The sequence below is a fragment of the Paraglaciecola mesophila KMM 241 genome (genome assembly GCF_000315015.1).
In the GTDB taxonomy this organism is placed as follows: Bacteria; Pseudomonadota; Gammaproteobacteria; order Enterobacterales; family Alteromonadaceae; genus Paraglaciecola; species Paraglaciecola mesophila.
The window spans coordinates 1-57,671 of the sequence record NZ_BAEP01000023.1; the positions used below are offsets into that span (position 1 = coordinate 1).

Here is a 57,671-nt window from a genome sequence, read left to right on the forward strand (position 1 = left end):
AGATTTATCTAAAGGAGGTTGTTTATTTAGGTGCTATGAATCTAAGTCGGTACAACAATGCTTCACGAACACCGACATCATTCCTGACTTCAGTCGTAATGCAGTGATCACTAGTAGCTACTCGCCTTCTCCAGTTAGTGGTTTAGTTGTCACTGTTGACCGCTCGTGGAATGTCAGTAGCGCTAGTAATAGCATCACTAAGGTAAATGGAAACTATTGCTTGAACGCAAGGGCTAAAGTCTTCGGAAAGGGAGGATTTGGCGCTGGGGGACGGTATGAATCGAACAATCAAATGTTCGGATTTCAAACCCAAACTTTAGGTTATTCACTATAAAGAACAACCTTTGAGGGCTGTCTCGACAGCCCTCAAATGCTGGAACAAATTATGTATATCGAAAAAGTATGGCCGAGCAATAATGCAAACTACCGATGCCTAATGCCTGAAAGTCTTGCCAATCAAACTTGTGCATTAGATTTACCAACATCACTAGTATTGAAATTTTTAGAAACGCACTGTCAAATTGGCAATTTGCAGTGTTTTACTTCACGATATTTAGCTGGTGGATTTAGTCTAAAGGAGGGCAGGGCAATTTCTCGAAAGCGACTATCGCTTATGCGTTTAGGCCTTAAGCGGAGTGATGAATTGGCAGAATCTGTAACATTACAATCCGAACGATACCGTTGCGCTTTACAGTCATTACGTAAAAGACCACTTACACTGGTTACTTTGTGCGAAGTGCACAAATCACTTGACCCCCATCACCACAATGGAGGCCACTTTAGAGATGTGCAGAATTGGATAGGCGGGAGCTCACCCGATAATGCGCATATCGTTCCACCGCCTCCTGAAAAAGTCTCTGGTTTAATGACCGACTGGATTAACTATGTTAACGATATCGAACAAATAAGCATTGAAGATATCATTATGTTATCCAATCAATTTATTCTGATCCATCCATTTAATGACGGTAATGGGCGCCTTAACAGAGCAATAGCCGATGCACTTTTGAGTCAAATCATGCGTGATGAAAAGGCATATATAAGTCCATTTCTATTTCGTTTGGCTCACCAGCATAATGGCTACTTAGATGCGCCAAGTGCTATTATGCAAGGGCAATGGCAGCAAGTTTTTGATTTTTGGAATGAAGCTATTCAATGGAGTACCAACACGGCTGATATTTTGTGCAAGAGGCTTCTGAATGCAAGCTCTTTGATCCAAAAAAAACTAACATTAAGGCAGCTCAGTCATCAAGCTGCCACTTTACTATCTCACATCGCGGAGCAACCGATAGTTACTCCAGCTTACCTTTCAGAGAAGTTTGGATGGACCTTGATTGAAGGAAGTGCAGCGATCACCGAATTGCTGGAATGTGGAGTTTTGAATGAGCATCGGGTGAAAGAACCTCACAACACTATAATTTACGACTGCAAAGAAATATTCGATGCGTGGATGGAGATGGATGAAGTATTGTTTCAAGTTTAGAATTCATAGTTTGTCAGTAGCGTTAAGGGCTTTCTGGTGCAGCTAAACTGCGGATTTTTCCTAGCTCTCGGTCACATTCTCGGCATTGCTGTAAAATGACTGAAAAAGCATTTTGCAATTCCTGATTGCTGGCTTGCCCCTCAAGTAGCATGTTCCCTAATTCAGCGTGCAGGGCGATGCTGTTTAGGGGGTTTCTGACATTGTGAATGTGTTTACGAATTAGGGTTGCTTCGTTATTATTCATGGTCATTTTCACTTTTTGATTGTGATGGAAATTCGGGAATTTGAAAATGGCTCACGCGATTTTTACCAGCAAACTTGGCTGCGTACAATTGCTTATCGGCTAACTCAATCAACTCTTCCACTGTCATTTGCGTCGGTTGTTCTTGCTTTGCTTCAAACACTGTTAAGCCTATGCTGATAGTCACTCTATCGGCAGCGCTTGCCCCTTGATGTTCGATATTTAAGCTTCTGACGGTTTGCAACAGCTTATTGGCCATCACAAGTCCCCCATCTAAGTCAGTATCTGGCAACACCATGGCAAACTCTTCACCGCCGTAGCGACCGACGAAATCTGTTTCTCTGCGACGAACCGATTGAATAGCCTGAGCTACGCGCTTTAAGCAATCATCACCTTGCATGTGGCCATACAAATCGTTGTACGGTTTAAAATCATCAATATCAATCATCATTAAGGTCATACAACGACCAAATCTGATGGTTGATGCAAAGTGCTGTAACAATACTGTATCCAACTGGCGACGATTCGCCACACCGGTCAAGCCATCAACACTGGACAATATTTCTAATTGCTTGCGGTAGTACACCAGCTCCATATGATTGCGTACCCTAGCACGCAGAATGGTCAAATTGACCGGCTTGGTAATGTAATCCACAGCGCCTAAAAGTAGTCCGTGGGCTTCATCGTCAGTGCTGTCGGAGGCAGTCACAAATATCACCGGAATGTGGGCTGTTAACGGGTTCGATTTCAACTCAGTACAGGCGTCATAGCCGTGCATGTCGGGCATGTCTAAATCCAGCAAAATTAAATCTACTGACTCTTGTTGGGCGTGTATTAATGCATCTGTTGCATTATCAAACATTACAACTTGATACTGAAATTCAAATAGCGCGTTCATCGCTTGTAAATTAGAACGATAATCGTCCACCACCATTAGGGTTTGCTTGCGCAATTCGCTATTGGCAACGGACGTACCCGCTGTCAATGTGGCTGCACTAGGTTCGATGTCCTGGTTGGGGCGTAATTTAGATACGCTCATGGTGGTTTCCCCGTTCTTATGATTGTAATTTGACGATTAAATGACTCTTTAAGCAGCTTAAGTGCCAATTTAGACATTAACCCATAACATATTGATATTTTTTGTTTTTTAGCCGGATGATTGTAACTAAATAACGATAATTTTAGGCTAATTACCCTGTAACGCGAGTGAAAATTGTAGTCTTTACATACTTCATTGGAGGGATGTGACAACTGCGAATGACTACAATATTCTTATTTTTTCTGAAAATTGTAATAATTACTTCTTTTTGCTCAGCGTCTAATTTGCTAAGTTAAACAAAAAACCGAGAAATATTATGATAGTCCGACGAACGTTACTCAAAGCCTTTATTACTTCCGCTATAGCGAGCGCCTTGATACCCCTCTCATCGGTCAGCGCGGCTTCTTTGGCCGATGCGGGTGAGCGCTCGGTGAAAATTCGCAAACCTAAGCGCTTAAAGCCGGGCCAGACCATTGGGCTTATTGCTCCAAGTAGCAATACTTGGGAAGACCAAGAGATCTACTTCGCCATGGATATTATTCGCTCTTTTGGCTTTAAGGTGAAAAGTGCTGCTCATCTGTTTGATCGTACAGCTTACTTAGCGGGCAGCGATAAAGACAGAGCTAATGACGTAAATAGCATGTTCGCTGATAATACAGTGGACGCTATTTTTTGTTTGCGTGGTGGCTATGGCTCGCCACGTATTTTACCTTATCTAGACTATGATTTAATCCGCCAAAATCCCAAGGTGTTCCTCGGTTATAGCGATGTCACAGCGCTGCTTAATGCGATTTACACTCGAAGCGGTATCATGACCTTTCACGGACCTATTGCGAAACAGAGCTTTACTGAGTACACCTTAGGTGAATTCAAAAGCGTGCTGTTCAATCCTGTGAAGAGTATGCCGTTGGCCGCACCGCCGGTCTTCGAACTCGCCGAAGGTCAGGCAGAAAAAGACAACCGTCTTACAACCGTTACCCAAGGTCAGACATCGGGCGTATTAATAGGTGGTAACTTGTCGCTTATGGTTAAATTAGTGGGTAGCCCTTATGAGCCAGATTATGCTGGCAAAATCTTGTTCTTAGAAGACGTAGAAGAAGCGCCCTACCGGATTGACGGTATGTTAACCCACCTGAAACTGGCAGGTAGATTGGACAAAGTAGCAGGTATAGTGTTTGGTAAGTGTACTGATTGTGAGCCGAGTAGCGGCCCGTCCTTTAGCGTTGAACATGTGCTGAAAGACCGTTTAGGTGACTTGAGCGTGCCCGTGCTAAGTGGAGTGATGATTGGTCACATTAAAGATATGGCGACTGTACCTGTTGGCGCTATGGCAACACTTGATGCAACCAAGCAACAATTGACGTTAGATGAAAGCGCGGTGCTTTAACACCGCGTTTATTCATTTATTTAAGGGGGGAATGACCCCTAATAAAATCAGTTGCTTATGACCAAATACGCATTTTATGACCATAAAATGCATAGAAACCAATCATTAAATATCCTGGCAGTAATATCCAATAAGCCTGTTGGTTATTGCTAGCTTGAGCTAATTGTCCGTAGATAATTGGCATCAGCGCCCCCCCTGCAATTCCCATGATTAAAATCGCAGAGCCTTTTGGGGTGAAACGCCCCAAGTCAGCCAGTGCTAAAGGCCACAGTGTTGGCCATACCATGGCATTGGCTAAGCCCAGCAAGGCAATCAATGTGACGCTGTTTGGAATAACAGCGATGCCGGACCATCCCCAGAGTAATTGCGATAGCATGGTTTGTTCATTCGAAGAGAACAGCAATAAAATGGTAATCACCAAACCGCTAACGGCACTGATGCGCAGGGCATTGGCTTGTGATACAAAGCGTGGAATACACAGCAAACCTAGCAAGTAACCTAGCACCATAAATCCCATTGTATATGACGTGAGCGTGGTGGCATTAGCCACACCTATGCTTGCACCATATAAGCCAATCGTGTCGCCGGCAATAACTTCTACCCCAACATAAAAGAACAGCGCAATAGCGCCAAGCACAAGCTGCGGAAATTGCCAAATGGAACGCTTGGTCTGATGACGAGCGCTATCTTCAAGCGCGTCTGACTCATCATTGACAGGGGACTCTAATAAAGCCAAATCAGGCAATGAAATACGCGACAAACCGCCGGCCAATACCAGTAAGGCAATGGCCATGCCTACATATGGGGAAATCAATTGATGAGCCATGCTTTCGATTTGTAGTTGCTGCTGCTCTGCAGGCATTTGATTGACAGTCGCAAGGTTAATGTCGCTAAAGCCGCCTAACACCCATGCGGTGAAAAGAAGGGGCGCTAGTATACCTGCACCTTTATTGAGTAAGCCCATGATCGCGATACGCGCAGCAGCACTTTTAGTTGGCCCAACATTGACCACATAAGGGTTAGCGGCGGTTTGTAATATGGTTAAGCCGCTACCGATAACGAACTGCGCTACAAGGAAGATCCAAAACTCTTGCAGTAACGCCGCAGGGATAAAACCTAGCAAGCCAAGGGCAATAATGCTTAACCCCAATACCATGGATGACTGATAACCGACCTTTTCCAAGATCATCGCCATGGGCAACGCCATTACTACGTAAGCGAAGTAAAAGCACGATGCAATCATCAGAGCTTGAGTTTCAGAGAGCTGACACACCACTTGTAAAAAAGGGATCAGTGCGCCGTTTAACCAAGTTACAAAGCCGAATATGAAAAACAGCAGTGCAATTATGCACATGGGCATAATGCTTGAGCGCCGCGCAGAAGTAGTGAGTGTCATGGGTTGTCCCTTATTTTTATGATTGTGGAATGAATCGCCCTGATTGGCATAAGGCCGTGATATTTAGATCATCATCTAGTACAACAAAGTCCGCTTTTTTGCCTTTACCAATAACGCCATGGGTGTCTTGTAAATTTAGGTATTGGGCAGGTGTAGTACTGGCCATTGTGATGGCGTCTTCAAGAGGAATATGTAAATCATGCACAGCATTTTTGATTGCGCTGAGCATATCTAAATGTGAGCCCGCTAGCGTACCGTTATCTGTGGTTAGCTTATTGCCTACTCGAGTGACCTTCTGTTTACCAAACATAAAACTGTCATCGTCAGTGCCGATTAATCCCATGGCATCTGTGACTAGCATCATTTTTTCTTTGCCCTTGATTTTAATCGCTATTTCGCTGCAAATTGGGTCAATATGGTAATGATCCAGAATTAAACCTGCATAGGTGTCAGGGGTATTTAGCGCCACACCCACCATGCCTGGTGCTCGTGACAGCATGGCTGACATAGCGTTAAATAAATGAGTAAATCCATCTGCACCAGCCTCAATTGCCTTTAGTACGGTCTCTGCGTCAGCGTTAGAGTGGCCTAGGCACACTTTCACCCCATGCTGGCACAATTGCTTAATTACGTCTGGGCTAACATTTTCCGGTGCGAGCGTAACAATCACCTTTCCCAAGTCTTTACGTAAATAAAGGGCTAATTCATCATCAGTGACGGGGCGAATGAAGGCTTCATCATGCACGCCTTTTTTCGGTTTGCTTAAGTGTGGTCCTTCGAAATGTACCCCAAGGATCCCAGCCACGTTTTGATCAATGGCTTCGGCCATGACCTGGGCAGCGTTTTGCATGACAGGCAGTTCATCGGTGATCAGTGTCGGCATCAACCCTGTAGTGCCAAATTTGCGATGAGCTTGGCTCATCTGGGCTAAAGCTGCTGTGGTAGGAGACTGATTAAACAGCACTCCACCACCACCGTTAACTTGTACATCAATAAAACCAGGTACCACTGAGCCAGGGTAAAACGCTAAATGTGCGTCATTAGAAGATGTTGCTCTTATATTTTGGATCGTGTCTTGTTCAACGGTAACCGTTTGGTCATTCAACCAACCGTTAGAAGTCAGTAAGCGCTCACATCTAAATTGCATTTTAATGGGTCTCTGTTACTTTTTTGAGGCCCTGAGGTCGGTCTGGATCTCTATCATAAGCTTGAGCGATACGCTCTATGTCTACATAGAAACGCAATACTACCAATAACGGCAGGCATCGAGGGTGCAGCGCAAGCTTAGGGTGTGATAGAGATACAACGCGACCTCCTTGTTGGGCGAAGGTTTGTATCTGGCTACTATGCACGTCAGCCGTTTCATCTTCAACTTGAACATCAATGACATGGAGCTGATTAGCAAGCATGGCCGACGGGCCGTGCATAAACTCCGCGCTACTGAAAGCTTCACAGTGTATCGCCAGAACTTCTTTTAACTTCAGCGCCATTTCACGGCTGATGGCATAACCAAAACCGCGTCCTAACATGACGCAATGTTGAATATCGTGCAGTAAATCGGGCGTTAACTGTGCAGGATGAGTGAGTACCTGCTCAAGTGCATCCGGCAGATTATTTAGGCTAGCGAGTAGCGCAGTGTTGTTATTCCAGTAGGCACATAATTGCAGCAATGCACTTAAACTGGCTAAGTAGCTTTTGGTTGCGGCAACCGATTGCTCTAGCCCTGCGCCCATGGGCAGTACAAAATCAGCTGCTTGCGCTAGAGGAGACTGTTCGTCATTTACCAACGCCAAACACATAGCGCCACTGGCTTTAGTTGATTTCACTTGATTCACAATATCAGGGCTACGGCCAGACTGGGAAATGGCAATCACTAAGGCGTTTTGGTGATCGACAGATTTATGGTAAATACCGAATACCGAAGGGGCGGAGGCCATAACGGGTATGCCTAGCTCTGTTTCTAATAAGTATTTAGCGAAAACGCCTGCGTGATCAGATGAACCACGGCCAATCATCAACACATAACTGGGTTTTCTCGCTTTTATTTGGCGGACGAGTGTTTCACACTGCTCGGCGTTACGAATGAGTTGCTGACGTATAACAGATGGTGTTTGCGCGGTTTCTTGCGCCATAAAGCTACTCAATGGGAACCCCTTTTATGTTGGTAAAGTGTACAGTGGATTTAGAATAATAAATTATTCTTTATTTTTCTATATTTTATAATAGTTATTTACAAATAGTCTGCAACTGGGTACTGTTTGACTACTGCAAACTAACCACCTTTTTTATGATCACGACTGCCTTTGCATACATCAGTGTTTTACTCTTTATTGCGGGGGGGCTAGCCCTAGTAGAAGAGAAAACCCGTTGGAAGTTATTCCATTATCTACCTGCCATCGTACTGCTGTATTTCACCGTCATGATGATGTCTACGCTGGGCTTATGGAGCAAAACAGCAGAGATCAATCAGGCGTATTCTTCTCTTAAGGCAAATATTCTTCCGGCTATGATCTTCCTAATGTTGCTGGATGCTGATTTACGTCAAATTAAGCGCTTGGGCGGTAAGATGCTGTTGGCATTTTTTGCTGCGGCGATAAGCATTGGTTGTGCATTTGTCATTGGTTTTGCGCTATTCAAAAGCTTTTTAGCCCCAGATGCGTGGAAAACACTAGCGGCGCTAAGCGGCAGTTGGATGGGCGGCACAGGCAATATGGCCGCGGTGCAAGCGGCGCTGAATGTGCCGGATTCCAGTATGGGGTACACCTTGCTGATTGACTCAATTGATTACGCCATGTGGGTTATGTTTCTGTTGGCGTTAGTTCCCCTGGCGAATCGCTTCAATCATTGGACTAAAGCTGATGGTAAAGCATTAGAAGAAGTCAGTGCCAATTTAGCCAGTAAACAACAAGAATACACAGGCAATAAAACCACCTCTATGTTGGTCTTGCTATCTGGGGCAATGTTGGTGTCCATCTTATGTCAGCATCTTGCTGCCGCTTTGCCTGTGACAGAATTTTTCACTAAAACCGCATGGACTGTGATGTTGGTCACCGTTTTGGGTGTCATTTGTGCCATCACTCCCATCAGCAAAATGTGGGGGGGCAAAGAGTTATCATCGCTCATGCTGTATCTCATTATCGGCTTGATTGCTTCGCGAGCTAATTTTAACGAGTTAACCCAAGCGCCTATTTATATTTTGCTTGGCTTATTTATTTTGGCTGTACATGGTGGGCTTATGCTGCTGGTGGCTAAGCTGTTCAAACTTGATTTATTCACCTGCGGTATCGCGTCATTGGCCAATATTGGCGGCGTGGCATCTGCTCCTATCCTTGCTGCTGCTTATTCTCGAGCGTTAATCCCTGTGGGCGTGTTAATGGCCATGTTGGGTTACATAGTTGGCACCGGCGGCGGCTTACTGGTAGGGCGAGCGTTAGCATGGCTAAGCGCAGCGTAAACGGAGAACAATATGAAACGTATTTTATCAATCGGGCTGTTACTGCTGGGCGCTTTAAGTGCGACTGCATTGCCTGCCAGTGCTCTACAGCATCCTACCAAAGATCTGCAAAAAAACTGGGGAACTGATGTGATGAATGTAACACAAGCGCAGTTACACCCTGATCATTGGCTGCAGAATCTAAAAAATCCTGAACAGCAAGTCATGACCCAAGAACAGATTAATGCACATAACCAAGGGTTAATTGTGCATAATCGTTTTGTTAGTGATCCCCTAAGTATCCCAGATTCACTTACTGACAAACAACTCACAGCGAAAATTCACAGCATCAGTAAAGTGCCTAAAAGTGCGCGCTATTTTGTTGATGGACGCCAGTTGAGCCCCCAAGTCTATAAGGTTTATCAAGACAATATGGCTTTTGCTCCAGCACCGAATGAGCACAAAGTAGAATTTGGCTTAATGGTAAAGCGCGCAGCACTACGTACCTTCCCAACCGATGAGAGAGTGCTGAACTCAGGGATGGATGCGGACCTTGACCGTTTTCAAGAAAGCGCTCTGTTTCCAGGGGACGCAGTTGCGATCCTAACCTACAGCAAAGATAAGCAGTGGGCGTTGGTGCAAGGGTTTAACTACTTGGCTTGGACACGAGTCGAAAATTTTGCTCTTGGCAGTAAACAGCAAGTTGCTGAATTTAAAGACGAAAGTGATTTCGTTGTGATTACCGGCGCCAAGGTATTCACTCAATACGTGCCTGACATGCCGGCAGTGTCTGAGCAACAACTAGACATGAGTGTACGCCTGCCCTTAGTTAGCGAAAACGACGTGCCAACCGCGTTATACGGCCAAAACCCTTATGCCAATTACGTGGTTTGGTTGCCCACTCGCACACCACAAGGGAAGTTGAGCCTACAAAAAGCCCTTATCGGGCGAAGCCAAGACGTGCATTTAGGGTACATGACATACACCAAAGCGAACGTTATTCGCCAAGCCTTCAAATTTTTAGGTGAACGTTATGGTTGGGGGCATGACTATAACGGTCGTGACTGTACAGGGTTTGTGGGGGAAATTTACCGCTCGTTCGGCATTTTAATGCCACGCAACTCTGGCGATCAGGGTGGAACCGACTTCGGTATTGATAGCCGGTTCTCCAAGCAATCCCCCATGGCAGATAAACTGGCGGCCATTGAAAGCTTAGAAGTAGGTGACTTACTTTATATTCCGGGCCATGTGATGCTCTATTTAGGTGATGAAAAGGGCCAGCCGTTTGTGATCCACGACGTAAAAGGCTTGGCGTATTTTGATGAGAATAAAAAGCTCTATAAAGGCACCTTAAACGGTGTGTCCGTCACGCCTTTGTTACCCCTTCGATTGTCTGAGAAAAACAGCTATGTGGATCGTCTCTACAATATTAAGCGTATACGGTAAGCATTAATGAGCGCACAGTATTCTGGTTTAGATTGGTTGGTTTTTGTTGCTTATGGCTTGTTGCTACTGGGCTCAGGTTGGTTTTTTAATCGCCGCTCAGCGAACAGCCAAGATTATTTTCGTGGTGGTAACACTATGCCAGTATGGGCGGTGGCCATATCTGTGCTCGCCACCTCGCAATCTGCAGCCACATTTTTAGGCGGCCCTGATCAGGGTTACCGCGGTGATTTGTCTTATTTAGCCACTAACTTAGGCGCGTTTGTGGCGGCGTTCTTTGTTGCCACTTTTCTTATTCCTAAGTTTTATAAATTTAATGTGTACACAGTATACGAATTGCTCGAAGTTCGCTTTGGCCCTAAAGCGAAGAAACAAGCAGGTTTGATGTATTTATGTGGCCGTATATTCGCTAGTGGCGCACGTTTGTACATGGCAGCGATTGCCGTTTCGATGATTTTATTTGCGGACATTGAAGCATCACATGTAGTGGCTGCTACCTGTATTTTGACCGTTGCAGGTCTGATGTACACAGTGTATGGCGGTATCAAGACAGTGATATACAGTGATGTAATTCAGTGCTGTGTATATGTAGGGGCAGCGGTAGCGGTTATCTATTGTTTGCTGGTGGCGATCCCCAGTGATTTATCCAGTGTAATGGCGGTGCTTGCCGAACCCGGAGCTGGACAAGCATCGAAGCTGGCGTTGTTCAAATTTGATTGGGATTTCAGCCCCTCGGGCGTGTTTAACATCTGGTCAGTGTTTACTGGCTTTGTGTTGTTAAATATCGCCGCATTTGGACTTGACCAAGACATGACCCAGCGCGTGCTAACGTGTAAAAATGCCAAAGACGGCAGTAAAGCCATGTTGTATTCCATTGTCATGGTAATTCCCATCATGCTGCTTTTCATTGTTATTGGCTTGCTTTTATATGTTTATTATCAGCGCCCAGATTTGATGCACAGCGGCGCTGCAGGCGAGGTTTTACCGACCTTTGAAGGTGAGCCAGTCACTATCTTCATGTATTACGTGTTAAACCATATACCCGCTGGTGTGAAAGCGTTGGTAACGGTTGGCATCATTGCTGCAGCGCTATCGACACTTAATTCAGGGTTGAATTCTATGGCGTCAGTGTTGGTTCAAGATATTTACGCACCTTGGCAAGAGAAGAAGGGTAATCGCCATAGTGACATGCATTTTGTCAGCGCTGGGCGCGTGGCTATGGGGTTGGTGGCTGCAGCATTAGGCGCTATGGCCTGCTTGTGCTTTTACTGGCAGCAATATACCGACACGCCACTTTTACAATTTGCTTTGGGTGTCATGGTGTTCTCTTACAGTGGCTTATTAGGTGTTTATTTCACCGCCATCTTCACCAAGCGCGGTAGCCCTCAAAGCGTGTTAGCGGCGCTCATTTGCGGCTTTATGACGACGCTCTTATTTCAGCCTTATATTATGACGCTGTATTTACCACAAGATTGGATAGTACACATAGGATTTACTTGGCAACTTTGTATCGCGACGTTGGTCGCAAGCCTAGTGTGTTTATCAGGCAAAGGCAGCAGCGAATTGCAATTTCAGGGACAGGAAGCATGAACCATACTATTCAATTCATTCTTGGCTTAGACGGCGGGGGTACGAAAACTGTTGCCCGGCTTGTTGACTTACAAACCTCAATGCAGTGGCAAGTAAATGCTGGGGCAACGTCCCTTAGTAATGATTACTCCTTGGCGTTAGCCAATATCACAGATGCCTGCGGTCAGCTTTTTGAGCAAGCGGGTTGCTGCGCTGAGCAGGTATCGGCTGTGTTCGGTGTCGCAGGAGCCGGTGATAAATCATTGGTGGCTAGATTAGAGCGCGATTTAGTCTTCAAATTTGCTAAATTAAATGTGGTGTCTGACGCCAAGTCCTCCTTGTACGGCGCTAATGCTGGCCATCCAGTGGCTGTCGTAGCTCTCGGAACCGGTTCGGTTGGAATGCGCATGGATCATAACCGCAACGAAAAGATGATAGGCGGCTGGGGCTTTTGTATCGGTGATGAAGGTGGCGGTGCAAAACTGGGTTACTTAGCGGTTCAAAAGTTGCTGTTGGAAATGGACTTAAATGGGGTAGCAAAAAGTACGTTAAGTTTGTTTGTGGCCAGCCAAATTGGTTACAGTCGCCATTCAATTTTGCAATGGTTAGCGATGGCGAAACCAGCCGACTTCGCAGCGCTTGCCCCGCATATTTTCACCCTCAAAGAAGAATGTGTGGTGGCGTTAGAAGTACTCACTGCTCATGCCACTATGATCGAAAAATTAATCAAACGTACCTGCGGTTCAAGTGATTTGCCCTTGGTGCTCATGGGTGGTCTTGCTGAACCAAGCCAAGGACTGCTAAGTGCGACTTATCGCAATTTAATCGTGCCAAGTAAGGGAAACTCTCTTGATGGCGCTTGTTTGTTGGCAAAGCAATTGTGCTCGCCTGCATCCATTAACTAACCGAACGTAATCAATTTATGACTCAAATAAATTTGCTCAGTGAATTAAATAGCATCGCTTCTGAAGGGCGTAATTTAGATACGCTCGACATAGACACCTTGCCCACTCTAGCGATTTTGGAAAAGATTAATCAAGAAGATCATAAAGTTGCTGCTGCGGTGAGCACAGCAATGGCTGATATTACCCTTGGAGTTGAAGCTATCGTATCAAGCTTTAACCAAGGTGGCCGTTTGGTTTATATGGGGGCTGGTACGAGCGGGCGCTTAGGTATACTCGATGCGGTAGAGTGTATGCCAACCTTTAGCGTGCCAGAGGGTATGGTTATTGGCTTGATCGCGGGTGGCGAAAAAGCGGTTATACACGCCGTTGAAGGGGCAGAAGATAACCGTGAAATGGCTGTGAATGATTTAAAAGCAATTAATTTTAATGCTAACGATGTATTAGTGGGTATTGCTGCCAGTGGCCGAACGCCTTATGTGGCGGCAGGTTTAGAGTACGCCAAACAGTGTAAAGCAAAAACCATTGCGGTAAATTGCAGCCCTAACTCCGTCATCGGACAGATAGCTGATATTGATATTTGTGCCCAAGTGGGCCCTGAAGTACTCACCGGCTCTACACGCTTGAAATCAGGCACCGCCCAGAAACTCATACTTAATATGCTTAGTACGGCCAGCATGATCCGTATCGGTAAAACCTATCAAAACCTAATGGTGGACCTTAACGCCAGTAATCAAAAGTTGTATGCACGTGCGGTGCGTATTGTGATGCAAGCCACAGACTGCGAAGAGCAAACCGCATATGAAGCCCTTGGTCATGCGAATAAAGAAGTCAAAGTGGCGATTTTAATGATACTCACAGGCGTTGATGTGCAGCAGGCCCGAGAAAAGCTCGCTCAGAAACAGGGCTTTCTGCGCCATGCCATGTCACAAGGTGAGTCATGAAGCTCATCTACTTAGCGCTATTTACTTTATTACTGAGTGCATGTGGTACTTTTTCTCAGGTAGAGAAGGGTAATACTCAGGCCATCAAAGTTGCTGCCCAGCGCTCAGAAGCATACCTGCCCCAATTAAAAGGTAAACGTGTAGGCTTAGTGGTAAATCAAACCTCGATGGTGGGCAACAGGCACTTAGCGGATTATCTGTTAGATAAGTCTGTCAACGTCGCGCGTATCTTTGCGCCTGAACACGGTTTTCGTGGTGACCATGATGCAGGAGCGCACGTCAACAGCGAAATAGATGCAAAAACTGGTATTCCTATCACTTCTATTTACGGCAAATTTAAAAAGCCGCCAGTGGAAATGTTGCAACAACTTGATGTGGTGATATTTGATATTCAAGACGTCGGGGTGCGTTTTTATACTTACATCAGTTCGATGCACTACATGATGGAAGCCGCAGCAGAGGCAGGTATTCAGTTTATGGTACTGGATCGCCCCAATCCTAACGGTCGTTTCGTTGATGGGCCAATACTCGAACCTGCATATCGTTCATTTGTAGGTATGCATCCCATTCCTGTTTTGCACGGTATGACGGTGGCTGAACTCGCTCGTATGATTAAAGGCGAAGGCTGGATAAACCAAGCGCAATCGCTTGATTTGGTCACCATTCCAGTGGCTAATTACTCCCGTACTATGCACTACTCGCTACCTGTTGCCCCTAGCCCTAATTTACCTAATGACCAAGCGATTGGTTTATACCCAAGTCTGTGTTTTTTTGAGGCTACGCCTATTAGTGTCGGCCGCGGTACCGACTTTCCATTTCAGGTGTTAGGGTTTGATGATATTGCATTAGGCGAATTTGCATTCAATCCAGAGTCACGCCCCGGCAGTGCGCTGCACCCCAAGCTAGAAGGGAAGGCACTTCAAGGCACTGATTTGCGCGAAAGCCCTGAGCGAGGCCTTAATTTAGACTGGCTGGTAGAGGCGCAGCAGCAATTTTCTAACCGTGATATGCGCTTATTTGACCGAGCGGATTTTATGGATAAGTTAGCCGGCACGGATTCACTGCGTAACGCCATAGAAGCAGGTCAAAGCTCTGCTGAAATCAAACAAAGCTGGCAAGCAGGATTAGTCAAGTTCATCGCTCAGCGCCAGCCCTACCTACTTTACCCTTAATATATTATTGATTCAGTTATCAAGTAAGTAACTGTGCTTCGCGTCTGTGCGACTCAAGAGCAAACTTAGGTAAAGACATCAGACATATCTAAATCTCTGTGGTTAAATACAGCGTTTTTCACTTAAAACACGATATAACGTTCACACATGACACATGACAGAGGGCAGTATGGCATCAGCAAAGTTTCACAATACCTTTAGGCAGTATCATAGATGGATGGGGTTTTTCCTTGCGGGTATCATGACGGTGTATGCAGTCAGTGGAATATTGCTAATATTTCGTAGTACGGATTTTATGAAATACGAATACACCACAGTGCATGAACTTGACACCCAACTGAGCACAAAAGCGCTAGAAGAGGCCCTTCATCTGAAAGGTTTTAAAGTTCAGGCTGAAGATGAACAAGAAATTCGTTTTAACTATGGCGCTTATCAAAAAAACACGGGTGAGGCGGTTGTCACTAAAAAGGATTACCCCAAGGTATTAGCCAAATTAGTCAGTTTGCATAAAGCCACCACTAACAGCCCTTTGTTCATCTTAAATATTACTTTTGGTGTGGTGCTGCTGTTTTTTGTCGTCTCTGCGTTTTTGATGTTTATGCCAAAAGCAAAGTTGTTTAAAAACGGAATGAAAATAGCTGCGGGGGGATTTGTGTTTGCTTTGCTAGTGGTGATATTTGGTTCATAACTATTTGAATTAAAATTCATAAAAAAGGCCTCAATTGAGGCCTTTTTGTTAGGTGACTTTCGCGTTACTCAATACTGTTTATTCCGAGTACCGAGTACCGAGTACCGAGTACCGAGTGCTGCTTTTAGGCTACTAACACCGCCCTTGATAAAAGCAACTGCAACGAAAGTAGTCAATATAGATGTTACATCGCGTATGACAGTGTTATGTAACCAAAGCGACCGATGTTTTCATATGCACCAGTCTTCTCGCCTGTGCCAGTCGTTCCAAATGGAAGGTCACGGTTGAATACGTTGTCTACGCCAACAGTCAGTGATAAACCATTTTCAAATGCGTAGCCTACAGTGACGTCTGAAATCGCGTACGAGCCATATTCCATCAAAGAGCTACGGTTAGGGTTAACGGCCAGCTCTTGGTTGTCATAGATGCTGACACGCTCTAGATAACGGGTTTTGATGCCCGCTTGCCACGCATCAACCATGTAGCTCACGCTTAACATACCTTGCCACTCTGATTCACCTGCAGTACCAGCATATTCTACATAGTCAGATGTATCTTCTTGGAACGGATACTCTTTACGCTCAATTAGGTAAGTACCAATTAGGTTAGTTTTGAATGAACCGCCAAGTGCATCAAAATCATAGCCAAGTTCGAAATCCACACCAGATGCATCTTGACCTGAAAGGTTAAGAGAAAAGCTTCTAATTTGTGAAATTTCACCGCTTGCATCGCGGGTAATCAGCGAGCAGTAATCATTGCTAACGCCGCTCGTGTTATCAACACAACGATCAAGTATGGTTTGCGATCCAACTGAAGAAATGGCGTCAGTTAATTCAATTTTCCAGTAATCAACAGTAGCAACAAAGCCTTCAAGGTAAGACGGCTGATAAACCACGCCCACTGTAGTACTTTTCGATTCTTCAGCGCGAAGGTTAATGTTACCGCCTTGCTCGCCTTCGATGGTGGCCTGGTCGTAATCTGAATCAAAGTCAGCAGGTACACCGAGAGCAGCACAGTTTGATGTGCGCGTTGATGCGTCAGCCAGTTGACCTAACTCAGACGTTTTACAAGGATCGTCGATGCTGAAAAATGTTTGACTGGCTTCACCGAACAATTCACTGATGTTAGGTGCACGTAGGGCTGACGAGTGGGTAGCTCGAATACGTAGGTCGTCATACACTTGCCAGTCTAGGCCTAACTTCCAGCTTTTAGCATTGCCGATAGTGCTGTAGTCAGCAATACGCAGTGCGGTTTCAAAGTTTAGATCTTGAATACCTGGTAAGTCGGTGAGCAAAGGCACTGAAAACTCTACGTAGGCTTCCTTAACATCGAAGTCGCCCTTGTCTTCGCCTAATACGTTGAAGAAAGTTCCTTCAGCGTTGTCTGGCTCTTCAATTTCACTTTCTTCTTTGCGGTATTCAATACCCGCGGCAAAACCCACATAACCTGCTGGTAATTCATAAATACCAGAGTTGTTTACTGAGCCGCCGACAACCGTTTGCGTGATGGTGCTGTTGCCAACAGAGGTGGTGTTAACGTAGTTACGTGCAGCTTCGCTTGGCGCGCCGTCACCTAGTAGGTTTAATGGTGCACAGCCTGCTGCTTGAGCTGCCATATCACGACAGACAATTGAGCCGTCGTCAGCTTCAACCGCATCTACTGCATTGTAGAAGTTAGCCAATACAAGGTTGTTCTTGTTGGCACGCTCAAGCTTGGTTTCACCACGCGTGATATAGGTTTCAAACCCCCAATCATCGTTGATGTAACCTTCAAAACCAGCAACAAACGCGGTGGTTTCACGCTCGTCATCTTCTGTACGGCGGCCAACATCAGTCAACATACGGTCGATAGTAATTTTAGTGAGATTATTTGCACCCATTAAGGCAAGCAAGTCTTCCCCTGCATACGGGTTATCGTTTTGTATGGTTATTGCATCTGCTTCGCTTTCAAAGAAGAAAAACGCGGGCTGACCAATATTAGTTGAGCGAGTACGAGCGTACTTACCTTCAACATAACCACGGATATTATCCGTTAAGTCGTAACTTAACTTAAGGTTGTAGTTGGTGCGGTCGAACTCTGGCTGAAGCTCGCTGAATTGATTCAAATTAATAAAATCACAGTTTTCACACGCTATGCCGTCTACGTTATCACCTAGGTATACGTCGCGTACTGAACCGTTAGGGTTAAATGAATAGTAATCATCGCCAATAGCAAAGGTACCAGCGTTGCTCAAAGCATAGATGCCCGCATTAGGTGTGTAGATATCGTCAGGGACATCTAAAGAATCTCTATTGTCATCATTTTGCGCATTGTTAGCTAGATTGCGGAACGAAGTCGATGTCCAAGGGTTATCTAGGGCGTTCAAGCTTTCCTGGCTGCTGTGCTCAACTGAGAAGGCGATATTACCGCGATCATCATTGAAGTTAGTGCCGTAAGAGAATGAATACTTGTCGTTGCTGTAGTCGTGGTTGTCCGCATAGCCTTTAGTTGCACTAACTTGTAACCCTTCAATCTTGTCTTTAAGAATAAAGTTAACCACACCCGTTACCGCATCTGCGCCGTAAACCGCTGAAGCACCGCCTGTGATAATTTCAACGCGCTCAATCCAGCTGGTAGGAATGGTGTTGGTATCAACCGAAGCGGTACCTGCACTGCTCGCTACGTGGCGCTTGCCGTTGACTAATACTAGGGTGCGCTCAGTGCCCATCCCACGCAAATCAAGAAGGCTTAAACCGGCGGTGCCAATGAACTGTCCAGAGTTCGAAAGAGAGTAAGTACTCGCTAATGCAGGAAGCTCATTTAGTGCTTCACCGATATTCATGGCACCAGTATTTAGCAAACTCTCACCGCTAAGTACTGTCACAGGTGAAGGTGCGATAGCGCCTTCACGAAGTATACGAGAGCCTGTAATTTGGATTTTTTCTACTGTGTCCGCTGCATCGGCGCTTTGTTGAGCCAAAGCACTGTTTGTCATAGCTAATGAGCCGCCTAAAAGCGCTAGCTTTACGGCTTGAGTAATTTTATGCATATGTGTCCCTGAGAAGGTAATTATAGGAAAGATAAGGAATCTATCTGCTATAAGTGCAGATTGTGGTGGATTGTATGGGGCATTAGCTGTTATTTCAAACAAATATGTCGTAAATGTTTTGTTAAGTGGTGTTAATAACTATTTGCATTGATTTTTATTTAAACGTTTTAAGGCTGGTAATTGAGCGAAGAGGCTGAAAATTGAGCGCTACCAATTCGTACAAAAATCCAGTGGTACTAAAGATTTCTAATACCATCAGGGAGTTAAGCCGAGAAATTTTGTAATAGAAAAAAAATCAGCGCTAAAACGGCCGTCATTACGGCTATTTAACGCCAAAAAAGGGTGTATTACTGTGGGATGTTAAGAAGATTGCCTAAAGTCACTGACCACTGAGTTGGTTTTCTCAAGTAATTGGCGCCCCTGTCTTGATGATTGAGTGATAGCAATAAACAAGATGTCGATAATAAACTCTTGAGCAGTACGGGCCATTATCGATGACAAACGAGCAGACTCTTCTTCTGCTACTGAATATAGTTTGATATCTGCAAGATCAGATACTGGCGTTGCGCCATAGCGGGTTACCGTGATCACTTTACAACTGTTTTGCTTGGCCTGTTTCACTACATTGACGATTTCACGGGTACTGCCGGATTCACTAATGGCAAACACCAAATCGTTTTCAGACAAGGTTGCAGCAAAGGCTAGTTGGGCGTGCATATCAGGCTCTTCAATAGCTAACATGCCAAGTTTTTGTAGCTTATACGAGAAGTCTTTCCCTACCAGTGCTGAACCACCTAAGCCACAAATTAAAATGCGCTTAGCAGATTTGAGTAATTCCACAGCCTGGTGAAACGCGGCTTCTTCATTCAGGTTTTTGGTTTCGGTTAATACAGCGACTTTGCTACTAAGTAGCTTTTCTGACACTTGTTTGAAACTATCATTAAGGGTGATCTTACCGTGTAGATTGCCCTCACTCGCAGTTGAATTTAATGCGTCTATTACACCGAGCTTAAACGCTGGATACCCTTTGTATCCTAGCTTTTGGGCGAATTTCACCACGCTAGATTGACTGACGCCAACGACATTCGCGAGTTCTTGAGATGACAAATCCCTTACTGCGTTTGACGAACTAAGTACAAATTTAGCGAGCTTTAGTTCGCTATTAGAAAGGGTATCTTTAATGGCTTTTATTTTTGTGAAAGTAGACATTAAGCAACTCAGAGTAATAATTTATTATTTAGTTTACCGTAATTTTAACAAGTTACGCGTAAAACATTGTGAATTTAAGAGCAATTAGCTTACCGTTAGTGCCGATTTTCGGCAAAGACAAATCGATAATTTATTCAAAACCTTTTAACATAGTATAATTTAAAAATTGTTTGAATTTTGAACATTATTCCATTGTTAAGAAATCAAAAGCCTAGCTAAAACGTCGATTTTGCTACACAAAGCTCAAAACGCGTCACTGACCACTTGACCGTTATACGCAGCGCATTGTTCGACGCGCTGCTTCTGTATCTTTGCTAGTGAATCAATATCAAAATAACCGTATTCACAGTGCTCGTCACTTAGACATATGGCTTGTTTTCCCAAGTGAACTCTAAAAATGCATGCTTGAGAGTTATATGCACTATGAAAATACACCCCAGAAAGGTACTCAATTTCCACCTGCACGCCTAATTCTTCTTGGCACTCTCGCAACAAGGCTTGATGAATGGTTTCACCAGGCTCAAGTGCACCGCCAGGTAAGCCCCAAGCACAATTGCCATAGGTGGCTTTTAGTAATAAAACTTGCCCACCTTCATTGAAGATAACACCATGGCTGCTGATGCGAAATGTATCGTTAAACGCCATACAAATTCCCCCTATTCAGAGCTGTTAAAGAGATACGAGTAGAGCACGGTTGCAGGTCACGCTACAGGGAACACATCACACTTCATTAACAAGACCGTGCTGGCAGCAGAATATTTCATTCACCTAATGCTTACCCACGCTAACGGGTAAAGATCCTGTGGCCTGTTGATTACCCAACAGAATATTGGCCAAAGCACGATAAATAGGGCCTTCGTGGTGCGCATGGGCTGCTCCGTTTTCATCTAATTGCTCAGTAACTTGGGTGTTATAAGCGAAGCTAGCCAAAATGCCGTCCAGGTAATCGGCGTATTGAGTAACAGCATAAGGGGTGCGCATACTCACCAGAAGCGATTTTTGATGAGGTTTAACGTCTTTCATCAAGGTGAGTAACTTGGCATCTAACGCTTCTTTATTCGGTCTTAAGCGCCAATCAGTAATATCGTCCATTCCCCCCATTTCAACCAAACTTTGCTGGGGGGTAATATCAGTGTAAATCACTAATTGCGCGTCACGTTGTTGGGCAAGAATGTTATCTGTTGGCTCACTCACTAAGCTAGCACAGCGAATTGTCAGTTTAGGCCGCGGGTCAAAAGTGTTAAGTGCATCAGTTAGTGCAGTTGTCATGGCCATGCATTTAGCCTTGTCTGGCATGACGAGTTGAATGCGTTTAGTGGATTGCTTTATTGGCCATGCTTGCTGATTTTTTATTGCCACAATGGCGTAATCCGCTAAGTCTTGCTCTATTTTTAGATGAGCAGGCGCAGCCAATATGCTTTGCGCCCGAGCGAGTGCTTTTGCTGGGGATAACTGGGCAGCGTTAGACGGGATATAATTTTGTTTTAAGGTTTGAATACGTGCCACTGACGCCTCTATTTCAGCTAACGTTAAGTCGCCGATTTGAACGGCATAAGCTAAATCAGCAATCATTCTTTTAAGCTTAGGAATGTCCTGTGCAGTGCGGATCGCCATTGGCATTAACGCGATGTCAGTACCCGCCTTGAAGGTTTGTAATACCGCTTGGGTAGGTTCGTAAAAATGGGCGATGGCGGCCATATCTAACGCATCTGTGATGATCACGCCTCGAAAGCCCATTTGTTCTCTGAGCAAGTCGGTTAAAATCGCTCGCGACATAGTGGCCGGTAGTATTGTTTTGCTGCCGTCGGTTGCGGTAAATGTGGCGCTATCAAGGGCTGGGTATTGAATATGTGCCGTCATGATCATGCCCGGGTCGCCATTATCAATGGCATACTGGAATGGCGCTAAATCTACTGCTTTTATCTTATTTAAGTCATGTTCAACCAAGGGCAAGCCCGAGTGACTGTCGGTGTTGGTATCCCCGTGTCCAGGAAAGTGTTTCAGCGCAGCAATAATGCCGTTTTGTTGCATTGCTTGCATTTGGGCTAACCCCAATTCAGCAACTACTTGTGGGTCTTCCCCGAATGAGCGCACGTTTATTACAGGGTTTTCTGGGTTGACGTTTACATCAACTGAAGGAGCAAAATTAACATTAAAACCCAGTACGGCTAACTCTTTAGCAATCACATCACCGCTAAGCGTGGCAAAGTGCGTTCCATGCTCGGCGTATGTGGCACCAATGGCCATATTACCGCTGAACGCAGTACTAATATTTTGCGGTATGCGCACCACACGCCCGCCTTCTTGGTCAATAGAGATAAGCAATGGCGAGTGCCCGCCATTGGTTGAGGCTGCTTGCAAGTCTCGATTCAGGCGAAGCATTTGCTCTGTGTCGACCAAGTTATTGGCAAATAAGATAATACCGCCTACACCTGTGTCGGCGATCATCTCTTTAAGGTCGTCGGGTAACGTAGTGACAGGTGCAGTGCAGCGCTGTGTGGTCACATCAAGCTCGCTCTTTTCGCAGAAATAGCGAATATCGAGCATCAGTTTTTGCGCAACCAAGGCTTCAATCTTTGGATCGATTGATGGTTTGCTTGTGCACGATATACAAGCGATGACAAAGAAAAGGATGAAACACAAATGCACTGGCCTAAAACCCATGACTTACTCCTTAAAATAAAACACGCTGTGGTACTTATTTGTACTGCAATAAAATAACGCGCGAGGAAAATAAAACAAAAAAATCCCCGCCAGAAGCGGGGATAAACAAACAACTACCTGTATTCGCTAAGGTAAGTCGCTAAACGGAGTTAGTAATTTAGGCTAACCGAAAGTTGAACCCTACGTGGGTTAATTAAGTTTTGTGCCTCTCCAAAAGTGGCGCTTGAAAGGATGGGCTGATAGTTATAACCAGTTTGTCTGTCAAAAACGTTAAATACATCAGCTTGAAACTTCAGCTCCAAATCTTCAGTTATATTAAAGGCTTGGGCGTAGTTTAAGTCTAACTGCCAATGGCTTGATTCACGACGGCTGCCAGCAGGTTCAGAGTAACGAATAGTAGAGCTTGAATAACCATAAGCACCACCGTCCCACTCTTCCCAAACATCGCCAGATTGGAAGACAAAGTTAAAACCGATGTCAGCGTTCCAATCCGTTGTGTAGTAACCCAGTGCTTTTAATACATGAGGGCGGTCACCATTTAAGGTACCTGATTTGCCGTCCCACAACATGCGGCCGCGACCATCACCTAAATTTGACGACCCAACAAACAAGTTACCATCAGAAGCTGTACTGGTAATGTCTTGGTCGTAATTGCCAAAGTAATGACTCCAAACATAAGACACGTTCAGGTAATAGTTGTCGCCAGTATAGTCACCTTCAAGACTCCACTCGTAGTAGGTATTTTCAGCACCATCTAGTTCAGCAATAACATAGCTACCGTCGCTTGCAGATAGTCCCATGCTGGAATATTGCTCGGCCAAATCTGGAATAAACAGGCCTTTGTCACGTAAGTTCTCTGGCACGCCACCAAAAGGACCATAGTCTCCATAGGTGCGGGCATTGTTAGGCTGATCTTCCCATGCGTGGAAGGCCTTACGCTGACGTACATGAGTGCGAACGAAGAATTCGTTTGATATGTATTTCGTCATACCAATGGTGATTTCATCTGTGCGACGGGCATCCATGTCATCTTGAAATAATTTACCCGATGAACCGTTTGCTTCGGTATTACCGATAAACGCGCCGTCGGCATCAAAGTAAACTTTTTGGGTTGATTGATTGTTACGATCCCATGAGGCGGCGCGGGCAAGAGAGGTAGTATCTGGGTTGTAGCTAGCAAAGTTAGCAAACACGGTATCGCGACCGTTATAGGCCCAAGTGATACCGAGTCTAGGTTGAATCATGTCCATAAAATCAAGCTCATACATTTTGTACTTGTTGCCAGGAGCAACTTCGTAACCTGATGCATTTGCTGAGTTTTCTCTTAGACCTTGTCCGTATAAAGTATCGTTGCTGAATAAGAAACCGACGTTGTAAGTGAAATCACCGTGCTCAATCGTGTCGTTCACTTCAATGTTGATAATTTCAGATGTTGAAGTCAGTGGGTTTAGGTTCTCTTCGCCATTTAAGCTGTTTGAGTAAACTGTTGCGCTGTAATAGATGGCTTCCTCTGTTTCAAAGTCGGTATCTACACCCAACCCGCCGTTATAGCTGATTGCGCCCCAACCATTTGACAGTCGAGTAAGCACTTCTTCGCTTTCCTTCCACTGACCACCAATATGAATATTGTGAACGGTATTACCTAGCTCCATTTCGTGGTCAAGAGCGACTTCAAAGCTCTTACGAGAGAAATCTTGATTGTTTATTAGGGATGCACCACCAATATTCCCACCACCCGTTAATACGCCAGCATCATCCGTATAACCATAAGCATCGATTAGCGCTTGGGCTGTTTCTGCATCAAAACCTTCGTCAGTTCTAATCGTTGGAACAAAGAACAAGCCTTGCTGATCAAGGCTATTTAAATCAAGAGAGCCTCCAATTGTTGGGATCACACCTGAAAAAATGGTGTCAGGACGGCTAGAGTTCTCGTTCTTAAAATCACTGTATTGAAAGGTTAACGTAGTGTAGTCATCAATAATATATGACCCATCAATAGTGAAAATATCTTGCGATACCGAGCTCCCCTCAGACGTAGAATCAGTCGCTTTTGAATCTACAGAATCGCCGACAACGTCTTTATCAGAGGTTCTGTAGCTAACGTTTAACAATACATCTTCGGTCGGTGCCCAGGTTAACTTACCGAAATATTCATCACGATCACTTTCATACTGCTTAGTAGGGCCGTAAGCGGTTTCTTTATTGTCACGGGTTATTTCAGGGCCAAAATACGAACCATAAAAATACAATTCATCTTCAATCAATGCGCCGCTGACATTGGCACTCATCCAAGTTTTGTCTTCTTCAAAGGTCGAAGTAGTACTTTCTGTTGTATCACGATCCGCAGATAAACTTGCAGGCTCGATACGATACTCTACGCTGGCATGAAATTCGTTCGTGCCTGATTTAGATAAGGTATTGATTGATAGACCACCGGCACGGTTGAAGCCTATTGCTTTTGCCCCCCCACGATCAATTGACACGAATGCGACATCTTGTGTCGACGGTTCAGAAGCTAGGTTACCGTACATGGGTAGTGATACGTCGACGCCGTCGAAGCCATATTTATTGTCTCGACCAGAGCCACCGGCTGATGGGCCAAGAGTGGCATTTTCTGAATATTGCACGCCTGGAATTATAGCTAATAAAGAGCGGTAATCTTGGCCGGTGGGTACGCGGGATATAACGTCTTCACCCAAAGAGTTTGTGAGCGAAGAGTCACCTTCGCGGCTGATGCGAGAGCCGACAATTTGAATGACTTCGGTGCTGTCAGTCGGTGCCGCTTCAAATGCCACGTCAACATTAGATGTTTGATCTAACAATACATCTACTTGGGTTTGACGAACAGTACCGTCAGATGATGTAAATGTCAGTGTGTATTTACCAGGCTTTAGGGCCGGTAAAACATAGCTACCATCTGCTTTTGTTTTAACCGTTCTAGGCTTGGGCATTACGTTACTTGACGCGGTGACAGTGACATCGTTTACCGAAATGTCAGTCGCTTGCGTTTCAACCTTACCCTTAATGCCGCCGGCTTGTTGTGCCATAGCGGCGGGTGCGCCAGCTAATGAGCTTGCCAGTAGCACTGCGGAGAGTGTGGTTGCGCGATTGTTCCATGCACCTTGCATGGCACGGTAAATCCGTTGTTGTATGAAATTTCTAGATTGTGTTGCCATGTGTTCACCTATTTGTTGCTTGTGCTTTTTTATTTGAGGACGACGACTCATAAGCCTTCATTAAGTAGTTTTTATTATTGTTGTCTGAGCATTTAACAAACAATATTTGATATCGTCAAGAATAATATGTTCTTTATTGTTGGTTTTTTAGTAATAATTTATCTTTAAAATTGAGGGGTGAAGTAGCGGAACTGCCCGAAAAATGGGTATCGTACTAAGGCATCAAGGTGTGTTTTGTTACCTTTTTATACCCTTGTCTGATCGCGGGTTTTGCCTTAATCGTAAAGAGGTTATGCTGAAATACCGAAAATTTTGAAAGTTAGCGTCTGGAGCACATGTTTGCTAAGCAGTGTTGATAGTTTGCACATTAAGTTATGGAATTATTATTCAAATTATTTATTATAACTGTAATTAATTATTCAAAAGTGGGTGCTTTTGAGTGGAAATAGTGATCTGGAAGATTCACAGGCAACGGGATATCCTCAGTGTTATGAAAAAACATATTACGAGTTGGCAGCGATCTGTCTTGATATGCATATTAACGGTAGTCATCGTCAGCTGTGCGGCACTACCGATTAACGAAATGCCATCAAAAAACTTCAGCCATCGGGTAAAGTTTCTGGTGATGCATTTTACCGCTATTGATTATCAAAAATCGATTCACGCATTGGTAGATGAAGGCGGGTTGAGTGCTCATTATCTTATTCCTGAATCAAATGATCCCAGTTACCCTAAAGATTCTTTAGAAATTCTCAAATTAGTAGATGAAAACAAGCGAGCTTGGCATGCAGGTAACAGTGTGTGGCAAGGGCGCAGCGAATTAAATGATTCATCCATAGGCATAGAAATTGTCAATGTGCCTGAATGTCATTTTGACAAAGAAGCCAAAACAACCTCTGAGCATGGCGAGAATCGCTTATGCGTATTTCCCGATTACGACTCAAAGCAAATCGAATTGCTAATTGCCCTTAGTAAACAAATACTGGCCCGTAATCCAGACATATCGCCTACCAAGGTGGTGGGACACTCAGATATCGCACCGTCGCGTAAGAACGATCCAGGCCCAAGATTTCCTTGGTTTGAGCTATACCAAGCTGGCATAGGTGCTTGGTATGAAAACACTACTTTCGAGAGCTATTGGCAGCGTTTTAATCAGTATCAACCGAATATTGGCCTAGTACAAAGTGCTTTACGTGCTTATGGCTATAATGTGCTGGAAACGGGCATTCGTGATGAACAAACAAGCAATGTGATCAGTGCGTTTCAAATGCACTTCTTACCTTGGCAAGTAACAGGCAAAGCAGACAGCAAAACTGCTGCCGCTGTGTTTGCTTTACTCGATAAATACTTTGCTAAAAAAGCCAAAAAGTTGATGGCACGCTACATTGACGAGCAAGTGACTGAGTCAACAGAGCCCAAGGCCGTAAAGCATGGGCAAGTGGATCAAGTATTCCCCATGCAAGAGCGCAGCACTCGGCAATTGGTAAACGATCGTGAACGTTTCAAAGCGTACCAAGGGCGAGGTGAGATTCAGATTAATAGCCAAGGCGCAGAGCAAGCCGATATCTACGTCAATGGCCAAAAACTCAATATAACGCAACCCTTTGCGCCAGAGGAGCGCTACCAATACAGCTTGAAGCGTCGCACCAAAGATGGCACTAACACCTTGCGTGTAGAGAATATTTTACCTGAGGGTAGCGAGCTCAAAGTGACTATTCCGTCACCTACCTTAATAGACACCAGCACGTCGCAGCAAAATCGTTTTGCCCGAGTCGATGCGCTTATTCAGCAAGATATACATGACGGATTCCCTGGTGCGGTATTGTTGGTTATCAAAGACGGAGAAATCATCAAGCGCAGCGCATACGGTGATGCACGCAAATACGCTGATGGTGGTGAGTTACTCCCGGAGCCGCAAAAAATGCGGGTTGATACGCTGTTTGATATTGCTTCGAACACGAAAATGTTTGCTACCAACCTGGCTCTAATGAAGCTGGCAAGCGCAGGTAAGCTAGACGTCAATGCACCTATTCAGCACTACATGCCTGACTATCGAGGCGGCGGGCGAGAAACGCGTTTAGTACGAGATTTACTCACTCATACCGCTGGTTACGCCCCTCAAGTACGATTTTTTACGCCTGAAAATACAGCTGGCAAGAGCTTGTATTCTCAGGACTCACAGCGAACGGACCAGTTACTGCTAAACCGAGTGCCATTTGCCATGGGGCGCAATGTTAAAGCGGTCTACAGTGACACTGACTATATGTTGCTGGGTATGTTGGTTGAGCGTATTACGGGTATGGGGCTAGATGCTTACGTTGAGCAGCAAATTTATCAACCCTTGGGGTTGAGCAATACCCTATTTAACCCACTATTAAAAGGCCGCGCGAAAGGCGAATTTGCTGCCACTGAGATACAGGGCAATAGCCGCGGTGGTCGAGTCACCTTCGACAATATGCGCGAGTATGTGTTGCAGGGGGAAGTGCACGATGAAAAAGCCTTTTACTCACTTGGCGGGGTAGCCGGTCATGCTGGGTTGTTCTCTACCGTAGACGATTTGGCCGTGCTGGGGCAGTTGTTATTGAACGGCGGTGGCTACGGCAAAAACCAAATCTTTGATGAAGCAGTGTTACAACAGTTTATTAAGCCAGAAGAGCGCGATGACAGTTATGGACTTGGCTGGCGCCGAGCAGGCCGGGGGCAAAGTAAATGGCATTTCGGTCCTTATGCTAGCGCTCAGGCTTATGGTCATACGGGTTGGACAGGTACAGTCTCAGTGATTGACCCCAAATATGACTTGGCTATCTTCTTGCTCACCAATGCACGGCACTCAAAAGTCCAAGAAGATGAAAGCGGCCATGTTGAGTTTGCAGGTAAAACCTTTGAAACCGGCAAATATGGCAGTGTGGTTAGTTTGGTGTACGAGGCCGTGCTTAACGGCAAATAAACCAGAGTCACCCTGATCCTAAGTTTACTTTTTAAGACAAATTTTAAGGCAAACAACACTATGACGTTAAACGGCCGTAACAAGATAAATTCAGTTATCTCAGTCTTATATTTGTGTGTGATTATGTGGGCGACAACGTCAGGAGCACAAGTGAGGGCAGAAAAACACGTTAAGCCTCAAGCGCCCGTGCTGAGCAAGGCAAAGGTAGACAGGCAAATACATAACATCATGGATAGCTTACATATTCCAGGTGTGGCGGTCGGCGTGATTAAAAATGGTAAGGTGGTGCTCAAGCAAAGCTATGGTGTGAAGAATATTCACAGCAATGAGCCTGTTAGTGCACAAAGCCTATTTAAAATTGCCTCGAACACCAAAGCCTTCACCGCTGCGGCATTGGCCATCTTAGTCGACGAAGGAAAGTTAAGTTGGGACGACCCAGTCGTTAAGCATTTGCCAGACTTTCAAATGCACGACCCATGGATAAGCACCCATTTTACCATTACGGATTTACTAACGCACAGAAGCGGATTAGGCCTAGGCGCGGGGGATTTAATGCTTTGGCCTGAGCCTTCGAGCTTTAGTCGCGCTGAAGTCGTACATAACCTGCGTTACTTAAAGCCTACGGGACAGTTTCGCGCAGATTACGCCTATGACAACCTTTTGTATATTGTCGCTGGCGAGGTGGTCGCTGCAGCAAGTGGCCAGTCTTGGGAGCAATTTATTGAAAAGCGCATCTTTGTGCCCCTAGGCATGCAGCATTGCTTTGCAGGTCACATACCTCAAGCGCAGCAAGCATTGGCGGCAACCCCGCATGGCATGGTAAACAATAAACTAGCGACCATAGTGCGTGATATAGATACCAGTAAGCCGAATGTATCAGGCGCCGCTGGCGGTATCCAATGCAGCCTAGAAGACATGCTAATTTGGGCACAAGTGCAGCTTGACCAAGGTATGACGGCAGATGGAAAACAACTGTTCTCATCTGCCCAGCATCAACAAATGTGGTCAGCAAAAACGATCATGCCGGTTTCAAATACGGATAAACGCCATAACCAGAGTCACTTTAGTGCCTACGGATTGGGTTGGCGCCTAAATGATGTAGATGGCAAGTTACGAGTGCATCACAGTGGTAGCTTGGCGGGGATGTATTCTTATGTAAGTTTCTTTCCAGAATTGGATTTGGGCATAGTGGTACTGACTAACCAGCAATCGAGCGCAGCACGCAGTGCAATCATGTACACCCTAATGAAGCCCTACTTAGGCGATTATGAAACAGATTGGTTAAAGGTGTATGCGCCCAAGTTATCACCTTCAAGCAACAAGGCGTCAGGCAACTATATGGGGAATAACGAAGCCGTTCCCAAAACACAACAACCTGTTGCTTTGACTAACGGCTCCCTAAATGTAGCGTTAGGTGTTTATCGTGACGATTGGCTTGGGGATTTTTATTTAGAGCAAAAAGACGGCCGTATTCAGTTGCGCTCTAAAAGAGTGGTAAAGCTTGTGGGCGGCTTATATAGGGATGAAGAAAAAGACCGTTTTTTGGTGCGCTGGGATGACAGAAGTTTAGATGCTGATGTGTACGCCAAGCTCTACCGTGACCAGAATAATGGCATAACCTTTATGAAGCTTATCCCTGTGCACGCTAATATTGATTTTAGCTATGATTTCCAAGATCTCACTCTGCATAAAATAATTGATTAAATCACTGATAAATAAAGTTTTTTATGATTTAAATTTGGGCGTTATATAACGCTCATTTTGATACAAAAATAAATATCATTTTTTTGCAAAAAAATGTTGATTTAATCTACGTAACGCCTATATTCCGCACCAATATCATTGCCCAGACCATCCTACTGATGTGGCAAGCATGAGCTGTTAATTTTCTAATTGATTTTGCTTGGCTTGTGGCGCTGACGGCGTGTCCTAAATACAAGTCAAATTGCTATTTGGAGCGCTGTAAAATGTTTAAAACGATTGTTGTGGTGGATAATGCCGAAGGCTTCCCTGAGCTGGACGCGACCGTGATTGATTTTGCCCAGTATCTTGCCGACTATCCTAAAGTAGGCGAGCCTAAAACCCGTATTATTAACCTATGTGACACAGATAAATATCTGAGTCAGGGGTACTACTGCTCGTTATTGGCTGAAGCACGCCAACACAAGGTGTTACCAAGCGTAAACACCATTAACGATTTGAGTGAATCGTTGACTGACCAAAGCAACATATTGACCCCAGTGCCCAAATACATGAGCACGGATTTATACGCTCATATTGACGATGAATTACCCCAAGAAATTTTGGTGTTTTTCGGCTGGTCGCAAAACGAGCGCCACAAACGAATTGCTAAGCACGTGTTTGAACGCTTTCCTGCGCCTATTTTGCGCTTAACCTTTAGCCGCGACGAGAAAGGCTTGAGCGTGCAACCAAAAGCCTTGGGTATCCGTGAAATTGATCCAAGCCTATGGCCGCTATTTGCGGAGCGCTTAGAGCATTTTACCCAGAAGTATTGGCGTAGTCGTAGCAACAAAAAACGTTTCCGTTGGGACATGGCTATTCTGGTAAACCCAGAAGAAAAGACTGCGCCTAGTGACAGCAAGGCAATCCAGAACTTTGTGAAAGCAGCAGAGCAGGTGGGTATTAACGCTGAGGTGATCACCGCCAAACAAGGGCCTATGATCAGTCAATTCGATGCATTGTTTATTCGTGAAACGACCGCGATAAACCATCATACTTACCAACTTGCTCGTAAGGGTGAACAAGAAGGGTTAGAAGTGATTGATGATGCCACTTCTATTTTGCGTTGCTGCAACAAGGTGTTTTTGCACGATGCGTTTAGCTACAACAAAGTACCGTCACCGAAGAGTCGTTTTGTGTCGAATTCGAGCGACCAAACCTGTGAGCTGTTAGAAGCTGAGTTTAACTACCCTATGGTATTAAAACTGCCTGAAAGCTCTTTCTCGATTGGTGTGTTTAAAGTTGAAAACTTGGTTGAGCTAAAACTTAAGTTGGTTGAAATGTTACGCCAGTCAGCCTTAGTGCTGATCCAAGAGTTCGTGTACACAGACTACGATTGGCGTATCGGTGTGCTAAACGGCCGTGCGATTTACGCTTGCCGTTACTTTATGGCACGTAACCATTGGCAAATTTACAACCATAGCTCGAAGAAACACTTCTCTGGTGACTTTGAAACCTTGCCTACGTTTGAAGTGCCTAAGCCGGTGCTTGATGCAGCGGTAAAAGCCAGCGCCATTGTGGGTAAAGGTTTGTACGGTGTAGACATCAAACAAGTCAACAATCAGGTTTACGTGATTGAAGTGAATGACAACCCAAGCTTAGAGTCGAAAGTGGAAGATTTGTACTTAGGCAAAGAGCTATACATGTTGGTGATGCAAGAATTCGCTAACCGTCTTGAGCTACGAGGCAAATAAGATGTCCCTTGGACACAAATTACAGCAAGAATCGTCACCTGAAAACGCAGTAGTAGAGGCCAACAAACCCACGCTGAATAGCGTTAAAACTGTGAGCATTCGGAATGCTCAAGTAGATGACATTGCGCAGCTGGTGGAATTAGAGAATGCGAGTTTTCAATCTGATCGTCTGAGCCAACGCCGTTTTATGCATTGGCTCAAGGCTACGGATAGTCATCGGGTTTTTATGGTTGCTACCCACGATGATAACGTTCTGGGTTACGGCTTAGTGATCATGCGCAAAGGCACGCGCTTGGCACGCTTATATTCAATTGCCGTGAGCACAAGTGCCCAAGGCATGGGCGTGGGCAAAAAACTACTATTGGCCCTTGAGCAGCAAACCCTTGAGCAAGACAAGCTATTTATGCGCCTTGAAGTGGCAACGAATAACACGGGTGCGATTAAGTTATACGAGAGCTTGGGATATCGTACCTTTGGTACGTACGCCAATTACTATCAAGGCTCGATAGATGCGCTGCGGATGCAAAAACCAATTCGCCAAAGTCTGTCTTTGCAAACCTTGCCTGAGTACCCTTGGTATCAGCAAACAACGGAGTTTACCTGTGGCCCGTCGTCTTTGATGATGGCTATGGCCAACCTGAATGCTGAATTGGATATGTCGCAATCGCTGGAATTGGACATTTGGCGTCAAGCAACAACGATCTTCATGACCTCTGGGCATGGTGGTTGCCATCCGATAGGGTTGGCGTTAGCCGCTCATTCATTGGGGTTCGAAGTAACGGCTTACGTGAATACCAAGGCGCCATTGTTTATTGATGGTGTACGCAGTGAGCACAAAAAGTACATCATGCAAGCAGTGGATCGGCAATTTTTACAACAAGCTAAAGCCCAGGGGATCAAGATTATTTATACCGATCCTGACGTCAAAGCTTTGCACAAAGGGCTGTCTAAAGGGGCTGCGGTCATTAGCTTGATTAGCACCTATCAGCTAGATGGGAAAAAAATACCGCACTGGGTAACAGTTACACACATAGATGAAGATTGTTTGTACCTGCATGACCCAGATCCAGATGATTTGCATCCGCAACCGATGGACTGTCAGCATATACCCATTGCGCGGGAAGACTTTTTTAGCATGTCTGCATTTGGTAAAAGTAAATTGCGTACAGCGTTGTTGATTACCAAAAAATAGATTAAAAACAATTTGTTATAATTGAAGGTCTGCTTGGTGCAGGCCTTTTTTATCGTGAATACGAATTTTTTTGCCGTTCCAATCGCCATGATTAACAGTGAACCAAGACAGCAAAAAAGTCGTAAAGCATCTAATCGGTCGAGTTCTGCTTATTTGGTCTGAGGATTGCTTAGGTTAGCAGTTGTATATTTAACCTGGGTTGGCTCGTGATCCCTCTCATACATAAAGTATGGCTGTGTTATAGTCGTAGTCAGTAACTACTGTCTAATAACACATGAGGGTAAGCAATCAGTTTACTCTACAGTTTTTTGTTAATCCTCTAGCGAATTAACTCGGTCATCAGGCCGCAACAATAACGAAAGCTAAAAATTGGATTACAAATACCCAACAAGAAGGAATCAACGTGTCTCAAATATTATTAGTCGATGATGATAAGGAATTTACCGACGTAGCGAGTAATATTATCGAGTTTTTAGGCCATGACGTCGAAATAGCTAACAATTTAGAAGAAGCCTACAACTGCATCGAGTTTCAGCGCTTCGACCATATATTGCTCGATTTCATGTTACCTGACGGTAGTGCGTTGCATTTAATAGACAAATTAAACACTCAGGACAAAGTCCCATTTGTGACCTTGATCACTGGGCACCCATCGGTGAAAAGCATTATCTCTGGTATGTGCGGACCTAACGTTAACTATCTTGTTAAGCCGTTGCAGCGCGAAGATTTAGAGTTGGTGTTATCTGGTAAAAGAAAGGCTGTGAAAAAAGCCAAATCATCTTCTATCACTAAGCACTTTGGTTGCTTGGTGGGTGAGTCTGCCCCCATGCAAGAACTCTACGAAATGATTGACCGCGTGGGTAAAACCAATGCCAATGTCATGCTAATGGGCGAAAGTGGTGTCGGTAAAGAAGTCGTTGCCCACGCCATTCATACCGCAAGTGACGTTGAAGGGCCGCTTGTGGCAACCAACTGTGGCGCGTTATCTAGAGAGCTCATTGGTAGCGAGCTGTTTGGTCATGAGAAAGGTTCATTCACTGGCGCTGTAGGGCGTAAAATTGGTGTGTTTGAGCAAGCCCAACAAGGCACTTTATTTCTTGATGAGATAACGGAAATGCCATTAGAAATGCAGCCTAACTTACTGCGCGTGTTAGAAAGTAAACGCGTTACCCGAGTCGGCGCCGTAAAAGATACACCAGTTGATTGCCGGGTGATCTCAGCCACCAACCGTACAGTTGAAGAGATTGCACAAAGCAAGGTGTTGCGCGAAGACATTTACTTCCGTTTAGCTGTATTCCCCATCACTATTCCACCACTGCGTGAACGTCTGGCGGACATTCCACTCTTGGCCACTGCGTTTATCGAGCAATTAAATGCAGAAAACGACACTAACTTTGCGTGGCAGAACGAGCAATTAGATCAATTAAAAGCGTATGGCTGGCCGGGTAACATTCGTGAATTGCGCCATGCTATCCACAGAGCCTTCATTATGAGCGACCCAAAAGGCACAGAAGTCACCTTGCCAAAAAATTTCGAGTCCCCGTTTGCTAAGAATCAAACTTCGACTAATCAGGTTACGGCTGGCCAAACGATAGATGACGTAGAAAAAGAACTGATCCGTGTGACATTGGAAAAGGTAGAAGGCAACAAAACCTTAGCCGCTGAAATGCTTGGCATCAGTACCAAGACTTTATATAACCGTTTAAATGCTTGGGAAAATCAAGCTCAGGGATAAATCATGCAATCATCACAAGGCGCGCAGCCCGTTACAACGAACTCTTTAATACACGATGTGCGTAACCCATTGAATCGCATTTCTATGCAAGCTGAAATGGTTAAACTTGTGTTGGAAAATGACATGCCCAAGGAAAAGGCAATTGCTGCTTTGGACAAGATCCTCGTCGCCTGTCAAGACAGCAGCGCGGCGCTACAAAAGCTGGCTGAGCACTCACGCTCAGATGCCGAGTCTTAATTTTCCGCGCGTTTCGAACGATTCGAAGTAAAGCATCGACAGCTCATATTTAAAGGACGATTATGCACGTTAAACGCCTGTTTGGTAATACCACTGCGACCTGGGTCATTATCTCTGTCATAGTGGTGGGCATCATAGGGACAAACTTATCTATCGCGTTAAACACGGTTAATCAGCTTTCTACCGTGCAAACTGACCTAGATAAAACCAGCAATATTATTGTACGTCTCGAAAGTCTGCATTTGTCCGTAGTGGTCGCCGAATCAGGCCAGCGTGGGTATTTATTGACCGAGTACGAAGAATATCTCAATCCTTATCACGCTGAATTACAGACCCTCGACGAGAAAATAGCGTTGGTACGAAACATCAAGTCGGATGTGGCTGGGCAAAAAGAGCGCATCGACGACTTGCTGGTCTTGATCGGTGAGAAAATTACCGAACTGACCAGCACTGTAGATTTAGCGTTAGAGCAGCGTGAAAAATCGGCGCTCAGGCAAATTATGACCAACCGCGGGCGTGATCTATATCGGGAAATCCGTAAGACCATGCAACAGTTAATTGGTAGCGAGTACCAGCATAGGCAAACACTGTATACCCAATTAAAAAGTATACAACGTGATGCCAAAGTTAACTTTGGGGTGTCAGCTGTGACCAGTGGCTTACTGGTCATAGGCATGTTTTTAATGGCGCGCATTAATTTAAGAATTAGTAACCGCTATCAGGATGACTTGGAAGAGCAGAACGAGCTACTTCAGGAAAAGGTCGATTTGCGCACTCAAGAGCTAACGGTATACTCCGAAGAACTCAGCCGCAGTAACCGAGAATTGGAAGATTTTGCCTTTGTCGCCTCCCATGACTTACAAGAGCCGTTGCGAAAAATACAAGCCTTTAGTGATCGCCTGACCACTATTTACAAAGACCAATTAGACGAGCGCGGTGTCGACTACATTAAACGAATGACCACTGCTGCTTTTCGTATGTCTACCTTAATCAATGATTTACTTGAGTTTTCTCGAATTACTACGCGGGGAAAAGAGTTCGTTGAAGTAGAATTAAACAGCGTTTTGGATGAAGTTTTGGGTGATTTGGAAATTGCTATTGCAGAAACAGGTGCGCAAATCGAAATCGCGCCGTTGCCAAAAGTCTGTGCCGATCCTAGTCAGATGTATCAGTTGTTTCTTAATGTGCTATCCAATGGTCTGAAGTTCCACAAGGTCGATGTGGCGCCTGTTATTAGCGTGTCAGTGGAGCAAAAAGAGTTGCGTGATGAGCTTCAGCATGTTGATGTGCCAAGTTGCATTGTGACAATTAAAGATAACGGTATCGGTTTCGAGCAAACCTATGCTGACAAAATATTTTCGCCTTTTCAGCGACTTCATGGTCGTACAGCGTATAAAGGAACGGGGATTGGCTTAGCCGTATGCCGCCGCATTGTTGAGCGTCATGGTGGTACCATTACCGCATTAAGTAGCCCGAATGAAGGGGCTGAGTTTACAATTACATTGCCGATAGACGCAGTCGTTAACAAATATATGGGAGAATAGAGTGCCTTTTACAAAAGCCAAACCAATCGTGATATTAATGGCAGATGACGATGAAGACGACCGTTTGCTAGCACAAGACGCCTTGCGTGAAAGTCGGGTATTAAATGAATTGCACTGCGTGGAAGACGGCGTACAGCTGCTTGAGTATTTGCGTAAAGAAGGTAAATACAGCGAAGCCGATGCGGCGCCAAGACCAGGGTTGATTCTACTCGATTTGAACATGCCTCGAATGGATGGTCGCGAGGCGCTGGAGCAAATTAAACTTGATCCAAGTTTACGCAGTATTCCGATTGTTATTTTAACGACGTCAGCGCAAGAAGAAGACATGGTAAAAGGCTACGATTTAGGGGCTGCATCTTACATCACTAAGCCTGTCACCTTTGAAGGCTTGGTAGCGCTAATGAGCGCACTAGGTAAATACTGGGTCGAGTTCGTAGAATTACCTACTAGCAACAATTAAGGTCAGCCAACACTCATGTCTAACTCAATCTCTCGCTTGTTACTCGTCGAAGACGATGAAGATGATTACATACTAGCGCGAGATTATATCGAGCAACTCAGCACGCTTGAGTTTGAAATTGATTGGGTCACAAATCAGCATGATGCCTTGGCAAAAATGGCTGAAAATAGACATGACATTTGTTTATTAGATTACCAGCTGGGTGCTGAAAACGGTTTAACAGTATTAAAGCGCGCTATTGCAGCTGGATTTACCTCACCTATCATTATGCTTACCGGCCAAGCTGATGAAGAAGTGGATATGGCGGCGTTAGATGCAGGTGCTGTTGATTATATTATCAAAAGCGAATTAAGTAGTAGTCGCTTTGCACGGGCTATCCGCTACGCTTTGGCACGCCGGGAGATTGAAAAAGAGCGTGTCGACAGATTAAAAGCAGAAGCCGAAAACCGCTCTAAAGACAGGTTTTTAGCGCACTTAAGTCATGAGCTGCGTACACCGCTGACATCGATTTTAGGTTATACCGAATTGTTGATGGACTCTAAAATGGGTCAATCGGCCCAGTCGGAGTTAGCGATCGTACTGAACAACAGTAAGCATTTATTAAGTTTGCTCAATAACATGCTCGACTTGTCTAAAATAGCCGCAGATAAGCTCGAGTTAAACCTGAGTGAAGTCAACCTAGATGCGCTAATCGCCGATGTATATGCATTGATGAGCATTCCCGCGACTGATAAGGGTCTTACGCTTACAGTGATTTCAGACACGCCATTACCTCTGAAAATTCAAACTGACGCGACCCGTTTTCGCCAAGTATTGATTAACTTGATAAGTAACGCGATAAAATTTACAGAGCAAGGCAGTGTCACCGTGCGCCTGTGGTGTAAAGAGCGGGAAGAGTGTGAGTTTTTATACTTTTCTGTTACAGATACAGGAATTGGTATTCCTCAAAATCAGCTCGATAGTGTTTTCAAGCCATTTGAGCAAGTCGCAGATGTGGTTTCAAGGCGTCAAGGCGGAAGCGGATTAGGATTGGCTATCTGTAATGAGCTTGTCGCCAAGATGGGGGGGGAAGTTAGTTTGCAATCAACTTTTGGCGAGGGAAGTAGTTTCACCGCTTATATCCACACAGGGGATACCAAACAATCTCCCCACGAAGTGTTAAGTTTTGATGCCAAGCCAATAATCGCTAAAGAATGCAATACGCTCAATTATCAAGGGAAAGTGTTGGTAGTGGATGACGTAAATGACATCCGCATGTTAGTAGGGCATATGGTGCAAAATTCGGGCTTACAGGTGGAATATGGGCGAAACGGCTTAGAAGCGTTAGATAAGGTCACCGATGCTCATAATGATGGGCAGCCATACGATTTAGTGTTAATTGATATTCACATGCCAGTGATGAATGGCTCTGAGGCCATCAAGCAAATCCGTTCAAGTGGTATTCAATCTCCTGTGGTTGCCATGACTGCGGCCACAATGAAAGGGGTTCGTGATCAATTGATTTCTCAGGGATTTACCAATGTGCTTGAAAAGCCAATTAATCTGGATGCATTAATGAAAGTGCTCGATTCACACCTTACCCCGGTCAGCAAAGTTACTCAGTGCCACGATGAATCGTCAGCAGCGATGGAGCCTTCAGCAGAGATGGGGCCCTCAGCAGTGACGAAACAGAATAACGTGTCACAGCATAGTGAGAGCCAAAACAAACTGCATTATTTACTGGTTGAGGACGATGTTGATGCCGCTGATATCACCGCTTTGTTATTAGAAAGCCTAGGCGTAGATGTGCATGTTGCCCATTCAGGCCAAGAATGTCTGGACGTTTTTAAGCAGCGCAATGACTGGAGCAAAGTATTAATGGATTTAAACTTGCCAGATGCCAACGGGTTGAATTTGGCCAAGGAAATCCATAAGTCTTCCCCCCAGGTAGAAATGGTAATTTTAAGCGGAGAAGAGCCTGATGCGCAAAGCATGACAGATGCCGATATCTCCAAATTCATTCTAAAACCCATCAATAAACAAGTGTTAAGCGACTTAGTGAAAGATTAGTGTCAGCTTAATCTTCAAGCCGTAAATCATAAATTCATCAGTCCAAACGACTCCTTGATAAAATCTCACGCATTGAGCGAATACGCTGTCACCCAGATGCAAGGCCATTAAACCACGTTGCGTTTTGTTAGCTTAAGCGTCGTGCTAACGGCTCCGTGGTTGGGTTTTGTATTTACTTGAATACGTTGGCATTACAGTAAAATCGCTGTTGCGTTTTTCGCTGGGCGATTACCTATGAATGAGGTTAGCTCGGTAAGTGAATCCGTTGGGGCCACAGATAGTAGCAGTATCGAGTGTGTTTAACGCACGGCCCCAACGAAAGGGGTAGTGAATTAGCGCTGTAAAGCAAAGCTAGCATTCAGGCTAATTCTCCAAATTGTATTATGCCAGTGCTTGGCAAGTTCGCTCCGATAAAGGGGAGCGATATATAAATGAAGTACAAGCAAACCTTACGCCAAATATATTAGTTGCTGAATTTAAAGGCTTTTCAATTCCCAGCTCGTTTTTTGTGCACCAAAAAGTGAAAAAATGCGACACCAAAATAGCTTTTACTCACTGTCGCAAATCCACAAAACCGTTAAGAGTCTGCCAAAGCATGTTTAGGCTTGACGAATTTTTTAAGTAGCACGGGTAGTAAGGTGGTATCGGTTATAAACGCCAGTAACATGGCTAAGCAGGTTAATAATCCAAATAGAATGCTTGGTACAAAGTCGGAGAAACTGAGCAACGAGAAGCCTACAGCGATAATCGTTGTCGTATAAATCAACGCAAAACCAACAGACTTGAAAGTATTTTGTACGGCTTGCTGGCTGTCATTAGACTCTTTGTTTAACTCTTCTAGGTAGCGGTGCACAAAATGGATCGTGTCATCCACCGCTATACCCATAGCAATGGCTGAGATGGTAATGGTCATCAAATCAAGCGGTATTGCTAGCCATCCCATCACGCCAAGGATGACCAAAGTCGTCAGTATGTTTGGAATAACCGCGATAATGGCGACTTTAAATGAGCGAAATATCACTAGCAGTACCAGTGTTAATGCACCAAAGACTAGGCCTAACGTCATAATTTGTGAGGTAAACAACCGTTGCAGAATGTCTTGATACAGTACAAACAGGTTCGTCAGACTATAGCTTTCCGGTGCTATTTCTAACATGTCTAAGTCGTCGCGAAGAGTCTGTAAAAACTCTGCGCGGTTAAAATCCGGTGTACTGTCTTGAATACGTGTGCTAATACGCAACTGCTGATTTTCAGGGTTGAAGTAGGCGCCAAGCAGTTGCTCGGTGAGAGAATCATCCAGTAATTTGTAAATGACGGTTAACTCGTACTCGGTCAGCGGCTTGCCCTGATTGACCTTTTTCGCTAACTCGGTGAAGTTGACCACTGAGGTAATATTGCCAGTGGCTTCATACTGGCGCATCACATGCTGTATTTTTTGTAGGGTCTGTACTGTTCTAGCACTCATGACCAAATCATCGCGACGTTCGTCTTTAGGGATGGTGTAAATCAGATCCAGAGGTGTTGAGCCGCCGAATTCTTTGTCAATAAACTCTAACTCCGTGCGTACTTGCGTGGATTCTTTAAAATAATTTAAGAAGCTGTTCTCGACATCTAATTTTAGCACCCCAAAAATTGCGCCGCCGCCTATAACGAGGGTGGTTAATACAATAAAGGTAGGGCGCTTTAAACTAAAGGCGCTAAGTCCTGATACCAACCACCGACTTAGGCGGCCTTCATGGCTGTCACCCTTGCGAGTAAATGATGCCAGCACCGCAGGAAACAGGATTAAACTTGCGCTGATAGACACACCCATTGCTACTATCATCATCCAGCCAAAACTTACCACGGGCTGAATGCCACTAAATAGCAAAGAAGCAAAACCTACGCTGGTGGTAATGCCTGCATATAGGCAGGGTTTGAACTTATTGATAAACGTTTCACGTAGCAGGTCTTGCTGGTTTGATTCGGTGTCTGTTGCTTCTAATTGCCTAAACTCGACGATGAGATGCACGACTACGGCCAACGTTAGTATTAATTGCAGTGCAATGAAGTTTGATGAAATGACAGTGGCTCTAAAATCCAAAACACCGAATAACCCGACTGTGAGTAAAACACTCAAACCGCAGCATAAAAGTGGCAAAACAACCCAACGTATTTTTCTAAACAATACAAACAGTATCAGGCATATCGCTAGGCCAATAGCACTGCCAAATAACAGTAAATCGCTTTGTATGATGTCAATCATTTGCTGGCCGAGTACATAGGCCCCACCTAGGAATAAATCGGCGTCGTCTTTAAACGGTTCGATGATCTGATAGATCTTTTTTATCTCTTGTTGGCGAGTGAGTTTAAGTTGTTCCTCTATGGGTTGCGCCTTGGCTTTCAAGGCTTCAATTTTCTGCTCGTCTTCTTCACTTAGTTCAGTGTTTTCGCCTTGCAGAATACCCTTTTGGATCGCGATAATTTGACTCTGGATATCCAGTAATTCTTTATTGGGCTTGAACACAATTTGCATGGCGGTGGCAGTTTGATCTTGATTCACTAATAGGTCAGTGAATAACGGGTGATCAGTAAATACCTGTTGCATTTTAGCTGCCGAATACTGATTTGCTTGCCATGTAAGCTGCTCTGGCTTTAAGTTCGGGTCTAGTTCATTTGACAGGGAAAGAAGAGGAACATTAAGAATGTTAGTTACCCCGCCTACTCTGGGTAAGGCTTTAAACTCGCTTGATATTTGTTGTATATCATTAAACGTTTGTTGGCTAAACAAAGCATGATTCTTTGGCTTGTAAGCGACCAAGATAAATTCTTGAGGGGAAAATCTTTCGTTTACCACCTGGGTTTCGACGAACATCTTATTGTTTTTGATCAGCAGAGTATCGGCAGATGCATCAATTTTAAATTGCTGCGCAGACCAAGCGGCTAAAGCACCAGCTAATACGAAAACAATAAGAATAAGTTTGGCGTGGCGAATAATAAAATTGGCTAAAAAGGCACTCATTACTCACTTACTCCTGAGGTGATGCAGATGCATCATCCGCTACGTTAGCCGGTTCTACTGCAGCGCCGTTTTGTAATTCTGGGTACTGCTGGTCACGAAGCATACTTTGCATGTACAAGTTACGGAAAAATATATACGGATCATCTGTTTCGCTACGCAGCTGCTCGTAGGTAGGGGCCTCTGGGGAGAACGCGTGAAACCCTCCGTATGCTTGGATGTATAAAGTCTCGGGGTTCTCAGTAGCATATTGTATTGGATGGAACACAGATTCAGTAATGGTCGAAAAACCGTTACGTAAGTCGGATTGACCCAATATAGGCAGTACTAAATAACTGCCGTATCCCACGTCATAGTTGACCAATGTGTCATTGATAGTCGACACTTTCTCATCAATTTCAAACCAGGATGTCGCAGGGTCAAAGAAGCCTAATATACCAACGGTAGAGTTAATCAAAAAGCGACCAACACTCTTACCGCTATCGCCTACATCCCCTTGAAAAAGCTGATTCAGCGCGTTGAGGGGTTCACGTATATTACTAAAAAAGTTGCCAACACTATTTCGTACAGGATCGGGAACGACCTTTGTATAACCTTTTGCCGCTGGAATTAGAACGTACTCAAACAATTTGTCGTTAAACGCAAAGATAGGGCGGTTGATAAACTCTAACGGATCTTCAAACGCTGCGTTCTCACTAAGGCTAACCCCTTGCACGCTACTTCCAGCTGGATAACTGACCACAGTGGGTTCAAGCGTTTGTGAACCATGAGAGCTATTGATAACCAGCTCACTTTCGGTTTTATTTGAACCTTGGTTTTGGTTGTCGCTTTGCTCTGGTGAGTGAGAGCTACAAGCACTGAGGAATAATGCAGCGCCTAGCACCGCGCCTACAAGAGGCATTTTAATAAAATAATGTGAACGCAAACTGTGATTCCTCTAGAAGTAAACAAGATTGAGTAAAAATCCGCTGTGTTATTGATTATTTATGGGCTTTTACGCAATAGGGTGGGTAATCGGATACAAAATTCATTCCATCTCTAAGCTTATGAATTATATTAACTTATTCGAACTTCTCTAGATATCTATTGATTTTGTGGGAAAAAAATACCGACCAAATATGACAAAGTTACCGATTTAATAGGATTCGGGACATAGAGACTTAATACTCACTACTTTCTTCGCTTCATATATTTAACTAACGTTTAAATATCATGGAGTTAAATCATATGGTTTAGTACTTGCAGAGAGACGATAGAAATTTACATTCGCTCTCTAAGGATAACTTATGCAGTACAAATCAATACTTTTTAGCCTTGTGGCCGCGGTCTCACTCCTATTATTGGGCGGTTGCTCTACTACAACACAAGCGACTGTCACCCAAAAGCGCCAGGCGGTGCAAACGATGAACGATAAGGTTTTAACAGAACTGTTTGCTTTGAAACCCAGTGTACGTTCACAAATTAACAGCGCTCCAGGCTATGCGGTATTCGACAATGCAAACGTGAATCTTATTCTCGCTAGTTTTGGGGGTGGATACGGCGTGGTAACGGACAATCAAACCGGCCAGAAAACCTATATGAAAATGGCAGAGGTGGGGCTAGGTTTAGGCGCCGGCATAAAGGATTTCCGCGCAGTTTTTGTTTTCCATAACGAAGCCGTTATGTCACGGTTTGTTGAGGAAGGTTGGGCGTTTGGCGCACAAGCAGATGCTGCTGCTAAGGCCGGTGATAAAGGTGTTGCCAAAGGTGGAGAAGTGACTGTAGATAACATCACTATCTATCAATTAACGGAAAGCGGATTGTCTTTACAGGCAACGGTGAAGGGCACCAAATACTGGAAAGACAACGAACTTAACTAAGTTGAACTAAACAGCGCCGAAGTTATTTATTTGTGCCGGCGCTAGTTTGCGTAGTCGTTGCTTCGACCGTGGTACTCAATGTGTGAATTTGCCCAACTTGTAACAATGGTGCGGCGTCAAGCGCTTCTGCATCCATCATTTTAGCGATGCGTTGCATCGTTGATACTAATTGGGTTTGCTCCCACTCATCTAACGACTCGAAGCGATTAATGAAGTGCTCTTGCAATAAAGTCGGGGCATTTTTAAACGCAGTTGAACCGGACTCGGTTAAACGTACGCCTACTTTGCGTTTATCAATTTGCGAACGTTCACGCACCACATAACCTCGGGCTTCTAGTCTGTCGAGTATGCTAGTGACAGTCGCTGAACTAAGGTTGATGTGACTAGCAATATCTTTGACCATAACGTCATCGTTATTGGCAATCTCTTGCATGACGATAAGCTGGGGGCTGGTTAACCCTGACTCTTTACTGAGCTTCTTGGAGTAAAGGTCAATTGCCCTTATTACGCGTCTTAGCGACACTAATAACTCATCGTATTTTTTCATTGCGGGTACCTACTTAGTCATTAACGGCGAACCCTAGCAAATTTTCCCTTGAATGCAACCTAAAGCACTTTTTCTTAGGTGAAAAAGTGTAATGGACCGATCTTGCTCTAGGGTTGAAGGTATCTATGCTGGCAGTGATCTAACTCACTCTATTTATGCTATTTTTTCGGCCCCGGGATAGCTTTTAACTCCTTTAGATCCAGAATTACATTTGATCTTTGGACAGTAATTGAGCATAATGCTTCGTGTACTAATTAATTGACCTGTAATTATCAGTGCACAACTTATCATTTATCACGGAGACAAAATGAATACGCTTAAAGCGATCGGTAGTACGCTTACTAAACCTGCCACTTTACTTATTAACGCTATTTTTCACAAAACGAGTTTTTGGTTGCTAACTTGCGCTTCTCTTCTCGTTCTTGCTACTCACAACCAGTCTCGCGCTCGCACTAAAAGCCAAACCTCCACAAGCCATTAATTAATACAGTATGAGTTACATTTCTTTAGCAGTATATTTTATCGCTATGCTGGGGATAGGCGTGTTCGCTTATCGCCGTTCGACGAGTGATATGTCTGGGTACATTTTAGGTGGTCGCCAAGTCAGCCCTCAAGTCACTGCACTTTCCGCAGGGGCGTCAGACATGAGTGGATGGATGCTTATGGGTCTCCCTGGAGCCATGTTCGTCAGTGGGTTTGATAGTATGTTTATCGCTATCGGCTTGTTGGTCGGCGCGCTGGCCAATTATATTCTGGTTGCCCCGAAATTACGGGTCTACACCGAGGTTGCCAATGATGCTCTGACTATCCCTGAGTTTTTCGCGAAGCGCTTCAATAATAAGACCAGCAGTATTCGCATCATCTCTGCGGTGATCATTGTAATGTTTTTTACCCTCTATACCTCTGCGGGCTTGGTTGCTGGTGGTAAGTTATTTGAATCTGCTTTCGGTTTAAATTATCAACTTGGGCTATTTATTACCTTAGGCGTGGTGGTCTCTTACACTCTGCTGGGTGGCTTCTTGGCAGTATCGTTAACCGATTTTGTTCAGGGCTGTATTATGTTTGTTGCTCTGGCTTTGGTGCCTATCGTTGCATACCAACATTTTACCGATAGCAACGAAATGCTCGGCTTTGCTTATCAGTCTATTCCGACATTTTCTCAGTCAATGAGTGATATGACGGCTCTGGGATTGGTATCTAGTTTAGCCTGGGGTTTAGGCTATTTTGGCCAGCCGCACATTATCGTGCGTTTCATGGCGATTCGCTCGGTGCCTGCGGTTAAAACGGCACGTAATATTGGCATGAGTTGGATGACGGTCACTATTACTGGAGCACTGTCTACCGGTCTAGTCGGTGTTGCCTATGCTAATAAATTTAACTTAGCAGTGGATGACCCAGAAACCATTTTCATTATTTTCTCTGAATTACTATTTCACCCATTAATCAGTGGCTTCCTATTAGCTGCAATTTTAGCAGCCATTATGAGCACCATTTCGTCGCAATTGCTGGTATCAGCCAGTTCACTGACCGAAGACATTTACCGTTTAAAAGCGGGCAATGAAGTCAGCGATGAGCAAACCGTGAAAATGGGGCGCTATGGCGTCGCAGGAGTAGCAGTCGTAGCCTTGTTACTATCACTGGATAGTAACAATAGTATTTTATCATTGGTCAGTAATGCGTGGGCTGGTTTTGGCGCCGCATTCGGACCGTTAGTGTTGTTTTGCTTGTACAAAGCAAATTTAACCCACAAAGCTGCTGTAGCAGGCATTATATCCGGTGCTGTAACTGTGCTGGTTTGGATTTATGTGCCGCTGCTACCTAACGGACAAACGCTTTCTAGCGTGATGTATGAAATTGTCCCAGGCTTTATTGTAAGTGCTGCTGTTATCTGGCTCGTGAGTCAGTTTGGTGAAAAACCAAGTAAAGCCACAGCGGCTATGTTCGATGAAACCAATCAGGTTTTAGCCAAACAACATTCAAATTAAGGAAACATTCAATGGATCTTTCACAATGGAAACGCGTTGTAATCAAAGTAGGCAGCGCGCTAATAGCGCCGCACCGTAAAGGGTGTAGCAGTCATTACTTGCTCAGTATTGCGCAATTTATTGTACGCCTAAGAGCCAATGGAGTTCAGGTTGTACTAGTATCATCAGGTTCAGTGGCAGCAGGTTCGCATTTGTTCCCCGAAACGGACAATGTAGATATCGCTTTGAAAAAAGCCATGGCCGCGGCCGGTCAAACTGAAATGATGGCCACGTGGGACAGACTGTTTGACTTCCCGACGGCGCAAATTTTATTAACCCATGGTGACCTACGTGATCGTGAGCGTTATGTGAGTATTCGTGAGACAACGTTTACGCTTTTAAATAACGGTGTACTACCGATTATTAACGAAAACGACACCGTCACCACGGATGACTTAAAAGTAGGTGACAACGATAATTTGTCAGCCATGGTAGCAGCCTCAGCTGATGCTGATGCACTTATCATCTGCTCAGACGTCGACGGGTTATATGACAAAAACCCTAATACCCATGATGATGCGGTATTGCTACCTGAAGTCACAACCATTGACAGTCGCATTTTTGCCATGGGCGGCGGCGCAACGAGTGCTGTGGGCACTGGTGGAATGAAAACCAAAATTGAAGCAGCTGAAAAAGCCACTTCGCATGGTATTGACACCTTTATTGTCAATGGCTTTAAAGCAACCACCTTCAATACCTTACTTGAGGGCAAAAACCCTGGCACGCACTTCAGGCCTTACGCCAAACCCATGCAGGAAAATGTGCATTGGATGACGCATACCGCGTCAGAACAAGGTGAAGTGGTAGTCGATAACGATTTTGACACCACTTTTGCATTAGAGGGTGAACAACTCACCAGTGATGAAATTGTCGAAGTAAACGGTAATTTCTCAGTGGGGGACACCATTTTATTGAGAAAAGATGACGGAACGCGCATAGCGAAAGCGCGTTCAAACTACAGCAGTTGTTTGTTGAGTTTCATTGCGGACCAGGATGATCGTGAATTTGCCGATGAATTCCAAAATAGAACAGGTCCTATCATCTCGAAGAAGAATATCGCTGTATTGGAGAAACAATAAGCATGATTAAAGAATTAGCTCAAAACGCAGCGAAAGCCGCAAAAGTACTGGCAGTATTAGACGAAAAAACTAAAAACCAAGTTTTACAGGACATGGCTGATGCATTGCGTACTAACGCAGAAGTCATATACGCAGCCAACAAGATGGACTTAGCGCAAGCAGAAAAAGACGGCCTGGGTGCCGCTATGATTGACCGCCTTACCTTGAATGAAGAGCGCGTGGAAAGTATGGCCGCAGGCATCGAAACCATCGTATCTTTGCCAGACCCTGCAGGACAAGAGCGAATTATTGGTGAGCGACCTAACGGCTTAAAAATCAGCAAAATGCGTATTCCATTAGGTGTGGTATGCATGATCTATGAAGCACGCCCCAATGTAACAGCAGACGCAGGCGCATTGTGTTTTAAATCCGGTAATGGCGTTATCTTGCGTGGTGGTAAAGAGGCCCTAGGCAGCAGCAAAGCCATTGCTGCGATTTTACAAGATGTTCTGCAAAAGCACAGCTTACCCGTTGAACTTATCACAGTTGTACCAGACCCTGACCGTGAACTAATGATGGAATTGATGCAGCAGAGTGATTATATCGATGTGATTATTCCGCGTGGTGGTGAAGGTTTGATCCGCTACGTAACCGACAACAGTAAAATACCGGTTATTCAGCATTTCAAAGGTGTGTGTCATCTTTACATAGACAAAGACGCAGATTTACAAACTGCCATCGATTTGTTGGTAAATGGTAAGACACATCGCACGGGCGTATGTAATGCACTTGAAGGTCTAATCGTACACAAAGATATTGCTGAGCAATTCTTGCCATTGGCTGCAGCAGCTTTACAGAGTAAAGAGGTCAAAATTAACGCAAGCGCGCAAGCTGCGGGCTATTTTGATAACGCTACGGTCATTCAAGACGACGAGTTTGGTGAAGAATACCTAGATCTCGAAATTGCGGTTGGCATCGTCGATGACTTAGACGCGGCGTTTGAACACATAACCCGCTTCGGTAGTCATCATACAGAGGTTATTTGTACCGCCAACGAAATCACGGCCAAGCGCTTTCAGCGCAGTGTTGATGCATCAGTGGTAATGGTAAATGCATCATCTCGCTTTTCTGACGGCAGTGAACTAGGACTGGGTGCTGAAATAGGCATAGCAACGACTAAGCTGCATGCTTACGGGCCAATGGGGCTTGAGTCATTGACGGCTGAGAAATATTTGGTCAGTGGCACGGGTCAAGTTCGCGCCTAAAAATCCCTTTTCGGCTAAGGAAGTAAGCGCTTTAAACACCTCACCAGAGGTTGGCTAGGTTCCTGCATTGTCATTTGGTATTCATTGAATTTCGAGTGCCGTGGCATGCTAAATAGCAATCGATTAAGACTATTCAATGGAGTTAACACGCAAGTGTTAACTCCATTTTCGTATGTTTGTTTGATAACCCGCGTATGGTGTTTATTGAGCGCAGCTTTTATTCACGACACTCACCCATGGCTTACGCCAGCACGAGAGTATCGACCATGAATCAGCTGCAAGACAAAGATCGCGAACTGGCCCCCTTAGAGCGAAAATTTAATCACTTCATTTGCTCATTCGAGCAATTTTTTAAGAGCCAAGCGACCGCCAGTATCACCTTACTTCTGGCAGCTATCGCCGCCATGGTGATTGCTAACTCCCAGTGGCATGAAGCCTACGAAGAGATAAGCCATATGGCATTTAGTATCTCCTTGGGGGACTTCGCCATTAGTCATTCCCTGCATACTTGGGTGAATGACGGCTTAATGGTGCTGTTCTTCTTCTTGCTTGGCTTGGAGATTAAATACGAATGCTTGGTGGGAGATTTAAAAGATTTTCGTGACTCAAGTCTCGTTATCGCGATGGCAATTGGCGGTATGTTACTCCCCGCTGGTATTTATGCAGGGGTAGCTCTAAATGGCGTGGACGAAGCGTTACGTGGTTGGGGTATACCCATGGCCACCGATACTGCCTTTGCATTAGGCATTCTGGCATTACTGGGCAGTAAGGCGCCGCGTTCGGCAGCGGTAACCTTGTCAGCGTTGGCCATTGTGGATGACATGGGCGCAGTTGCGGTGATTGGCTTGTTTTACACTGAAAACATACACCTGACATCCCTCATGTATGCAGGCCTGACGTTATGCGGCTTGTTTGCGTTGAATGTACTCGGCTTTCGCCGACCTATTTTTTACCTAGTTGGGGGCATTCTGTTGTGGTGGTTTGTGCTGCAATCAGGTGTGCATGCAACTGCAGCAGGTATTTTGGCCGCGCTCGCCGTCCCCACAAAGCCTTATGCTCAAAGTACTTGGTTTGCCACCAACATGCGAAGTGTATTAAATCGGTTTGAGAAAAATGACCGTAAGGATAAATCCATCCTAGAGCAGCAAGATCAACATGAATTAGTAGAGCAAGCACAAGATATTGCCGCTATGACCACCACACCGATACAGCGCTGGGGCCATGTGCTGAATCGGCCTGTCAGCTTAATCATTTTACCTATTTTTGCGTTTATCAACGCTGGCGTGGCGCTACCTGATGACCTCAGTAAAATATTCGATTCAGTAGTCTTTATTGGGGTGGCCAGCGCCATGGTGCTGGGAAAAGTGATCGGCATCAGTTTATTCGCATGGTTAGCGGTTAAAAGTGGCCTCTCTCGTTTGCCCAATGGGTTGGCATTTGGGCATGTATTCGCGTTGGCGTGTTTAGCTGGGGTGGGCTTCACTATGTCATTATTTATTGCATCACTGGGCTTTGCTGGTCATCCTGAATTATTGGCGCAAGCCAAATTGGGCATTTTGGCCGGCTCCGTAATAGCAGCAATAATCGGTACGAGCTTGTTTCTAATGATAGAGCATAAAGTGCACGAAGAGCCAAAAGACGAGCAGCACAACAAGGCAGGCTTGCCGCAAACTGACCAAGAGTAGTTGATCTTAAAAAGGCTTCTAAACATACTGAGCTTACTGTTATTCGACTATCAAGGGTTCAACTTTGAGTCAGCACAGCGATGTTAACGCCTTTTTGCGCTTGGTTGTTATATCTACAATGACCAAACTAGCGGATATTCTCATATCCGCTAAAACAACCCTACCTTGGGTGCTCACCAGCATAGGTGCACCTAGCTGGATGATTTCTCTTTTAGTGCCCATCCGAGAATCTGGCTCACTGATCCCCCAGTGGCCGTTAAAGCATCGAATTGAACGCTACGTTAAGCGCCAACGTGTATGGCGAGTCGGTGTTCTGGTGCAAGCGTTAGCGATATTGGGCATGGTGCCAGCAGTGGCGATGCTCGATGCTTTTTACGCTGGCGCAGGTATTCTCATTTTGTTAATGGTCCTAAGTTTGGGCCGCGCCCTGTGTTCACTGACCATGAAAGACATGGAAGGTGCGCTAATTGAAAAGGGTCGCCGAGGCAAATTAGTGGGGATAGCCAGTGGCATTTCTGGTTTGTTGTCATTGCTCAGCGCTGGGGCGCTGATCCTAGGTAAAGAGCAGTTCGAACAGGTTTGGTTATTGTTTATTATGGGGTTCGCCAGTGTATTGTTTATCGCAACGCTACCTTTGTCGTTCGCGTTAAATGCTGAGGTAGAATCAGAAAGTGATCGCGGCGGTGTCTCTTTTTTGCAAACCCTTAAAGGCGACGCTGCATTAGTGCACTTAATCATTAGCCGCTGCTTGTTGTTGCATAGCGCTTTAATAGCGCCATTTTTCGTCAGCATCACCACAAGTCAAGATGATACCTTTCAACTACCGTATTTTATCGCAGCCAGCTCACTCGCTGCGTTCTTATCTTCCTATGTGTGGGGCTCGTGGTCAGATAAAAGTGCCGTTCTAACCATACGCATTGCCAGCGTAATATGTGTGATTGCAGGCACAGCGTTCTATTTCTGCTATCAAATGGGGTCGCTCTGGCTAAACGTAGGCTTGTTCTTTTTGCTTTCAGTGGGGTACGCAGGAGTCAGAACTGCTCGTAAAACCTACTTACTTGATATTGCCAGTGGCGATACCCGCACCCAGTATGTTGCCACCGCAAATACTGTTGTGGGATATGTCTTACTGGCCTTTGGCGGAATGTATGCCGTGGTTTATCCGCTGATCAATGAACACATTATCGCTTTGATGACTGGGTTTCTCGTACTTGGTCTTGGACAGAGTTACTGGCTGAAAAAAGAGAAGTAGCGCTGACTACTTCATTTTTCGGTTATAAAATATTTTGGCCTTGTTCTGGGTCGCGGGCCTGTTTTGCTTGCTGGCGTATATCATGGGTATCGCTGCTTAAATCATCTTGATGCTCTATGGCATCGCTATCTTGCTCAATAGCTTCGTTGTTTGCTGGCAATGGGCGCAACGCTTGAGATCCGTAACTCGAGTCACTCTTACCCGAAGATATTTGATGAACCGGCACACCTTGAGGGAAGATTATCTCACGGGCATCATCCGGCATGCTGATGTTGTTTCTTTCAAATTCACGCATGATCAAGCGCATTAACATTGAAGATACTTTAAGCAGGCTGTATTGCTGTGCGTCAATCCAAAAATAGACCTTAAGGTTTACTGTAGAGGAACCTAATTCATCCACCAACACTTGAGGCTCTGGGTCTTGTAAAATGGTATTTTGCGAACAGAGCACTTTGGTGGCTAATTGCTGAGCTTCTAAAATACTGGAGTCGTAACCGATACCGATAGTGAACTTACCACGCATTTTCGGGTTGGCAGTGAGATTACGAATGATATTTTTATAAATCGTCGCGTTGGGAATTTGAATATGATTACCATCGAAGTCGACTAAAGTAGTCGCCCGGGCGGTTACTTGCTTTACAATCCCTAACTGCCCCTGTACCTCTATTACATCATCAATTTTAAAAGGCTTCTGCACACTAAGCAGCAAACTTGAAATAAAGTTCTCTGCGATATCACGAAATGCAAACCCGAGTATTAAGCCCATCACACCAGTACCGCTGACAATCGCAATAGCAAATTCACTTAAGCCGGCAAATCGCAAGAACACATATAAGCCAAGCAAAATAATTAGCAGGCTAATAGTGCGCCGCGTAACAAGCCTAATTAACTCACTCTGACTAACGTAACCAATAGGCCTGACAAGCAAGGTAGAAATAGGTCTGGCGAGGGCATAACAAATAATAAAGAACACCAGCCCTAGTGTGAGCATGGGTAAAGCCATTACAAAGTTGTGCCACAAGAGGATTACATCTGCCCACACATCTAATGTCTGCGTCATCAAGGGTTCTTCAACAATACTTTCCTGAGCAAAGGTGTCAGGCACGAATATGGCATAGGCCACTATCAAAGACATAACAACAACGGCGTTTTTACAAGAACGAATAATTAAGTGCATATGCCACCTGATTGTTTCTCTATACGTATAGAGCAAGAAGTTCGAATTAAGTGTGAGGCAAGATAGGTGCCACGCCGATTTCAGTGTACATAATAAAAAAAGGATATGCCCGTGAGCATTAATCGTGGAGAAGCAGCAACCGGCCCTAGTCAAATCCCAATTTCTGGCTGGTGGGATATTTTACGTCGTACCGTGAAAAAAATGCTCGATGACAATCTGTCCTTGATTGCCGCTGGGGTCGGTTTTTATTTTTTGCTGGCAGTGTTTCCATTATTGGTGGCTTTTATATCGATATATGGCTTGTTGGTTTCACCGGATGAACTTCAACAACATTTGAACCAGCTTATTGGCGTTGTGCCGGACCAAGGTCGGCAAATTATTTCTCAGCAAGTTGAACGTATCATGGCTAAATCGAATACCGCATTAAGTACTGGCGTTGTGTTTAGTACCTTATTTGCTGTATGGAGCGCGAGTAAGGGCGCTCAAGCGATGATAACTGCATGTAATATCACCTACGGGCAAAGCCAAAATCGAAGTTTTATAATGATGCTCGTGATGCGCGTGTTGTTAACTGTCAGCGCAGTGATGCTGCTTGTCGCGGCGCTTTTCACCATTGCGATATTGCCAATTTTATTCTCGTATGTCGGCCTGCATGATTACGCCAGCGTATTAGTGCAATGGCTAACGTGGCCTTTCTTAGCGCTGGTATTTAATGTAGCGCTTGCCGCTTTTTATCGCTATGGCCCTCACCGCAGCACCGCTAAGTGGCGCTGGGTCACACCCGGGTCCTTGATAGCGAGCACGCTGTGGGTTGCCTTTTCGTTTGCGTTTTCATTCTATCTTGGGCAATTTGGCCAGTATGACAAAATGTATGGCTCTCTTGGCAGTGTAGTGGTGCTGTTAATGTGGTTTTACTTAACGGCCTACATCATTTTACTAGGGGCAGAGTTTAATGCTGCTATGGAGCACCAGACCGAAAAAGACAGCACCCATGGCCATGACAAACCCCCGGGTAGCAGAGGTGCCCATGTAGCGGATACTCGCCCAGATGATTTAAAAGAAAAAGGCGATTAGTGCTATACGTGCATTATATTTGCTCCCTTTTAAAAGTAGGAACGCTAATTGCTCACTAAATATTTAGTACACGCCATTTACTTTTAACCACAAACATATTGATGAAACAGGAGCGTTATTATGGATTTAATAAGAATACTGATTGCTATTTTACTACCACCTCTAGGTGTGTTCCTTCAAGTAGGCCTAGGCGGCGCGTTTTGGTTGAACATTCTGTTGACCTTGTTGGGCTATATCCCAGGTATTATCCACGCAGTTTGGATCATCGCTAAACGTTAATTCGTCAACATAACCTAAAGAGGCAAGCTGTAAAAATGCCCTTTAGGTGTGTAATTTCTACCCTTAATTAATCCTATTCACCCGCGTCCAGCGGGTGAATATTTTGTAACTCGGAGCGTAAGATGGCAACTCGTCGGCGTAAAACTGCGATAACCCTAATCAGTTTAGCGGTCATCTTAGTTGCGCTAAGACTGGTTGCTCCTTATGCAGTGCAAAAAGGCGTAAATTACGCCATCAAAACCACTCCAGGGTTAAGTGGTCAAGTAGGTGATGTAGATATTGCTTTATACCGCGGCGCCTATCAGGTCAAAGATATTGAACTTAACCTAGTGGACGGGGGCTTACAAAAGCCCCTTATTAGTATTCAGCAACTTGATATTTCCGTACTTTGGTCTGCGTTGTTTCGCGGCAGCATCGTCTCTGAAATGACATTCTTAAAGCCCCAGTTTTACTACGCAGATGATGTTCAGCAAAAAGAAAAAATCAATCAAGACGTGCAAGACGAGCAAACCTGGATAACGTTAGCAAATCGCCTTGTGCCCTTTTCTATTGACCGGATTGATATCATCGACGGCCGCTTGATGTTTGAAACCATCAGCGCACAGCGCAAAACCCTGACTGAAATCACAGATGTACATGGTCAAATTACAAATTTAACCAACAGCAAGCAGCGCTCTGGAACACTGGTAACAAACCTCGTGCTAGATGCAGAAATTGCTGGGGTCTGCCCATTAGCGGTTTCGGGCTCTTACGACCCTTACGCCAGCAAGCCAACCTTTAACGTAGATGTAGAAATGCAGCGTTTACCGGTGAAACACATCGACCACCTCATCAGCTTTTACTCACCCTTTGACTTAGAGGCAGGGCAAATTGATTTTGCGATGGAGTTTGCTTCAAAGCAGGGGGACGTTAGCGGCTATGTGAAGGCCGGGGTATATGATTTATCGGTGTTTGACTGGCAAGAAGACGTGGTTAAAGATGGTGACAACCCATTCCAGTGGTTGTTTGAGGCCACCACTGGCGGTATCGCTGAGCTGTTTGAAGGCGGAACGAAAGATCTTATTGCCACTCGCGTGCCCCTTGAAGGCAAGATAGATGACATTCAAACACCGCTTTGGCCTGCGATAGGGGCTATTATTAAAAATGCATTCATTAAGTCTCTTGATATTAAAGTTGATAAAGTGGTGTCTTTGCCCGCATCGGCAAAAAAAAATAATATGCCCAAGCGATTGTCTGTTTACACTACAACTTAAACGTCTAGGTTAAAAACAACCTGGTTCTACTGATAGCCAATGACTTAAACCGAGAGCGAAGATGTTTACCACCTTGATAATTTCAACCAGTTTTTTAGTACTGCTAACGTTTCTACCACTTTTCCCCAGTGACCATTGGACTATACGAGTCTGGGAGTTTCCTAGATTACAAATAGCGGTGTTGCTGATCATTAACCTGTTAGTAATAGGCGGCTTCTATCACCAAAATCTGTCATATATGGCAGGCATGTTGGTGACGAATTTTGTTGCATTGGCTTATCAAATTCACTGGATCTTGCCCTACACGCCGATTGTGCAACCCATGGTTCCTATGAATGATTCTGCGGATCCGAAGCGCAGTATTAAAATTATCAATTCAAATGTATTGATGATAAATCACGATGCCCCCAAGCTTCTCAAGCTGGTGGACCAGGAAAAGCCACATATTTTAGTCACCCTTGAAACTAATCAGTGGTGGCAAGATGCCTTGTCTCCATTGCATGATGATTATCCCTATCGGGTGAATTTCCCGTTGGAAAACCTTTACGGTATGCATGTGTTCAGTCGCTTGCCCCTGAGTGATATCAAAACCGCTGAGCGAGTAGAAAAAGGCGTGCCCTCAGTACATTGCATTGCGACCCTAGAAAGTGGCGAAAAAATACGTTGCCATTTTGTGCATCCAGCCCCTCCAAGCCCCACAGAAAATGAAGAAGCCACTGAGCGTGACAGAGAGTTACTTGGCCTTGCTAAAGAAATAGCAAGTGCAGACAGCGAAACGGCCTTACCTATTATCGTCAGCGGCGATTTAAACGACGTGGCATGGTCGCCCACTACGCAAGCATTTCTGCGCATAAGTGGCATGTGCGATCCGCGCATTGGTCGTGGCGCTTTTAACACTTTTCATGCGCAGCACGTTTTAGCGCGTTGGCCTTTAGACCATGTATTTCACAGTAAGGACTTTGAGCTGGTGAATTTATCGCGTTTGCCAGAAATAGGCTCTGACCACTTTCCGTTACTGACCGAACTGTGCCTCAAATAAGAACTTCAGCGGCGAGTTAACGTTCGGAAACTTGTTCCTTTTCGAATTGTAAATATTTCAATATTTAGTTACACACCAAATCAGTTTTTTTTAACGCTAACCTTAAAAATACATATAAATCAGTGTTTTAAGGTTTTTTATTGGTGTGGCACGATTAGCGCATTAACTCATTCGACATTCAGATTTGAATACAGTATTGAATACTAAGGAGATTACTATGTTGGGTTGGGCATTAACGTTTTTAATTATCGCAATCTTGGCTGGTGTAATGGGTTTTGGTGGAATAGCCGGAACTGCAGCAGGAATTGCAAAAATCATTTTCTTTGTATTTTTAGTGCTATTGGTACTATCGTTGGTAGCAAATGCTATCCGCGGTAAAGGCCCCAAAGTCTAGATTTACAGCACACAAATTTACTTATAACTAACGACACGGAGATTCATTATGAACTTACTTAAAAAATTTACTCTTTTAGCCATGGTTTTCAGTTCACTTACACTAGTAACTGCTTGTAACGACAACAATGCAGAGAATGCAGGTGAAAAAGTCGACGAAATGATGACTGACACAGGCAATGCAATCGAAGACGCGTGTGAAGATGTAAAAGAAGGCGCAGGCGCTGAAGACAACGATTGTTAATTTACTTGAGTAGATGAACAAATTGATTTAATGGAAAGGGGTGCTTGCACCCCTTTTTTGATGCATATACTAATATAACGACCTCACCAGACGTTGCACCTAAATGTGAAGCTGAATAGGCGAAAGCGCGACAGAGGTTGTCAAACCATAGG

45 protein-coding genes are annotated in these 57,671 nt (G+C 44.7%); 31 read left to right on the top strand and 14 right to left on the bottom strand.

The window, feature by feature from the left end; all coding sequences use genetic code 11:
• Together GMES_RS22775 and GMES_RS05010 are read left to right on the top strand one after the other, a co-directional pair.
• On the top strand, nt 1-334 hold a 334-nt coding region (locus tag GMES_RS22775), incomplete at its 5' end, for a hypothetical protein (protein ID WP_226990248.1).
• A 51-nt stretch (nt 335-385) separates the two neighbouring features.
• Nucleotides 386-1,483, top strand: coding sequence for a Fic family protein (locus tag GMES_RS05010; protein WP_006991500.1), 1,098 nt, complete (start codon nt 386-388; stop codon nt 1,481-1,483).
• A gap of 22 nt (nt 1,484-1,505) precedes the next feature.
• On the opposite strand, the gene GMES_RS05015 is transcribed toward GMES_RS05010, so the two are convergent.
• Both GMES_RS05015 and GMES_RS05020 read right to left on the bottom strand, forming a co-directional pair.
• Nucleotides 1,506-1,727 carry a hypothetical protein gene (locus GMES_RS05015; RefSeq protein ID WP_006991501.1) on the bottom strand — a complete coding sequence of 74 codons (222 nt, stop codon included), beginning with the start codon at nt 1,725-1,727 and terminating at the stop codon, nt 1,506-1,508.
• The gene (locus GMES_RS05020; protein WP_006991502.1) at nt 1,720-2,763 is read right to left on the bottom strand and encodes a GGDEF domain-containing protein; all 1,044 of its coding nucleotides are present in this window, start codon (nt 2,761-2,763) and stop codon (nt 1,720-1,722) included. The genes GMES_RS05015 and GMES_RS05020 overlap by 8 nt, the downstream gene beginning before the upstream one ends.
• 316 nt (nt 2,764-3,079) lie before the next feature.
• Between GMES_RS05020 and GMES_RS05025 the strand changes: the two genes are divergently transcribed.
• Complete coding sequence (locus tag GMES_RS05025; protein WP_039986647.1) at nt 3,080-4,150, top strand: S66 peptidase family protein; 1,071 nt, start codon at nt 3,080-3,082, stop codon at nt 4,148-4,150.
• A 55-nt stretch (nt 4,151-4,205) separates the two neighbouring features.
• Here GMES_RS05025 and GMES_RS05030 read toward each other — a convergent pair whose 3' ends face one another.
• Genes GMES_RS05030 through nagB-II form a run of 3 tightly spaced genes read right to left on the bottom strand, consistent with a single transcriptional unit; the run spans nt 4,206 to nt 7,678 of the window.
• The gene (locus GMES_RS05030; RefSeq protein WP_006991504.1) at nt 4,206-5,546 is read right to left on the bottom strand and encodes a sugar MFS transporter; all 1,341 of its coding nucleotides are present in this window, start codon (nt 5,544-5,546) and stop codon (nt 4,206-4,208) included.
• Nucleotides 5,547-5,562: 16 nt separating this feature from the next.
• Entirely contained in the window at nt 5,563-6,693 is a 1,131-nt protein-coding gene (gene nagA, locus GMES_RS05035) for an N-acetylglucosamine-6-phosphate deacetylase (RefSeq protein WP_006991505.1), read from the bottom strand.
• Nucleotide 6,694: 1 nt separating this feature from the next.
• Nucleotides 6,695-7,678, bottom strand: coding sequence for a glucosamine-6-phosphate deaminase NagB-II (nagB-II, locus tag GMES_RS05040; protein ID WP_006991506.1), 984 nt, complete (start codon nt 7,676-7,678; stop codon nt 6,695-6,697).
• Nucleotides 7,679-7,833: 155 nt separating this feature from the next.
• Here nagB-II and GMES_RS05045 point away from each other — a divergent pair, with 155 nt between their 5' ends.
• The 7 genes from GMES_RS05045 to GMES_RS05075 all read left to right on the top strand — a co-directional run bounded on the left by GMES_RS05045 (nt 7,834) and on the right by GMES_RS05075 (nt 15,697).
• Complete coding sequence (locus GMES_RS05045; protein WP_006991507.1) at nt 7,834-9,000, top strand: DUF819 family protein; 1,167 nt, start codon at nt 7,834-7,836, stop codon at nt 8,998-9,000.
• A 12-nt stretch (nt 9,001-9,012) separates the two neighbouring features.
• Complete coding sequence (locus GMES_RS05050; protein WP_006991508.1) at nt 9,013-10,425, top strand: SH3 domain-containing protein; 1,413 nt, start codon at nt 9,013-9,015, stop codon at nt 10,423-10,425.
• Between the two features lie 6 nt (nt 10,426-10,431).
• Nucleotides 10,432-12,012, top strand: coding sequence for a sodium:solute symporter (locus tag GMES_RS05055; RefSeq protein ID WP_006991509.1), 1,581 nt, complete (start codon nt 10,432-10,434; stop codon nt 12,010-12,012).
• Nucleotides 12,009-12,896 (top strand): glucosamine kinase nucleotide-binding domain-containing protein, encoded by an 888-nt coding sequence (locus tag GMES_RS05060; protein WP_039986652.1) that lies wholly within the window; start codon nt 12,009-12,011, stop codon nt 12,894-12,896. The genes GMES_RS05055 and GMES_RS05060 overlap by 4 nt, the downstream gene beginning before the upstream one ends.
• A gap of 17 nt (nt 12,897-12,913) precedes the next feature.
• Nucleotides 12,914-13,837 carry an N-acetylmuramic acid 6-phosphate etherase gene (gene murQ, locus GMES_RS05065; protein WP_006991511.1) on the top strand — a complete coding sequence of 308 codons (924 nt, stop codon included), beginning with the start codon at nt 12,914-12,916 and terminating at the stop codon, nt 13,835-13,837.
• Entirely contained in the window at nt 13,834-15,009 is a 1,176-nt protein-coding gene (locus GMES_RS05070; RefSeq protein WP_006991512.1) for an exo-beta-N-acetylmuramidase NamZ family protein, read from the top strand. The genes murQ and GMES_RS05070 overlap by 4 nt, the downstream gene beginning before the upstream one ends.
• 169 nt (nt 15,010-15,178) lie before the next feature.
• Complete coding sequence (locus GMES_RS05075) at nt 15,179-15,697, top strand: PepSY domain-containing protein (RefSeq protein WP_033184923.1); 519 nt, start codon at nt 15,179-15,181, stop codon at nt 15,695-15,697.
• 184 nt (nt 15,698-15,881) lie between these two features.
• On the opposite strand, the gene GMES_RS05080 is transcribed toward GMES_RS05075, so the two are convergent.
• The 5 genes from GMES_RS05080 to GMES_RS05100 all read right to left on the bottom strand — a co-directional run bounded on the left by GMES_RS05080 (nt 15,882) and on the right by GMES_RS05100 (nt 25,774).
• Nucleotides 15,882-18,725, bottom strand: coding sequence for a TonB-dependent receptor domain-containing protein (locus GMES_RS05080; RefSeq protein ID WP_006991514.1), 2,844 nt, complete (start codon nt 18,723-18,725; stop codon nt 15,882-15,884).
• A 360-nt stretch (nt 18,726-19,085) separates the two neighbouring features.
• Nucleotides 19,086-19,934, bottom strand: a complete 849-nt coding sequence (locus GMES_RS05085; RefSeq protein ID WP_006991515.1) for a MurR/RpiR family transcriptional regulator — start codon at nt 19,932-19,934, stop codon at nt 19,086-19,088.
• 243 nt (nt 19,935-20,177) lie between these two features.
• Entirely contained in the window at nt 20,178-20,579 is a 402-nt protein-coding gene (locus GMES_RS05090) for an NUDIX hydrolase (RefSeq protein WP_006991516.1), read from the bottom strand.
• 123 nt (nt 20,580-20,702) lie between these two features.
• On the bottom strand, nt 20,703-22,598 hold the full coding sequence (locus GMES_RS05095; RefSeq protein WP_006991517.1) for a glycoside hydrolase family 3 N-terminal domain-containing protein: 1,896 nt from the start codon (nt 22,596-22,598) through the stop codon (nt 20,703-20,705).
• 149 nt (nt 22,599-22,747) lie between these two features.
• On the bottom strand, nt 22,748-25,774 hold the full coding sequence (locus GMES_RS05100; protein ID WP_039986712.1) for a TonB-dependent receptor: 3,027 nt from the start codon (nt 25,772-25,774) through the stop codon (nt 22,748-22,750).
• A gap of 490 nt (nt 25,775-26,264) precedes the next feature.
• Here GMES_RS05100 and pbp4b point away from each other — a divergent pair, with 490 nt between their 5' ends.
• From pbp4b to GMES_RS05145, 9 genes are all read left to right on the top strand, one after another.
• A complete protein-coding gene (pbp4b, locus tag GMES_RS05105) occupies nt 26,265-28,721 on the top strand; it encodes a penicillin binding protein PBP4B (RefSeq protein ID WP_039986658.1) in 2,457 nt (818 codons plus the stop codon).
• Nucleotides 28,722-28,781: 60 nt separating this feature from the next.
• The gene (locus GMES_RS05110) at nt 28,782-30,425 is read left to right on the top strand and encodes a serine hydrolase domain-containing protein (protein ID WP_006991521.1); all 1,644 of its coding nucleotides are present in this window, start codon (nt 28,782-28,784) and stop codon (nt 30,423-30,425) included.
• Between the two features lie 263 nt (nt 30,426-30,688).
• Nucleotides 30,689-32,155, top strand: coding sequence for a RimK family ATP-grasp domain-containing protein (locus GMES_RS05115; protein WP_006991522.1), 1,467 nt, complete (start codon nt 30,689-30,691; stop codon nt 32,153-32,155).
• A 1-nt stretch (nt 32,156) separates the two neighbouring features.
• Nucleotides 32,157-33,347 (top strand): GNAT family N-acetyltransferase/peptidase C39 family protein, encoded by a 1,191-nt coding sequence (locus GMES_RS05120; RefSeq protein WP_006991523.1) that lies wholly within the window; start codon nt 32,157-32,159, stop codon nt 33,345-33,347.
• Nucleotides 33,348-33,750: 403 nt separating this feature from the next.
• Nucleotides 33,751-35,082, top strand: a complete 1,332-nt coding sequence (locus tag GMES_RS05125; RefSeq protein ID WP_006991524.1) for a sigma-54-dependent transcriptional regulator — start codon at nt 33,751-33,753, stop codon at nt 35,080-35,082.
• Between the two features lie 3 nt (nt 35,083-35,085).
• Nucleotides 35,086-35,319, top strand: coding sequence for a hypothetical protein (locus tag GMES_RS05130; protein ID WP_006991525.1), 234 nt, complete (start codon nt 35,086-35,088; stop codon nt 35,317-35,319).
• Nucleotides 35,320-35,381: 62 nt separating this feature from the next.
• Nucleotides 35,382-36,863, top strand: a complete 1,482-nt coding sequence (locus tag GMES_RS05135) for a sensor histidine kinase (protein WP_006991526.1) — start codon at nt 35,382-35,384, stop codon at nt 36,861-36,863.
• 1 nt (nt 36,864) lies between these two features.
• Entirely contained in the window at nt 36,865-37,323 is a 459-nt protein-coding gene (locus tag GMES_RS05140) for a response regulator (RefSeq protein ID WP_006991527.1), read from the top strand.
• Nucleotides 37,324-37,338: 15 nt separating this feature from the next.
• Nucleotides 37,339-39,372, top strand: a complete 2,034-nt coding sequence (locus tag GMES_RS05145) for a hybrid sensor histidine kinase/response regulator (protein WP_006991528.1) — start codon at nt 37,339-37,341, stop codon at nt 39,370-39,372.
• Nucleotides 39,373-39,949: 577 nt separating this feature from the next.
• Here the strand turns inward: GMES_RS05145 and GMES_RS05150 are convergent.
• A complete protein-coding gene (locus GMES_RS05150; protein WP_006991530.1) occupies nt 39,950-42,373 on the bottom strand; it encodes an efflux RND transporter permease subunit in 2,424 nt (807 codons plus the stop codon).
• A gap of 7 nt (nt 42,374-42,380) precedes the next feature.
• Entirely contained in the window at nt 42,381-43,295 is a 915-nt protein-coding gene (locus GMES_RS05155) for an MlaA family lipoprotein (RefSeq protein ID WP_006991531.1), read from the bottom strand.
• Between the two features lie 361 nt (nt 43,296-43,656).
• Between GMES_RS05155 and GMES_RS05160 the strand changes: the two genes are divergently transcribed.
• Nucleotides 43,657-44,229 (top strand): lipid-binding SYLF domain-containing protein, encoded by a 573-nt coding sequence (locus GMES_RS05160; protein WP_039986661.1) that lies wholly within the window; start codon nt 43,657-43,659, stop codon nt 44,227-44,229.
• Between the two features lie 22 nt (nt 44,230-44,251).
• Here GMES_RS05160 and GMES_RS05165 read toward each other — a convergent pair whose 3' ends face one another.
• Entirely contained in the window at nt 44,252-44,776 is a 525-nt protein-coding gene (locus GMES_RS05165; RefSeq protein WP_006991533.1) for a MarR family winged helix-turn-helix transcriptional regulator, read from the bottom strand.
• A 491-nt stretch (nt 44,777-45,267) separates the two neighbouring features.
• On the opposite strand from GMES_RS05165, the gene putP reads away from it, so the two are divergent.
• The 5 genes from putP (at nt 45,268) to GMES_RS05190 (ending at nt 52,060) form a co-directional block, all read left to right on the top strand.
• A complete protein-coding gene (gene putP, locus GMES_RS05170; protein WP_006991534.1) occupies nt 45,268-46,761 on the top strand; it encodes a sodium/proline symporter PutP in 1,494 nt (497 codons plus the stop codon).
• A gap of 11 nt (nt 46,762-46,772) precedes the next feature.
• A complete protein-coding gene (gene proB / locus GMES_RS05175) occupies nt 46,773-47,879 on the top strand; it encodes a glutamate 5-kinase (RefSeq protein WP_006991535.1) in 1,107 nt (368 codons plus the stop codon).
• A 2-nt stretch (nt 47,880-47,881) separates the two neighbouring features.
• The gene (locus tag GMES_RS05180; protein WP_006991536.1) at nt 47,882-49,123 is read left to right on the top strand and encodes a glutamate-5-semialdehyde dehydrogenase; all 1,242 of its coding nucleotides are present in this window, start codon (nt 47,882-47,884) and stop codon (nt 49,121-49,123) included.
• Nucleotides 49,124-49,389: 266 nt separating this feature from the next.
• Nucleotides 49,390-50,808: a Na+/H+ antiporter NhaA gene (nhaA, locus tag GMES_RS05185; protein ID WP_039986714.1), complete on the top strand. Its 1,419-nt coding sequence runs from the start codon at nt 49,390-49,392 to the stop codon at nt 50,806-50,808.
• Nucleotides 50,809-50,926: 118 nt separating this feature from the next.
• Nucleotides 50,927-52,060: an MFS transporter gene (locus tag GMES_RS05190; protein ID WP_085949604.1), complete on the top strand. Its 1,134-nt coding sequence runs from the start codon at nt 50,927-50,929 to the stop codon at nt 52,058-52,060.
• 22 nt (nt 52,061-52,082) lie between these two features.
• Here GMES_RS05190 and GMES_RS05195 read toward each other — a convergent pair whose 3' ends face one another.
• Nucleotides 52,083-53,237: a mechanosensitive ion channel family protein gene (locus GMES_RS05195; protein WP_006991539.1), complete on the bottom strand. Its 1,155-nt coding sequence runs from the start codon at nt 53,235-53,237 to the stop codon at nt 52,083-52,085.
• A 111-nt stretch (nt 53,238-53,348) separates the two neighbouring features.
• Between GMES_RS05195 and GMES_RS05200 the strand changes: the two genes are divergently transcribed.
• The 6 genes from GMES_RS05200 to GMES_RS05225 all read left to right on the top strand — a co-directional run bounded on the left by GMES_RS05200 (nt 53,349) and on the right by GMES_RS05225 (nt 57,519).
• Nucleotides 53,349-54,311 carry a YihY/virulence factor BrkB family protein gene (locus tag GMES_RS05200; protein WP_006991540.1) on the top strand — a complete coding sequence of 321 codons (963 nt, stop codon included), beginning with the start codon at nt 53,349-53,351 and terminating at the stop codon, nt 54,309-54,311.
• A gap of 120 nt (nt 54,312-54,431) precedes the next feature.
• The gene (locus GMES_RS22130; protein ID WP_006991541.1) at nt 54,432-54,590 is read left to right on the top strand and encodes a YqaE/Pmp3 family membrane protein; all 159 of its coding nucleotides are present in this window, start codon (nt 54,432-54,434) and stop codon (nt 54,588-54,590) included.
• 122 nt (nt 54,591-54,712) lie between these two features.
• Nucleotides 54,713-55,843 (top strand): DUF748 domain-containing protein, encoded by a 1,131-nt coding sequence (locus GMES_RS05210; RefSeq protein ID WP_006991542.1) that lies wholly within the window; start codon nt 54,713-54,715, stop codon nt 55,841-55,843.
• 61 nt (nt 55,844-55,904) lie between these two features.
• The gene (locus GMES_RS05215; RefSeq protein WP_006991543.1) at nt 55,905-56,882 is read left to right on the top strand and encodes an endonuclease/exonuclease/phosphatase family protein; all 978 of its coding nucleotides are present in this window, start codon (nt 55,905-55,907) and stop codon (nt 56,880-56,882) included.
• Nucleotides 56,883-57,099: 217 nt separating this feature from the next.
• Nucleotides 57,100-57,276 (top strand): DUF1328 domain-containing protein, encoded by a 177-nt coding sequence (locus GMES_RS22135; protein WP_006991544.1) that lies wholly within the window; start codon nt 57,100-57,102, stop codon nt 57,274-57,276.
• Between the two features lie 48 nt (nt 57,277-57,324).
• Nucleotides 57,325-57,519, top strand: a complete 195-nt coding sequence (locus tag GMES_RS05225; protein WP_006991545.1) for a hypothetical protein — start codon at nt 57,325-57,327, stop codon at nt 57,517-57,519.
• Nucleotides 57,520-57,671 lie beyond the last annotated feature (152 nt).

Bases quoted from the DNA above. Each gene is read 5' to 3' on its own strand.
- GMES_RS05010 (WP_006991500.1), top strand. From the start codon at position 386: ATGTATATCGAAAAAGTATGGCCGAGCAATAATGCAAACTACCGATGC.
- GMES_RS05015 (WP_006991501.1), bottom strand. From the start codon at position 1,727: ATGAATAATAACGAAGCAACCCTAATTCGTAAACACATTCACAATGTC.
- GMES_RS05020 (WP_006991502.1), bottom strand. From the start codon at position 2,763: ATGAGCGTATCTAAATTACGCCCCAACCAGGACATCGAACCTAGTGCA.
- GMES_RS05025 (WP_039986647.1), top strand. From the start codon at position 3,080: ATGATAGTCCGACGAACGTTACTCAAAGCCTTTATTACTTCCGCTATA.
- GMES_RS05030 (WP_006991504.1), bottom strand. From the start codon at position 5,546: ATGACACTCACTACTTCTGCGCGGCGCTCAAGCATTATGCCCATGTGC.
- nagA (WP_006991505.1), bottom strand. From the start codon at position 6,693: ATGCAATTTAGATGTGAGCGCTTACTGACTTCTAACGGTTGGTTGAAT.
- nagB-II (WP_006991506.1), bottom strand. From the start codon at position 7,678: ATGGCGCAAGAAACCGCGCAAACACCATCTGTTATACGTCAGCAACTC.
- GMES_RS05045 (WP_006991507.1), top strand. From the start codon at position 7,834: ATGATCACGACTGCCTTTGCATACATCAGTGTTTTACTCTTTATTGCG.
- GMES_RS05050 (WP_006991508.1), top strand. From the start codon at position 9,013: ATGAAACGTATTTTATCAATCGGGCTGTTACTGCTGGGCGCTTTAAGT.
- GMES_RS05055 (WP_006991509.1), top strand. From the start codon at position 10,432: ATGAGCGCACAGTATTCTGGTTTAGATTGGTTGGTTTTTGTTGCTTAT.
- GMES_RS05060 (WP_039986652.1), top strand. From the start codon at position 12,009: ATGAACCATACTATTCAATTCATTCTTGGCTTAGACGGCGGGGGTACG.
- murQ (WP_006991511.1), top strand. From the start codon at position 12,914: ATGACTCAAATAAATTTGCTCAGTGAATTAAATAGCATCGCTTCTGAA.
- GMES_RS05070 (WP_006991512.1), top strand. From the start codon at position 13,834: ATGAAGCTCATCTACTTAGCGCTATTTACTTTATTACTGAGTGCATGT.
- GMES_RS05075 (WP_033184923.1), top strand. From the start codon at position 15,179: ATGGCATCAGCAAAGTTTCACAATACCTTTAGGCAGTATCATAGATGG.
- GMES_RS05080 (WP_006991514.1), bottom strand. From the start codon at position 18,725: ATGCATAAAATTACTCAAGCCGTAAAGCTAGCGCTTTTAGGCGGCTCA.
- GMES_RS05085 (WP_006991515.1), bottom strand. From the start codon at position 19,934: ATGTCTACTTTCACAAAAATAAAAGCCATTAAAGATACCCTTTCTAAT.
- GMES_RS05090 (WP_006991516.1), bottom strand. From the start codon at position 20,579: ATGGCGTTTAACGATACATTTCGCATCAGCAGCCATGGTGTTATCTTC.
- GMES_RS05095 (WP_006991517.1), bottom strand. From the start codon at position 22,598: ATGGGTTTTAGGCCAGTGCATTTGTGTTTCATCCTTTTCTTTGTCATC.
- GMES_RS05100 (WP_039986712.1), bottom strand. From the start codon at position 25,774: ATGGCAACACAATCTAGAAATTTCATACAACAACGGATTTACCGTGCC.
- pbp4b (WP_039986658.1), top strand. From the start codon at position 26,265: ATGAAAAAACATATTACGAGTTGGCAGCGATCTGTCTTGATATGCATA.
- GMES_RS05110 (WP_006991521.1), top strand. From the start codon at position 28,782: ATGACGTTAAACGGCCGTAACAAGATAAATTCAGTTATCTCAGTCTTA.
- GMES_RS05115 (WP_006991522.1), top strand. From the start codon at position 30,689: ATGTTTAAAACGATTGTTGTGGTGGATAATGCCGAAGGCTTCCCTGAG.
- GMES_RS05120 (WP_006991523.1), top strand. From the start codon at position 32,157: ATGTCCCTTGGACACAAATTACAGCAAGAATCGTCACCTGAAAACGCA.
- GMES_RS05130 (WP_006991525.1), top strand. From the start codon at position 35,086: ATGCAATCATCACAAGGCGCGCAGCCCGTTACAACGAACTCTTTAATA.
- GMES_RS05135 (WP_006991526.1), top strand. From the start codon at position 35,382: ATGCACGTTAAACGCCTGTTTGGTAATACCACTGCGACCTGGGTCATT.
- GMES_RS05145 (WP_006991528.1), top strand. From the start codon at position 37,339: ATGTCTAACTCAATCTCTCGCTTGTTACTCGTCGAAGACGATGAAGAT.
- GMES_RS05150 (WP_006991530.1), bottom strand. From the start codon at position 42,373: ATGAGTGCCTTTTTAGCCAATTTTATTATTCGCCACGCCAAACTTATT.
- GMES_RS05160 (WP_039986661.1), top strand. From the start codon at position 43,657: ATGCAGTACAAATCAATACTTTTTAGCCTTGTGGCCGCGGTCTCACTC.
- GMES_RS05165 (WP_006991533.1), bottom strand. From the start codon at position 44,776: ATGAAAAAATACGATGAGTTATTAGTGTCGCTAAGACGCGTAATAAGG.
- putP (WP_006991534.1), top strand. From the start codon at position 45,268: ATGAGTTACATTTCTTTAGCAGTATATTTTATCGCTATGCTGGGGATA.
- proB (WP_006991535.1), top strand. From the start codon at position 46,773: ATGGATCTTTCACAATGGAAACGCGTTGTAATCAAAGTAGGCAGCGCG.
- GMES_RS05180 (WP_006991536.1), top strand. From the start codon at position 47,882: ATGATTAAAGAATTAGCTCAAAACGCAGCGAAAGCCGCAAAAGTACTG.
- nhaA (WP_039986714.1), top strand. From the start codon at position 49,390: ATGAATCAGCTGCAAGACAAAGATCGCGAACTGGCCCCCTTAGAGCGA.
- GMES_RS05190 (WP_085949604.1), top strand. From the start codon at position 50,927: ATGACCAAACTAGCGGATATTCTCATATCCGCTAAAACAACCCTACCT.
- GMES_RS05195 (WP_006991539.1), bottom strand. From the start codon at position 53,237: ATGCACTTAATTATTCGTTCTTGTAAAAACGCCGTTGTTGTTATGTCT.
- GMES_RS22130 (WP_006991541.1), top strand. From the start codon at position 54,432: ATGGATTTAATAAGAATACTGATTGCTATTTTACTACCACCTCTAGGT.
- GMES_RS05210 (WP_006991542.1), top strand. From the start codon at position 54,713: ATGGCAACTCGTCGGCGTAAAACTGCGATAACCCTAATCAGTTTAGCG.
- GMES_RS05215 (WP_006991543.1), top strand. From the start codon at position 55,905: ATGTTTACCACCTTGATAATTTCAACCAGTTTTTTAGTACTGCTAACG.
- GMES_RS22135 (WP_006991544.1), top strand. From the start codon at position 57,100: ATGTTGGGTTGGGCATTAACGTTTTTAATTATCGCAATCTTGGCTGGT.
- GMES_RS05225 (WP_006991545.1), top strand. From the start codon at position 57,325: ATGAACTTACTTAAAAAATTTACTCTTTTAGCCATGGTTTTCAGTTCA.